This window comes from Desulfotomaculum sp. (assembly GCF_982386235.1).
On the sequence record NZ_CEVWQM010000004.1, the window covers coordinates 115,343 to 173,013 of the forward strand.

The window sequence follows — 57,671 nt, forward strand, 5'->3', positions numbered from 1 at the left end:
AGCATAATCGGTAAGCTTTTTAGGCTCTACCCGAATAATACGTGCATCATTATAATTATTGTCTGTTATGATACCAGCCTGTTCCCCGGTCAACAATACCGCCGGATGTCCCATGTGCTGCAAGGTATTGACCATGGCCACGCCGGAAATAATCTCGCCACAGGACATTAACAAATCCATTTCCCTGGAAGGCATATCACGACAAATCGATAAAACAAAATGCAATAGTGTATCCGTGGCATAGGGTTCACCCTCACGACCCATGGCTGACACCACTACTACTGGAGAAAATCCTTCGTTGGCAGCAGCAATAATTTTATTTGCCACCAACTCCCTAAGGTCCTGGGTAACAAGAGAAGTCCCACCAAATTTTTGGATAAGAAATCGCATACTTACTCCTTCTTTATTAAGCAGTCATATTTAAGCAAAAGCTCTGCGATTTGTACCGCATTGGTAGCGGCACCTTTACGAATTTGATCCCCTACCACCCAGAGATTGATGCCATTTTCTAAGGTATTGTCCTCGCGAACGCGACCAACAAAAACCTCGTCATGGCTTGAAGTGAATAGGGGCATTGGATATACCTTGTTGGCAACATCATCTTCTACAATAATACCCGGTGCACTGGCCAAAACTTCCTTCGCCTGGGCACTGGTTAATTTACGTTCGGTTTCAATATTAATGGATTCTGAGTGACTACGATAGACTGGTACCCGAACAGTGGTGGCCGTAATTTTAATCTTATCATCGTGTAAAATCTTTTGTGTCTCTTTCACCATTTTCCATTCTTCTTTGGTGTAATCCAATTCCTGAAAAACATCAATATGTGGAATTAGATTAAAGGCAATCTGATGGGCAAATTTATTAGGTGGGTATTCCTTGCCAGCAAGTACGGCCTTAACCTGTTCGGTGAGTTCCTCAATTCCTTCTTTTCCAGCACCTGAAACGGCCTGATAGGTAGAAACAACCACACGCTTAATACCGGCAGCATCATGAATTGGTTTTAAGGCAACCACCATGATAATGGTGGAGCAGTTGGGATTTGCAATAATCCCTTGGTGCCACTTTACATCCTCTGGGTTTACCTCAGGAACTATTAAGGGTACCGCAGGATCCATACGATAATTGCTGCTATTATCAACTACTACACAACCCCGCTCAACCGCTGCTTTACCATATTCTAAGCTTGCTTTTCCACCAGCAAACAAAGCAATATCCATCCCAATAAAGGAGTCGGGGGTAGTTTCCTCAACGATATATTTTTCACCGCGAAACTCTATCTCAGTCCCTGCAGAACGGGAAGTTGCACAAAGTTTTAATTGATCGATTGGAAAATTGCGTTCGTTTAATATATTTAAAATTTCCTGACCCACTGCTCCGGTAGCACCGACTATAGCTAGATTAACCTTTTTCAACGACTTTCCCTCCTTGAATAGTTAAACCCCCGACCTTAAATTATACCTGAACTAGCACTGGTTGTATTTGTTTCCCTTGTAGTGCAGATTCAATTGTATCTATTATAAGATCCATGTTGCATTTTAATGAGTTTGGTTTTCCGGTAGGACTATCCTGACCAAAGGGTACCATATATATATTTTTGGTGTTAATCAGTAATCCTAGGTTTTTAGCGTTGAGACCTAAACCATCATTGGTAGAGATACCGATGACTACAGGCCTTAAATTACGCAAATGTGCTTTTGCTGCCATTAGCACAGGAGTATCGGTAATGCCATGGGCCAACTTAGCCATGGTATTTCCTGTGCAGGGGGCAATCACAACAACATCCACGAGTTTTTGGGGACCAACTGGTTCCGCAGTAACAATGGAATTGATCGGTTCTTTACCTGTAATCTTTTCTAGCATTTCACGCCATTTTGTTGTAGTACCAAAACGGGTGTCGATGGTATCAACAGCAAAACTGATAATCGGATATACTTCAGCACCTTCATTTACTAACTCTTGAATTTTGGGCATTATTTCATCTAAACAGCAATGTGACCCTGTTAGAGCAAAACCAATCCGTACATCTTTTAAACGCATTTGCCGCACCTCCATTATGCCGTTCCTACTGTACCGTCATTACGCTGCAATTCCTGGGCTAACAAATTAGGTATTACCTTTGCTAGTATTTGCCCAGCGGTTTTGGGTGCCACCTTGCCAGGAAGTCCTGGTGCTAAAAGAGCTTTAATGCTCAATCTAGCAGCGGCGTCAAAATCCGTTCCCCCAGGTGGAGAGGCAACATCGATGATCACTGCATCTTCTTTCATTTTGTTCAAGATGCAGTTTGTTAAGACCATCTTAGGCACAGTATTGAAAATAATCTCCGCCTTGGCGATTGCATCTGGTAACTCCTCAAAGGATACTGCTTCCATACCCATCTCATAAACCCTTGCCCGATGAGCTGCCGACCTGGCAACCACTGTGACCCTTGCCCCCATACCATGAAGCAATCTTGCAATACTAGCTCCCGTTCTGCCAAATCCTAATACAAAGGATTTGCTATTATGGATGGTTATTGCAGTGTTCTCCATTGCCATCTGAACAGCTCCTTCTGCCGAAGGAATGGAGTTAAGGATGGCTACTTCATCCAGGGAAAGTACCTGAATAAGTTTTAAGTTGCTTCTTTGGACAATTTCTTTTAACTTCGGTCGGGCAAAACCTGCAAAAACTGGGGTTTGTGGAGGCAGCTTAACGAGCAAAGCTTCCGTTAGTACCAGCGGCTCATCTTCGTATACACAGTAGATATTGCCTTTCTCAAGTAGACCTGGTACTGGTAAAATTACAGCTTGCACATCTGCCAATGCCTCTTCCAGGTTCCCACAAATGGTGATATGTGGAGGATCACTATTAATAGGTAATCCCAAAACCTTCACATAAGCGCCCAGACGAGATAAAGTAGAAACCAGTACAATCTCCCTGGCATCACCACCCAGGACAGCCACTTTGATTCCTTTTAAATCAGGCTGCAATGTTGTACCCTCCTCTCAGCATCTGTATCACAATACATGATATGAGCCATCGGAGGGGGTGGTGCTTGTACCGAAAGCCTAACAGGCGGTGCGGAAAATGGTATATTTAGTTTTCAAAAATTAAATTTTCTAGTCCATAAGCCATTTGTTTTATATTCATGACCTTTTGCACAGCCATAATCAGGCCTGGCATAAAGGATTCCCTAGAGATCGAATCATGCCGAATGGATAGTGTTTGCCCTGTACCGCCAAAAATAACCTCCTGGTGGGCTACAAAACCCGGCAGGCGCACACTATGTATTCTCATTCCTTCAAAGTTCCCCCCACGGGAGCCTTCTATTTTTTCAAATTCACTGGGCATGCCCTGACACATACTCCCCCTTACTTCAGCAATTGCCTCGGCGGTTTTAAGGGCAGTACCGGAAGGTGCATCCATCTTCTGATCATGGTGAAGTTCAATTATTTCTACATGGGGAAAATACTTTGCCGCCTCTGCGGCAAATTTCATCATTAAGATAGCTCCAATGGCAAAATTAGGGGCAATTAGTCCCCCTATGTTTTTTTCGGCTGCTAAAGCAATAAATTTTTCTATTTCCGTTGTAGACATACCAGTTGTTCCCACAACGGGTCTTACACCATACTTAAGAGCCAATTCAATATTTCCTTGTACAACACCAGGGCGTGTAAAATCAATGAGAACATCCGGTTTAACTTCTGTTAACAGCTTTTCTAAATTGGTAGATATTACAATATTTAATTCGGGCTTGCCAATGATCGCTCCTAAAGTACCATCGATTTCATGATTATCCAAAGCCCCAACTAATTGCATTCCATCGGTATTGGCAACTGACTTGCAAGCTTCCTGGCCCATTTTACCCAAGGCACCTGAAACTACTACTTTTATCATAAGTACCACCGCCTTTATATTTGGTGCAACCTTAAGTATTCGTACTTAATTATCTATTACCACATTTAAGGTTGTCAAGGTAGATACATCCAGTGTATTGTATACCTCTGTTGTTTTTAGAATTTTATGATTATTCGAGTTATTATATCACAGGAAAAATGATAATGCGACATTGGAGTATTCTCCGCTGTCGCAGTTTTGCTTCTTCGTATTCCTTTTAGGCAACCCTGGGCCATTGACATTTAACGGACTGTCCATAAAAAGTTAAACGGACAGCTAATACGAATATTTGTGTAAAGAGGGGTTGCATTGATCCATCTCTACTATTATAACCTCTTCGCCAATCTTACGAATACTATCCCAAGGAATGATCATTTGTTGTTTATCCATCCACATGGTGACAAAATTTGTCCGTCTCGGCAAGATGATTGAAACCACTGTCCCAGACTCAATATCGATTGTAACGTCCGATTCGCCTACTACACCCAACCTAGCACCATTATTTATATTAACAATTTCTTTGCCAATTAATTCACTCAATCTCACGGCAAGCCCCCTCCCTATTTAAATCTAAATCTTTTTAATCCTTTAAAAATGCGATTAATAAAAGGGCTTAGAATTGCCAGGATAAAGGATATTGCTGCAACTGGTTCAAGGGATACCCCAGTAAGATTCACCCTTGACGGTAAATCAACTTCTAAAAAGGTGGTTAGCATAATCAAAGATAAATAGATCCCCCCCGCAGTACCTACAAGACCTGCCAGGGATTCAGAAAGAACAGAGGCTTTACTTTCACCAACAACATCCCATTCCTTGCGCATTCTTTTCATTCTTATTCGTTCCTTAATTGAGAAAAAAACTAAAAAAGCTGCCAATATTCCAGCAATCATGCTAATTACCAAACTCCCCCACCTCCTGGTAAATTTTATGGGGCAAATTGGTTAAATATTACTCCAAAGCAAAAAATCCCCCTTAAGGGGGGATTCCTTCGTTTCGCTAACAACCAAAACTACAACTTTACAGTACAAACTGCCGCTATGCTGGCCATGGCTCATGGCGGTAATAATTTAATCCTTCAGTGTTTCCAAAACCCTTTTCAAATCGCCACAGTCCTGCCAGGGCCCAATGGCGGCCATGGAGAATTTTTCCGGATGAAAAAGATTCCCGGCAACACGGACAATGTCATCAATCGATACACGGTTGAGTTTTTCAACTATTTCTTCAGGACTAAACACTTTACCCAGATATAGCTCGGATTTACCTAGCCGGCTCATGTGTGTATTGACACTTTCCATTGACAGCAGAAGATTTCCTTTGAGTTGGTCCTTGGCCCTTTGTAGTTCCTCTTTTGATATACCATTCCTTTTAATGTCCTTTATTTCCTTAAATATCAGTTCCATGGCTTGATTTACATTTTCCTTGCTTAAACCAGCATATACACCAAAGATACCCGTATCATAGTAGGAGCTATGATAGGAGTATACGGTGTAAACTAAACCTCTTTGTTCCCTGATTTCTTGGAATAGTCTCGAAGATAACCCGCCACCCAATACCGTATTGATGACCTGAGCAATATACAAATCATCATCCTTCAAACGCAAACCAGGTGCACCAATTACCATGTGCACTTGTTCTGTTTCTTTGCTCCGACAGTTCACCTCAATACTATGTGTTGGTACGGTTAGCTCTCTTGTTACCTCATTGCCGGTCAAGCCGGAAAATAACGGTGCAAGCTTTTCAACTACCTGGTTGTGCGTAATATTACCTGCCACAGAAACAACAATTCGATTGGGTGTATAATTTTCTTTCAAATATGCACGTAAGTCCTGATAGGTAAAACTGCTTACCGTTTCTGACGTTCCAATGATGGGCCTACCCAACGGATGACCAGACCAAATGGTCTTGGCAAACATATCATGTACCAACTCATCCGGTGCATCCTCATACATTTTTATTTCTTCTAAAATAACATTCTTTTCTCGTTCTACATCCTTTTCGGAAATATTCGAGTTGAAAAGCATATCGGATAATACATCGACTGCCAAATTAAAATGCTCATCTAATACCTTGGCGTAGTAACAGGTATACTCTTTGGTGGTAAAAGCATTCAGTTGCCCTCCCACTGCATCCAGTTCTTCCGCAATTTGCTTTGCTGTCCTATGTTTGGTTCCTTTGAACATCATGTGTTCAATATAGTGGGAGATACCTGCGGTTTCATTGCTTTCATCCCTAGACCCAACATCAACCCAGATCCCCAGTGCAACAGAACGAACATGGGAAACTTGCTGTGTTAATATTCTTATTCCATTTGGTAGTACTTCTTTTTGGTAAAACATTACAACACCCCCTGGAAGCGCGATTATGGAAATTTCTCTATTAATGACTGAAAATCCTTTTAAAATTTTGATATATTTTGTCTTTATTGCCACATCAGTGTAAGTATTCCCGCTTTTACTCAGTCTATGAATATTTTACTCTTTATTATTTATTTTTTCGGAAGGTCCTTAATTAATTCTCCCACTTTAACAAACTCATATCCTTCACTTTTAAGTTGTTTGATGATTGAGGGCAATGCTTTAGCTGTTGGATCCGTGGGATGCATTAATACAATCGCCCCGTTATGAGCTTTGCTTACCACCCTTTTGACAATGACATCCGGGGCTGGCCTCTGCCAGTCGATTGTATCGATACTCCAAAGAATGAAGCGATAGTCCTGCTCTTCGGCAGCCCTTAAGACCGCTGGGCCCCTTTCCCCGTAAGGCGGTGCATATAACTTCGGTCTTTTTTGTATCGTATCATAGATTATTTTTTCGGCCTTCTGCATATCCCTTAGGTTGCCGCTTTTGCTTAATTGGTCCGGATGAGGATGGGAATAGCCATGGGTGCCAATTTCATGACCTGCTACATCCATTTTTTTAAGCAACTCCGGAAAATCTTCCACCCAGGTCCCCCCTGCAAAAAAAGTAATCTGGATATTTTCATCTTTAAAAATGTCTAACATTTTAGGTATGTACTCTTCCCCCCAAAATACATTACAGGCCAGTGCAATCTTTTTCTCATTTTCTTTTCCCTGGTAAATAGGAGCAATAACTCTTTGGCGCTTTTCCTGGTTGACCATGATACCTAGGCCAATAAAAAACAGGGCAATTACAAACCAAAGGACTGACTTGTATAGCCATCCCCTCCGTATAAATAATATTCTCATTTTTTCACCCCTTTTTTCCTTCTTTACCAAACTTTATGCCGTTAAAGGAATGATTATATCTATAATTAAGAAAGTAAAAGGGAGTGTCGCAAACTACTAGGCAGTTTTGCGGCACTCCCTTTTATGATAATTTATGAAGCAAAAACGTGATTACCAATTTTTAAGGAAATCGGACGGCTCCAGATCCACTTACTGGTTGCGGTTTTTGGATTCCAATAGTATAGTGCACCACGTGAGGGATCCCAGCCCTTAATAGCTTCCTCTACTGCCCGCATGGCCGATGCATTGGGCTGTAAGTAAAACTGCCCATCGTTTACGGCTGTAAAGGCCCAGGGTTGAAAGATGACCTCCTGGATCGTTCTGCCGAATTGTCCTGAAAGAACCCTATTTAAGACAACCGCAGCAACAGCAACTTGTCCCTCAAAGGATTCTCCCCTAGCTTCGCCATGTACCACCCTGGCTAGATCATATAAGTCTGCCCGTGATAAGGGTAATGATCCCCGGGAGGTAGTTGCAATAGCCGCAGGGGCGTCGGTAGTTTTAGGTCGGGAACTGTTATTTCCACTGACCTGGCTAATCAATCGATTGGCTGTAGCCTTGCCAACAATACCATCTACCTTCAGACCATTTTTCCCTTGAAATTGCTTTATGGCATTTAATGTACGCCACCCATAGATTCCATCGGCATTTCCTGCTTGATATCCTAAATAGTTTAGATTCTTTTGCAATTGTTGTACATCATAACCCTGCATACCATACTTTATCGTTCTATCACCCAGATATGCTTCGGCCTTTCCCATTGGAAAGATAATTAGCAAAAATAGTATAGGAACCGTAAACAATACTAGTAGCAATCTTTCTTTAACGATATTACCACCTCTTTTTTAGACTCTCACCTAGTATGGGGCATAATTATTTTATATTTTTTTACTGTCATTTGGCAAAGCGCAAATATTATTCCTATTTAACTAACTACTTTATATAGCATGGAATAAAAAATATAGCCGATAAATAGAAGTTTTATCAATCGATAACTCCCATTTACCGGCTAATGTGATTTTATTCCTTGGTAGTCTTTGGACGACTAAAGGGTCTGCGTTCTCTTTTTTCAGGTTGCTCTGCATTCCCTTCCTGCGGTGCTGGTGCCAAACCCATATCCCGCATGGCTTCCTTCTTAGAGAGTTTCAGTCTGCCCTGAGGGTCATAACCAATGGCTTTTACTGTTATGATTTCCCCTTCTTTAACAATATCCTCGGTCTTTTCAACCCTTTGGAAATCCAATTGGGAAATGTGCACCAGACCCTCCTTACCGGATAATCCCAATACCCCTGGAATTACCTCGACAAAGCAACCAAAGTCGGTCACCCGGGTAACCTTCCCATCGTATAGCTTGCCAACCTCTACCTCTGAGGTAATGGACTTAATAATTTCCAGAGCCTTTTTACCCTTTTCGCGATCAACAGCAGCAATAAATACTCTGCCATCATCTTCGATATCGATGTCTGCCCCGGTTTCCTCTACTAATTTCTTGATAATCTTACCACCAGGTCCAATGATATCCCTAATTTTATCTGGGTTAATGTTGGTACGAATAATAGAAGGAGCATGCTCAGAGATTTCGGTTCTGGCTGCAGGTAGTATATCTAACATTTTATTCAATATATACATCCGACCACGATGCGCCTGTTCCAAAGCCTGCTCAAATACTTCCCTGGTGATCCCAGGGATTTTAATATCCATTTGCAAGGCTGTTACACCATTGGCTGAGCCAGCAACCTTAAAGTCCATATCCCCCAGGTGATCTTCTAAGCCTTGAATGTCAGTCAAAACAGTAAATTTATCCTCTTCCATAATCAGTCCCATGGCCACACCGGCAACAGGTGCCTTTAAGGGAACACCGGCATCCATGAGGGACAGTGTGCTGCCACAAACGCTGCCCATGGAAGTAGAACCATTGGATTCGATGGCCTCTGAAACCACCCGGATCGTATAAGGGAATACTTCTTCAGGCGGAATCATGGGCTCCAATGCCCTTTCTGCCAAAGCGCCATGACCAATTTCCCGACGTCCGGGAGATCGCATAGGCTTTGTCTCCCCGGTACTAAAGGGTGGGAAATTATAATGGTGCATATACCTCTTCGTTTCCTCGGTACCCAGACCATCTAAAATTTGTTCTTCACTGATGGAGCCTAGGGTGGCGACAGAAAGAATTTGGGTTTGACCCCTCGTGAAAAGACCAGTACCATGGGTACGGGGCAACACGCCAACTTCTACCGTGATGGGACGAATTTCGTCGATAGCCCGACCATCAATACGAAGTTTATCATGGGTAATAATTCTACGAACTACCTTTTTCTCTGCCTTTTCAATTAAAGCCATGACCTCTCTAGGATTATCAGGGAATTGCTCCAGGAAGTTTTCCTGTAACCCTGACATTACTTCATCCATATAGGCTTCTCTTTGTTTTTTGGTCAGCTGCTCTTTGGAACAATTCAATACCGCCTCGCGAATTTTTTCTTCGGCCTTGGGCAGAATCTCATTTTCCAGGGCAGTATCAAATGCTTGGTCCGGTATCTCCATTTTATCCCATGCTAATCCCATGGCTAAGGCATCATTTCTAAAATCTTCGATAAACTTGACAATTTCCTTTACCTGATCATGGCCATAAATAATAGCCTCTAACATTTGATCTTCAGGTACTTCTTTGGCACCTGCCTCTACCATCATCACAGCATCATCGGTACCAGCCACCACAAGGTGCATATCACTGTTTTGAGCTTGACGTACCACCGGATTGATGACAAATTGCCCATCTACTCTACCGATAATCACTCCACCAATAGGCTTTTTCAAGGGAATCTTGGAGATATGTAGAGCAGCCGATGCACCAATCATTGCTGCAATTTCCGGTGCATTATCCTGATCCACTGATAATACGGTGGCAACCACCTGAACTTCATTTCTCATGTGTTTTGGGAAAAGCGGACGTATGGGGCGATCAATTAATCTTCCAGATAAAATTGCTTTCTCACTAGGGCGACCTTCCCTCTTTATAAACCCGCCAGGGATCTTTCCCACAGCATAGAGTCTTTCTTCATAATCTACAGTAAGTGGAAAGAAGTCAATATCCCTAGTATTTTTTGCCACAGTGGCTGTTACTAAAACTACCGTTTCGCCATAAGTGGCCAACACAGCACCACCGGCCTGCTTAGCCAGGCGACCTGTCTCCAGGGTGAGGGTTCTACCTCCTAATGATAGTTTCCTGATTAATACTTGATTTTCAGACACTATTCTTACCTCCAAAGTTTCTGTACTTGACAAATCTTAACAATTCGACATTTTTATTAGTATATCCTTCTTAATAGGAGAAAAATACTAAAGACTTTGAATTAGCTATCAGCCGTCAGCTTTAAATAGCCATAGGACATGCGCCGTGAACCTCCTCAAAGGGTAGGTAGGAGGTAATGCATAGCGGGGGATAACGATAGCACCTGCAAATTCGACAGATTTATCTTTCCCAATTATAAACAATAAAAAAAAGCGAGCTAAAATGCTCGCTTTTATTATTTCCGTAGTCCTAGTCTTTCTAAGATTGCACGGTAACGGTCAAAGTTACGGTCGCGCAGGTAGTTAAGCAACGCACGGCGTTGACCTACCATCTTTAAAAGTCCACGACGAGAGTGGTGATCCTTTTTAAAGGACTTAAGGTGCAGAGTTAATTGATTAATCCGCTCGGTTAAAAGAGCGATCTGAACCTCCGGAGAACCAGTATCTCCTTCGTGGGTCTTAAAAGCATCAATGATTTGATTTTTCTTTTCTGCAGATAATGCCAAGATGTTCACCTCCTTATTTTTAGATCCCTGTTATCCAAGACAACCGCCGGAGTAAGCAAATTCCCTAGATAACAGTTCTTTGGGAAAAGAAAAATCATTTCCCAATTATAGTTATTACCAAACGGCCATTTTCAATATCCTTCGCAACGATATCAAAAAAGCGACCGGATTTGGCAAAAAAACCCCTAAATCTTGTGGCCGTAGGTATACGACCGGGAATCCCTTTCGCTGCGATGATAATGTCTGACGTAGTTATTCTATCCTGACGCAGGTCCCTTAACCTCTTGCGGGCATGTTCCGTAATAATAATACGCATACATAGCTCCGCTCAACAACTAAGGTATTGATATATCCTATAATCCTCGTCTTCCTGAGCCAAAAAAGCATATAACGCATCCTGAAAGGCAACTATTCTTACATTATCCATATTGGATCGTACATAAAGAGATTCCAATTCACGCTTTAAGGATTGAAACTCCTCACTTACACATATTAAAGCAATATGGTTAAGCCAGCGTTTAACCTCCTCTTCAGGAGTATCAAGTTTTGGATACCCCACGGACAACGTCTCCTTTCTTTTTAGCTGGGACGTTTGCCGAATTTATTGTAGCACAATCATTACTAGATGTAAATGTTAGGTATTAATAATTATATTGTGGGTATCCCCTATTTATTCAACTTTAGTTTGAAAGGTCAAATCTGGCGCTTTGCACATCCGCCTGAATTTGACTAACCAGATCATTTATTGAATTAAACTTTTTTTCATCCCGTAACCTGCTAACATATTGAACCCTAATATTTTTGCCGTAAATATCCCCACAAAAATCCAATAAATGAACTTCAATATTGGTTCTTAGGCTATTGCCCTGAAAAGTGGGTTTGGTTCCTATATTCGCTACTCCAAGGTAGATCTCATCATCCATTTCTACTTTAACACTGTAGACCCCCTTGGCTGGTACCACCATGCCTTCCGGGCAATTAATATTTGCTGTGGGGAAGCCAAGGGTATTCCCTCTGCGGTCACCCTTTACTACCGTACCCTCCGTAAAGGGGTAATAGCCAAGATATTTCTTAGCAGAAATAACGTCTCCCTCCGCTAATTTACTACGGATGAGAGTACTGCTAACCACTTGGTCCCCCACCATAACAGGAGGAATTACACTTAATGTATAACCATACTCTGCGGCATAATAATTAAGGTCATCGGTCTTTCCACTACCTTTATAGCCAAAGGTATAGTTATAGCCCACCACAATTCCCTTGGTGCCTATTTGTTCGATAAGAATATCTTTAATAAACTCCTCGGGACTTAACCGGGCAAATTCTGGGGTAAAGTGTAAGGGTATTAAGATATCCACACCTAAGCCAGCCATAATCCGTTCCTTTGATTCTTGATCCAACAACATTGCTGGTGCCATTTGGGGTCTTAGAACCATCAGAGGGTGTGGATCAAAGGTTAGTATAGCCGCTGTTCCCTTTGAGCGGCTTGCCATGGACACAGCCTCCCCAATAAGCCTTTGGTGCCCTAGATGTATCCCGTCAAAGTTTCCTAAGGCTACGGTAATGTTAGAATAAATATCCTTAAGTCCCTTAAGGCTTCTATATACACGCAATTCTTTTACCCCCTGCCAAACACAATTCCACTTTGTAATGATACACAATTTATTGCATGCAACCAATGGTGCGTGAAAATTTAATTATTTTAAACAGAAAAAACCACTTCGGGCCGTAGAATGATACGTTCCGCATCATCCTTTCGATCTATCGCCGCTTTATAAATTCCCAGCAAACGATTGTCCAGTTGAACCCGGACAAGATCATTGGGGTTTAGGGCCTGTAAACCCCACCGGATGCCTGAGGGATATAAAGTTGCACCTGAACACACGGCCTTATTTGCTGTAGGATGAATTTCGACCATCGGTAAATGCTCAACCGCCTTGGTCATCGGTATAACGGCATCGATTAACTTGTTTTCCCGGGACATGATTTCAATTTGTTCCAGTGTAAAGGAATTATGTAAGCCAAAGGCTGCAACCCGGGAGCGCAACAAAAAGGACATATAGGCGCCACAACCCAATGCCTTACCCATATCTGAACACAGGGTACGCACATATGTCCCCTTTGAACAAGTTACATCAAATAATACCCTGGGGTTCGGTGTGCCCCAATCCCAGCTATCAATTATCTGGATTTCATATATTGTAACTGTTCTACTGGGTACTTCAATCATCTTGCCTTCCCGTTCCAGTTCATAGAGTTTTTTGCCATTGACCTTAATAGCCGAAGCCATGGGAGGAGTCTGGGTTATTTCTCCCCCGAAACTTTTTAGTACCTCGTTGAATCTTTCGGAGTTAATGGCGGATGCATCTCTATTGTCCAGTATCTTACCAAAGGCATCCTGGGTAGATGTTTCCATTCCCAGAGTAGCTTCCGCACGATAGGTTTTATCTCCATCGGTTATAAACCTAGCCAATCGAGTGGCTCGGCCTAAACAAATTGGTAAGACTCCCGCCGCTCCGGGATCAAGGGTTCCTGTGTGGCCGCATTTTTTAATGCCAGTTGCTCGTCTGACAAAATATACAACATCATGGGAAGTCATACCCGGGGGTTTCAATATATTAATAATCCCGTCCAACTTAACACCCCCGGAATAATTCTTTGGCTTCCTTTAGAACAGCTTCCTTCACTTCTAAAAGGTTACCCTTGATCGTGCAGCCTGAAGCACGTACATGCCCTCCACCGCCAAACTTTTTGGCCAATAAATTAACGTCCACGGTATACTTTGAACGAAAACTTACTTTAACCCTATTTTGGTCCAGTTCACGGAAAGAAATGGCCAACTCAACACCTTTTATTTTTCTGGGATAGTTAATTAGACCTTCTATATGCTGATCTTCCGCTCCCACTGACTCAATTTTTTCCTGACCAATACTTATCCAGGCAATTCTACCACATTCACTTACATCCAAGTTTCTTAAAGCTACTTCCAGCAAACGAATTGACTGAAGGGGCTGTTCGCCGAAAATAAGGTTTGAGAGAAGTGAAACCGGAACCCCACACTGTAATAACTTCGCAATCTTAACGTGGGTTTCCGGTGTCGTATTTTCATAACGGAAAGAACCAGTATCGGTAACGATGGCGGTATATAGATTGATAGCCAGATCCAGATTGAGTGAAATCCCCAGTTGCTCCAACAAATCCATAATGATTTCCCCGGTGGCTGCTGCAGTTGATTTTACATAATTGTAATTCCCGAAGGGTTGATCATTGACATGGTGATCAATTACAACTACAGGCAGCCCGTAATCTACCAGGGGTGTGATGGTAGAGCCAAGTCGCTCTCGTACTGAGCAGTCTACCACCACCAGTAAATCGTAATTTTTTTCTGGAACACTGCCCACCACTATTTCTTTTATACCAGGAAGAAATTCGTATAAGTCAGGCAATGGATCTGAACTAACCATTGTAACCTCTTTACCCTTTGCCTGCAAAGCCATTCCTAATGCTAAGACAGAGCCAAGACTATCACCATCTGGCATAACATGCCCGCATAATATCGGTCTTTTGGCATTTAATAATACCTCTGTCACAGCCTTAAGGTTATTCATTGGTCTGCTTTGCCTCCTGAGCATTTATCTCATGGAGTATCTCCATAATTCTCGTGCCATGGTCTAGGGATGTATCTAATTTAAAAATCAATTCCGGGGCCTGACGTACTTTAATTCTCCTGCCAATTTCTGAGCGCATGAAACCAGCGGCCTTTTGTAATATATTGACTGTCTCCTGTCTCTGGTCAGCAGAACCTAGAACACTTACAAAGATTTTAGCAAAGGACAGATCTTTGGTTACTTCTACACCCGTAATGGTTACAAAACCTAGTCTGGGATCTTTAATGTCGTTACGAATTAAATCAGCAATTTCTTTTTTTATGGCTTCAGCCACACGTTCCGGTCGGTGCGACATGCAACACACCTCCTATGTTTTTGCGGTCAATACCATAGTATTAGAGCTCACGTTTAATGGTTTCCATAATATAAGCTTCAACGATATCGCCTTCCTGAATATCATTAAACCGTTCAATGGTCAAACCACATTCATAACCCTGAGCAACTTCCTTTGCATCATCTTTAAATCGTTTTAGGGAATCGAGCTTCCCTTCGAAAACTACGATGCCGTCCCTGATTATCCGAACATTTGCATCTCTAACAATTTTTCCTTCGGTTACATAACCACCGGCAATGGTACCAATCTTAGATGCTTTAAAGGTCTTCCTTACTTCCACATGACCTAAGACAACTTCCTTAAATTCTGGATCAAGCAAGCCGCTCATAGCCTTCTTAACATCATCAATAACTTCATAGATTACCCGGTAGAGGTTAATATCAATTTTCTCTGCGTCTGCTAGTTTTCGTGCATTATTATCCGGCCTTACGTTGAAGCCAATAACAATTGCATTGGACGCTGTAGCCAGCATAATATCATTTTCATTCACTGCACCTACACCGGTATGGATTAGGTTAACGTTAACTTCATCCGTTGTTAGCTTTTCTAAGGCTTGAGCCAGCGCCTCGATGGAGCCTTGCACGTCCGCTTTAATAATGATGGGAAGTTCCTTAATTTGCCCCTCTTGGATATGCTTAAACAAATCATCCAGAGATATTTTTGTAGTGGATCTAAGTACTTCTTCCCGCTTTCTAATCTTCCGCTTCTCTGCTACATCTCTGGCCAATTTTTCGTCTTCCACTGCCACTAAAATATCTCCGGCTTCCGGTACATCTGAAAGGCCTAAGATTTCAACAGGAGTGCTGGGGGGGGCTTTTTTAACACGTCTGCCCTTGTCATCAATCATCGCTCTAATACGTCCGGATACATGGCCAACAACAATAGTATCCCCGACATTTAAGGTGCCATTCTGAACAAGTACAGTTGCCACTGGTCCTCTGCCCTTATCCAATTCTGCTTCTACAACGGTACCCCTGGCCATACGATCAGGATTTGCTTTTAATTCATGCACCTCAGCCACTAGCAAAATCATTTCAAGAAGGTTATCCAAGCCAGTGTGCTGTTTAGCTGAAACTGGTACCGCTATGACATCGCCGCCCCAATCCTCAACAACCAACTCATACTGGGTCAGTTCCTGCTTAACTTTATCGGGATTAGCCGTTGGTTTATCAATCTTATTGATAGCCACAATGATTGGCACATTTGCTGCCTTCGCATGGTTAATGGCTTCAACTGTTTGTGGCATTACACCGTCATCCGCAGCAACCACTAAAATTGCTATATCCGTAATTTGAGCACCACGGGCCCTCATAGCAGTAAAGGCAGCGTGACCGGGAGTATCCACAAAGGTAATCTTTTTACCATTTCGTTCTACTTGGTAGGCACCTATATGCTGAGTAATGCCACCTGCTTCCGCAGCAGTCACATTCGTTTCCCTAATTGCATCCAACAAGGAAGTCTTGCCGTGATCTACGTGACCCATGATCGTTACAACTGGCGGACGTTGTACTAAATTGCCTTCGTTCTCTTCGGGTTCAGCCATAACTAATGCTTCTTTATCAACTGCTACTTTCAGTTCAGTCTCAATACCATACTCACCAGCAATTAAAGCAGCCGTGTCAAAATCCACTTCTTGGTTGATGGTAGCTAAAATGCCAAGGCCCATTAGTTTTTTAATTACTTCTGCCGCAGTTTTCTTTAACTTCTCTGCTAACTCCTGAACAGTAATTATTTCCCCGATTTGAACTGGCTTTTTATCTAAAATCGGTGGTGGAGCAGGTTGATAGTGTTTCTTTTTGCCCTTGTTGTTACGTCCTTTATATAGCTTGTTGCTTTCTATATTGCCGTCGGCCCACTTGCCGTCTTTTTCATAATTTTTGCGACGATCGCCCTTTGTTTTATCCGGTGCCTTGGTTGGTTTAGGTTGGGCAATTTGTTCCGGCGGCTTGGGAATAGATGGACCGCCGGCTCGGTTTTGGGCTGCCCTAGGCCCTCCTTGGGGTCTGCCTTGACCGCCGCCCTGGGGACGATCACCGTAAGGTCTGCCTGGGCCACCGCCTTGGGGACGATCACCATAAGGTCTGCCTGGGCCGCCGCCCTGGGGACGATCACCATAAGGTCTGGCTTGACCGCCGCCTTGGGGACGATCACCGTAAGGTCTGCCTGGGCCGCCGCCCTGGGGACGATCACCATAAGGTCTGCCTTGGCCGCCGCCCTGGGGACGATCACCGTAAGGTCTGCCTTGGTTGCCGCCTTGGGGACGATCACCGTAAGGTCTGCCTTGGTTGCCGCCTTGGGGACGATCACCGTAAGGTCTGCCTTGGCCGCCGCCTTGGGGACGATCACCGTAAGGTCTGCCTTGGTTGCCGCCTTGGGGACGATCACCGTAAGGTCTGCTTTGGCCGCCGCCTTGGGGACGATCACCGTAAGGTCTGCCTTGGTTGCCGCCCTGGTTGTTATGAGCCCTGCCGCCCTGATTATTTACATTGGTTGAAGTCTGTACAGATTCGTTACCAACTGGGGATTTGGGGCCCTTTGTTTCCTGTACCGGTCTTTGGTTAGTCTTTGGCTTGTCTTCATATCTTCTGTCCGGGGGTCTGTTAGGTACTCTATCCACTAACCCTGGCCCCTTTGTGTTATCCGGTTTAAATAACTGATCTTGTTCCTTCTTCTCTTCCATTCCTTGCCCCCTAACACGTTCTGGCTGAATTTGCGTATTTGTAGATCCTGATTCCTTTTTTTGGCCTTGATTTGCTTTTTTACCAAATTGTTGGTATACCTTTTGTAAATCGTATTCCTCTAAAGCACTCATGTGTGACTTCACAGTTATACCTAGTTCAGTTAATCTATTTATAAGTTCTTTATTTTCTATATTAAGCTCCCTTGCAATTTCATGGACCCTTTTTTTTGTCATTGAACCACCTCCTAAAATTAAAACCCTATATAATTCTAGGCTTCTCCCCCTTCCAGCAGGCCTTCTATGCCTCGGGCAAAGTTGGGATCCAATATCGCTACCGTGGCACGGGGTGATTTACCCAGTGCCAAACCCAGTTGATCTTTAGTAAAAGCTACTCTGGTAGTAACCTTTTTTGACTGACCAATACGGATATATTCCCCTTTAATTCTTTCCGAGGTATTCGTAGCAATAATTAAAAGTTTAACTTTGCCTTTAGCAAGATGCCCCCGAACAGCAAAATCTCCTGACACAACCTTCCCAGCTCGCTGACCTAAACCTAAGAGATGAAAAACTGGACCGCTCACCTATTTCACCATTCCTTGCTTAAGCGTTTCTATGATCTCTGGTGATATAAAGCATTCTAAGGAACGTTCTAACCTTTTTCCTTTTATAGCCCTTTGCAAACATTCAATATTGGAACAAAGATAAGCCCCTCTACCAGATTTCTTACCAGTGGCATCAATCTCCACGGTATTCTGAGGGGTTCGCACCACTCTTGTCAGTTCACGCTTGGGCTTCATTTCCTGACAACCAATACACATCCTTAGCGGAACCTTTTTGACCTTGGGCACTGGATAACCTCCTTATCTTTCTTCACTTTCATTGAATGTTTCTTCAAGTTTATATTTATCATCCCATGTTTCTGACTGGTTATATTCCTCACCTTCCCCCAGGTTATCCTCACCATTATAATCCGGGTAAATATCGGTCATTTGGGATTCGCTTTTTATGTCAATTTTCCAGCCAGTAAGTTTCGCTGCCAAACGTGCATTTTGTCCTTCTTTGCCGATGGCTAGGGAAAGTTGATAATCCGGAACAATTACCCTGGCCACCTTCTCATCTTCCCATACTTCCACGGCTACCACCTTAGCAGGACTTAGGGAAGAAGCAACGTATTTGGATGCGTCTGGATTCCACTTGATAATGTCGATCTTTTCACCGTTCAATTCAGTTACAATATTTTGTACACGCATACCCTTGGGTCCAACACAGGCACCCACAGGATCAATATTTTCATCCTTTGAATACACGGCTATTTTAGACCGGTAACCAGCTTCCCGGGCGATGGATTTAAGTTCAACAACACCTTCTTGCAGTTCAGGTACTTCTAACTCAAAGAGCCGTTTTAATAAGCCAGGGTGAGTCCTGGAAACAAGAATTTGTGGGCCCTTTGTGGTCTTGCGCACCTCCACAATATATGTTTTTAAGCGGCTGCCCGGTCTATAATCCTCACTGGGCATTTGTTCAGATGGTGTTAGGATAGCTTCTGTTTTCCCCAACTCAATAAAAACATTTTTATTCTCAATACGTTGTACAATACCTGTTAGAATATCACCTTCCCGATTGGCAAATTCCTCAAAGATAATATTCCTTTCAGCCTCACGTATACGCTGAACAACTACTTGTTTCGCTGTTTGGGCAGCAATCCGTCCAAAATTTCTCGGGGTTACTTCATCCTCCACCACATCCCCTAAATTAAACCGGGGATCTATTTTTCTTGCATCCTCCAGGGATATCTCAATCCGATCATCTTCAATTTCTTCTACCACAGAACGTTGGGAGTATACTTTGTAATCCCCTGTTTCCCTGTCGATATGAACTCTAGCATTTTGTAGTGACCCAAAGTTACGTTTATAGGCTGACAACAAAGCTGCCTCAATCGCTTCTAATAGAACATCCACGGCAATGCCTTTTTCTTTTTCTAAGTCCCTTAACGCCTCTAAGAACTCGCTATTCACTTGTGCTCCCCCCAATAATCTCAAATTTCAATTGCCAATCGTGCGGCGGCAACCTGTTGATGGGGTAATACAACCTGTTTCCCTTTTATATCCAGGTGAATCCCCTCTTCGTTATATTCCATTAATTTACCAGTAAAACTTTTGGCGCCGTTTACTGGAGCAAAGGTAGTTACATTTACCAATTGACCTTTAAATCTTACAAAATCCTGGGGTTTTTTGAGCGGTCTCTCAATTCCTGGTGAGGATACCTCGAGAAAGTAAGCCTGGGGTATTGGGTCCAGCTCATCAAGAAGAGTATCAATTTTTTCCGAAGCAATTTGACAGTCATCTAATTCGACACCTTCTGGTTTATCTATGAATATTCTTAAATACCAATTGCCACCCTCTTTGACATATTCCACATCTACCAATTCCAGGTTCAATCCCTCAATGATTGGCTGCACAGCTTCTGTTACTCTCTCAACAACGGTACTCTTAGCCAAAGATAATCCTCCCTTATTGCCGCAATTACCCAAACTAATACGAAAGAGTGGGAAATTCCCACTCCTCTCCTAAACACAAAAAATTAATAGTAGGTAAAACAAACAAAAAAGCATAATAAGTATACCATGGAAACAATTTCTTTACAAGGCTAACCCTAATCAGGAAAATTTGTAGAAATATCGTACCCTTATAACAATAATTTTATCCATAGCTTATTCCTTATCCTTCAGTTTGAGTACCCAGAATCGGGGTCAGGCCTAATATAAATATGGTTAGAAAATATCCAGGGGCGTCGCCAAATACACCCTTTATAAACTTCTACCCTATATACTCCCGGTTCAGGATCAGGTAAATGGATAGCCTTTGTATAACTTTGTAAAAATACTTTGCCATCCTTTATTAATTTCAGATGGGCCTTCTCTGGCAGAATAACGTTTAATGTCATGCCAGGTCGATGCATAACTTCTTCCCCCATGTGCCATTTGTCATTTAGGTGTTGTAGGTAAAAGAAAAATTCTTTAACATGACCAGCAAAGTGATTAACTAAATAACTTCGCCCACTTTTGATGGCAGATAAAATTATTTTACGGTCATTTTGTACGATGCCTTGCAAAGGTTCCTTGGATAAAATATGCGTTCTTAGAGTTTTAAATTGGTATTTGTAACTGCTTAGTATATTCGGTACCCAGCCAAATTGTCGACCCCCATGGGCATCAACCCCTGCTATTGCTGGTACTGGTCGTAATTCTCCCAATAGGTCCCATTTTTGCAAAGTTTCCGGTTGAGGCGGACTTAGAATAGCCTTAGGAAATAGGAAACTTATCAGTAAACCCCTTAGGCTCTCAAAGCTTGTCATCCATTGAGAAAAATAATTCCAAATTTCCAAGCCAACGGGCATATCCAAATCCCAATTATCCCAGTGCATGCTACCCCGGAAAATTGTATTTTCCTTTTGATCAGGGTGAGCTAAAAAACCAAAGCCGCCCTGTTCATAAACCTGCTCAACATATTTAGCTGGCTGTTGTTTTTTACAGGGAACTGAACTTATATCATAACATAAAAAATGGTTCTGTCGAGGGGAAACTTCCGCCCCTACCAGAACTAAAACTTCATGCAGATATTGTTCCCCCTGTTGGTGCAGTCCGTCCAAAGTGTCATGATCATTTATAAGTATAAATTTAGCCCCTGACTTATAAGCTGCCTTAGCGATACCCTTAAAGTCTGCGGACCCATCGGAATAACTTGTATGAACATGAACCACGCCTGAATATTGATAAATCATACTGCACCTCGGTTAGGTAATTACCTTCCTATTTTAATTTAAATATATGTACATGTATAAAGGTAATATTTGGGGAGAGCTGGGGTCAGGCTTGAATAATTCAAGCCTGACCCCAATGTTTCTTAGACAAAAAATTCTTCCTTTGTTTCATGACGATCTACGTATTCGTTGCACTCTTCTTCACCGCGCAAAATGCGGAGTGCTCCAAGGGCCAGGGATTCTAGCTCGTTTTCTCCTGGTACAACGATAACCGGTGCGATAAATTCGACCCGCTTTGCAATCATGTCTGTCAACATTTTCGAATAGGCAATACCGCCGGTCAAAATAATATGGTCAATTTTACCGTCTATGGTAGGTGATAATTCGCCAATTCCCTTGGCCGCCTGGTAGGCTTGGGCCTCATAGAGCAGCTTGGCCTGTTCATTGCCTTGTTCAATCATCGCTTCAATTTGTCTGCAGTCGTGGGTGCCTAGGTGGGCTTTTAGGCCTCCCAGGCCGCGTAGTTTTTTCAATAAATCCTTTTTGCTGTATTCGCCGCTGTAACACATATCGACGATATACAGAATCGGTACACTGCCCGAGCGTTCCGGTGAAAAAGGTCCTGCATCATCCGTGATGACATCAACAATTTTTCCTTTTTCGTGTGCACTGATGGAGATGCCGCCTCCTAAATGGGCCACGATAAAGTTCATCGCCTCATACCCTTTGCCCTGGCTTTGGGCTACCTTTCTGGCCGTGGCTTTACTGTTTAAAACGTGACAAAAACTGTGTCTGACGATTTCCGGAATGCCAGTGACCTTTGCCACTGGTTTAAGTTCATCCGAGGATACAGCATCGTAGATATAGGCCGGAATTCCCTTTGGCTGTGCCAGTGCCGCTGCCAGAAGTGCACCCAGGTTGGAAGCGTGGTTCACAATGGGACCCTGAATAATTCGTTTCTTCATGGCCTCATTTACATAGTAGCCCCCCGCTTTTACCGGTGGCAGTTGTCCTCCCCTGCCAACCACTGCCGAAAGTTTTTCTAGGTTGAACTTGTGCTTTGCCAGTGCCTGAAGAACCAATTGTTTTCTCATTGCAAACTGATCCTTTAAGCTCTTACACCTTTCCAAATCCTCATTGCTATGGTTGATGGCTTCCACAAACAGTACTTCTTCATTTTTATACAAAGCGGCTTTGGTAGAGGTTGACCCAGGATTGATTGCTAAAATATAGTAATCCATAATCCCGTCCTTTCCTTTTTTATACAGCTTCAGCTAGGTTGGGCTTTTTCCTAAGACTTAAGATAATGCCCAGGGCAATTGACAGTGCTGCTGCCATCATGGTCTGGTATTCGGCAGGTAACATAAAGGTAATGGTATGGGCTGGTATCCAGAAAATTGGTATGGTTCTCAGGATTACGAAGGAGATAAAGCTTTCCCAGTCCGTTGCTCTGGTAACCGACTTGATGTCCAGTTGCCCTGCGCCGCTGGCTTTTAATTCAAGGTATTTGTCTGTCATTTTATGAAAGCCCATCATCACAGGTCCAAATGTAATGTTCATGACTGCGCTAGTCAGCAAGGCCTTGAGAAATAGGGAATCAGCTCCTGGCAAAACGCCTGCTGCCAAGGCGGCTGTGACACCCCCACTGTAAATCTTCAGCATAAAAGCTAGCACGGCACCGATGAAGCCCCAAATTAAAGCCCTGGCCACAATTTTGGGGGGCAACAGCCAAAGGCTGTTGCTGATTCTGGCAGCGATTAATTCACCCACTGTGGCCAGAAAAACAAACTTTACAAAGCCCATGGTGAAAGGATGCTCCGCCGATAGTTCTCTAAAACCCTCCCTTGCTGCCGGAAAAATCAAAATCAAAGTAAAGCTAAGAAGTACAACAGCACAAAGGGCAGGAACTCCGATGCTTTTTCTATCTGGCTGTGTCAAGTTCTTACACCAACGCCCTTCCAATTTCCAGAGCCTTCAGATTTAATTCCAGAAAGGTTGACTTTACGTTTTCTTCCATGATTTTTTTCCAATTGATGTCTTCTAGATTCATCAGCTTAATGATCGTTCCCAGTAAAATTACATTCATTACCTTTGGATTGCCAAGTTTTTGTGCTTCTGCCATGGCATTAAAGGCACTGGTAGGTGCCTTTTGTTGCAGTTCCTCCAAAATTCCCTCCGGATAGCTGCATTTACCCATGACCACCGGCATCGGATTCATCTGATAATTATTTACAACAATCCTACCCCCGACTTTCAGGTAGCCCAGCCATCTCAGTGCTTCCATTAATTCAAAGGAAACCAGGATGTCTGCCCCACCCTTTTCGATGACTGGGGATGCGACTTTATCGCCAAATCTTATATGTGAAGACACCGCACCGCCCCGCTGGGACATGCCGTGTATCTCGTTCATTTTGACATCGTAGCCAGCTTCCATTAGTCCCTGGGTCAATAATTTGCTGGCTAAAATGGTTCCCTGGCCCCCTACACCTACCAACAGGATGCTCTTGGTCATCTTAGTTCTCCTCCTTGACAATGGCCTTCTTGGCACAGACTTGTGCGCAGACCTGACAACCCACACACTGGGTCCTGTCAATTTCTGCCTTCTTGATGTCTGGGTTTACTGACAATGCAGGGCACCCTGCCTTTGTGCATAACTTACAGCCAATACAAAGCTCACTGTCAACCCTATATTTTGTTTTAAAGGCCCCGGCAAACTGCTCCTGATCGAGGCTGCTCATTTTTTTCAATACACAAGGCCATTTTGTAATGATAACCGAAGGCTCGTCCAGGGAAAAAGCCCAATCTAGTGTTTCCTTTACTTTGGCTAAATCATTGGGATTAATGACTGCCACATGCTTGGCACCTAAGGCTCGGACCACTGTTTCGATATCGATGATCGGTGCCTCCGTGCCATTGGCATGTTTGCCGCTGCCTGGATTTTCTTGGTGCCCTGTCATGCCTGTAATGCGGTTATCTAAGATAACGTTTACGGTTCTGCTGTTATTATAGAGAACTTCAATTAGGGAGTTTATACCAGTATGGAAAAAGGTGGAGTCCCCTAATACAGATACTACCCTTTTATCCTCACCCTTGAGATCAAAGGCTAACTTAGCACCATGTCCGGCACTGAAGCTAGCTCCCATACAAATATTGAAATCCATAGCATTATATGGTTCGGCAAAGGCCAGGGTATAGCAGCCAATGTCACCGGCCACCATGACGTTTTTCCGCCTGCCTAGTTCATAGAAGAAACCTCGATGCGGACAGCCTGCACAAAGGGTAGGTGGCCTTTGGATAATCTTTGTTTGGTCATATTCTATTACCGGCAGTTCTGTGCCATAGACCGACTTGCGAATTACATCGGGTGTTAGTTCACCATAGGCTGGGAAGGTATCCTTGCCATGGCAGGAGAAACCCAGCATTTTTACTCTTTCTTCGATAATTGGGTCATTTTCCTCAATGATATAAACTTTTTCTTTGCCCTGGCAGAAGGTTTCAATTAATTGATCCGGCAGTGGATAGGTGAAGCCGAGCTTCAGATAACTTACTTCTTCCCCAAATACTTCTTTGGCAAAACAATAGGCAGTCCCGGAAGCTATTACACCAATTGCCCTGCCCTCGTTTTCAATCTTGTTGTAGGGTGACTCATTCGCATATGCCGCCAGCACCTTTTCCCGTACCTCAACCTTTTTCCTCATTTCTCTGGCATTGGCCGGCACGGTAACATACTTCTTAACGTCCTTTACATATGCCTTATAAGGTGTCGCAACTGGCTCTGAAATTTCTACAATGCTCTTGGAGTGACAACCCCTTGTTGTCATGCGAACCAGCACCGGGGTGTCATATGCTTCACTAATGGCAAAGGCCTCCTTGATCATGTCCTTTGCCTCCTGACTGTCAGAGGGTTCAAGCATCGGAATCTTTGCAGCCTTGGCATAGTTTCTGTTGTCCTGTTCATTTTGGGACGAATGCTGCCCCGGCTCATCCGCTGTTATTACCACCATGCCCGCATTGACACCAGTATAGGCAAAGGTAAACAATGGATCCGCCGCAACATTCAGACCGACGTGTTTCATCGAGGCCATACTTCGAACACCCGCAATGGACGCTCCAATTACAGCTTCCAAAGCCACTTTTTCGTTGGGTGCCCACTCAGAGCGAATCTCTTTATACTGAGTCATATTCTCTAATATTTCAGTACTTGGGGTCCCCGGATATGCCGAAGCAAACCGCACACCCGCTTCGTAGGCTCCTCTGGCCAAGGCTTCATTGCCTGACAGCAATTTTTTCATGATTTTTTGCTCCCCCTCCTAAGATGTTACGATACTAAGGATGCTAAAAGGATTGAATTTAATTTACCCTCGGCATTTTCTGCCCTGGAGGTCATGACAACCGGCTTTGCTCCCCCCAGTATTACCCCGGCCATCTTGGCCCCAGCGGCATAGAGAAGTGTCTTTCCTACCATGTTGCCAGCTTCAATGTTGGGCATTACGAACAGATCCACTTCACCGCTTATTTTACTGGCAATGCCTTTATGCCCGGCTGCTTCTTTGCTTAAGGCCACGTCCATGGCCATTGGTCCCTCGATGCGGCAGTTTGGCAGTTCGCCCCTTTGCACTGCCACAACCAAAGCGGCTGCGTCCACTGTAGAAGGCATCTTTTCACTAACTAATTCGTTAGCCGCCAGCACTGCCACCTTTGGGTCAGCAATGCCCAATTTATTCAGGGCAGCCAGAGCATTGGCAATAATTTGTTTTTTACTTTCCAGGTTGGGAAAGGTATTCATGCCACCGTCGGTATGAAAAGCCAGTTTGGCACAGGCAGGAATTTCAAAGGCTGCCAGATGACTTAGCAGTTTCCCGGTCTTCAAGCCCCTGTTTTCATCCAGTACTGCTTTTAGAAACACGCTGCTATTCAAAAACCCCTTCATTAAGACATCTGCCTTGCCTGTCCTAACAAGCTCAGCCGCCTTTAATGCTGCCTCTTTTTCGTCCCTTTCATCAATTACCGTAAAATCAAATTTTACTTCATTTTTTTGCGCCAGCTCTGCTATCCGTTTTTCATCCCCTACTAGGATAAAGTCCGCAATGCCTTTTTTATAGGCCTCTGCCACAGTTACGATAACTTCTTCATCGTGGGCAGCAGCAACTGCGATTACTTTTTGGGGCATCTGAGCTGCCTTTTTCCGCAATGCGTCAAACCCGTTGTAGTCCACAGTTTGTCCTCCCTTATCTCCACACTTCCTGAATAGAAAAGCGAACCTGGCATGATTCGCTTTTCTATGTCATTATACCTTACTTAAAATTACCAAAGAATATAATGATGATGGCAATGGGACAGATATAGTTTACTGAAACTTTTAACCACACCTGGAGAAACTTGTTCTTTACATTTACTGCCTCTATGAAATTATCAATGCCCTATATCCATCCTACAAAGATTGCGACCAAAAATCCACTAATTAAGAGCAGGTAATTGCTGGTAATTAGTGGATTTTTAAATTAAATTAAAGGAGAAATCATTTGTATCTGGAGTAAACATAAAATCAAGGCCCTTGGCCGCACTCTCCACTTGTAAGCCAATTACGATACCGACAATTTAAGATAAAACTCAAAATAGAGCTAAAGCCTTCACTTTGATTCTTTCCAGACATCCCTTTAACTAACTTAGCTTATTCCCATAGATGCTTTCCTGCGATGCATTATTGATGCTGGCAAAAAAATGGCGTTCAAACTGATAACAGTTTTAAACGCCATTCTTTTATTAAGATCCTATCACTGATGCCTTTAGTTTATCTCATTTAAACTACGGAATTGATAGCCTTCGGCCTGACATTCCTTAATTAAACTTTCTAACATATCAGCATTTGCCTTATTTACAGCGTGCAGCAGGATCACTGCCCCGCTGTGCAGGCGCTCCTTGACGATGTTTTTATGAGATTCCGGTGTACCGGCATCCGGCTGCCAGTCTGCAAAAGCAACCGTCCAAAAAACATTTCGGTATCCCATTTCGTGGGTAATTTTCAACGTTCTTTCACTATACTCCCCCATGGGCGGGCGTAAATATTGCATATTGGTTCCGGTTTGTTGGGTGAATGCATCACTCAGGGAGGTTATTTCCTTCTTTAGTCTCGTATCGTCCACCGTCGGTAAGCTGGGGTGATGATCCGTATGATTCCCCACGATATGTCCCTCGGCAACCATCCGTTTGACCAACTCCGGATTTCTCTTCAGATAATCCCCGGTAATAAAGAAAGCAGCCTTAACATCTACCTCTTTTAAGGTATCCAAAATTTTAGGTGTATAACCATTTTCATACCCTTCATCAAAGGTTAGGTAGAGATTTTTACCATTTATGTCACCATGATAAATACCTCTATACTTGTCCAAGAATGCCTTACCCTGTCCACTCACTTCCGGTAACTTATGCTCCTTATTCGGTTTATAATACCAACCCAATTTTTCATTGGAAAGGGTTGGCAGCACGGCTTTATTTTCCCCTTCGGTTGCCGGTACATTTTTAGGTTCTGTTTCTGCAACGGTTGCAGCTTGCTCCACCTTTGTCGTAGTCTCAACCGGTTTTTCAATTTCTTTTTTCTCAGTTGAAGGTACCGTTTGGGGCGCAGTATCACGGATTACCTCCGCCTCCTGGACAATTTGTTTTTCAACGGGATTTGTAGCTATAACTTTATAGGCCATGCCAAAACCCAAGGCCACAAATGCAGCCAATATAAATACAACGGTTTTGTTCATCTTTGCCATTTGTTTAACCCCCTGTAAAATATGTATTCCCATTATTGCCTTTCTTCTATTATATAGTCATAACCAACCCTTTTTGGAAATATATAACTTATTATAAAGTTTTTACTTTAATGCGTAAGGTCCTAATGCTCGTTAGTCCATGTTTCATAGCCTATTTAGCTGATGCTAACAGGGAATGGCTATTACGGAGGTTCTTAAAATGATTATTCAAATAAGTAGAACCCGAATTGTACAGGTATCTGTTCTCTTTTTTTTGACCATAGCTTTATGGTTAACGATCAGCCTTTGGGAAAGCCACCAGGTTCATGAAAGCCCCGAAGGCAAGGTAGTGGTTACTTTTAATTTTCTCGCTCCGATGAAGCCTGCCGCTACCAAAGACTTAATTATTACCCAGGCAGCTACGGGGAAAAAGGTCCCCTTCGAGCACCAATGGTTAACCGCCAGTAAGTTACAAATAATTATTAGTGAAAAATCATTCCCCCTCGGCAGGGAATACCACTATCGCTTTAAAGCGGCACCAGCCATGATCTGGCCCTTTTATGTATGGTCCGCGGGTAAATTTCAAGGCAAGGTTACAGTAAAGTTTATCGGTATTGAAGGCAATCATACGGTTCCCTCTAAGGGCCCCATTATATTACAGTTTAACACTAATCTAGACCCGCGTAAAATATCGAATTTTGTTTCGGGACCTGTGCCCGGAAAATTAATACCTGCTGGCACTGACTATAGCCGCTGGGAATTCTGGCCCAATCAAAAATTAAATAACCTATATCGTTACTCAATGAGCATTGCTGCCGGACTCCCTGATCAACAGGGGGGAAAATTGGAGCAATCAATAAAGGCTGAATTTGTAACAACTCCCGAATTTCTAATCGAGGGAGTATTTCCCGTTCCAGGATCAAATAGTATTTGGTTAACCAGGGAAATACTTTTACAAACAAATCAGCAATTAAAATCAGCCAAGGTTGATATACAAGGCCTACCGGGCAGATGTATCATCGAGGACAAAACCATTCGTTATCTTCCCGAAAGGATCATGATGCCTGGTACCACCTATAACGTTAAGGCCAGGCTCATTTCAACCAGCAATGAATCCTTGGATTTTGCTTATTCCTTCTCCACCACAAATTTGGGCCAAAATCGCTGGTTAGAGTTAAAGCTGGAACCAACACCTGTCTTATGGCTAATGGAAGGCCCTAAAACCCTCAAAAGCTTTGCTGTCAGGGTTCGGGCAGACCGCCCCATCCCCCAGGGAACCCTCTATGAAGCCAATCGTCAATTAGATTCCGGCAAACAATCCCCCTGGCTGAGACTCAATGCAGATATCCTACTGCATCCATTACCCGAAAATATGCAGGATCATCATGAACAATTCGGCCTCCCTAAATCTTACGGTTGTATTTACCTGCAAGATCAGGATGCTAAGGAACTGTTTAGCACTCTACCCCAGGGCTTTATGCTAATATCACATTAAGATGAAAAAAGGAGTGCCGTTTGGGACACTCCCTTTTGCTTTATTTTTAGAAAAGAGCCATCTGGTCTGATTCCTGAAGGTTATTGAGACAACCATGATTTTGCAGGGTTTCAATGACGGTCTTGGAAATTTTCGCCCGGTTTCTTAGGTCATCGATGGAAGTAAAGGGCGCTTGCTCCCTGGCCGCCACAATATTTTGGGCAGCAGAGACTCCCACACCCTGGAGTCCGCCAAAGGGAGACAGCAGACCCTCCGAGGTAATCAGGAACTTAGCCGCAGCGGATTGATCTAAATTGACGGGCAATATTTTAAAGCCGCGACAGTTTGCTTCCAGGGCAACCTCAAGGATGGTTAACATGTTCTTTTCCTTTTGGGAAGCAGCATTCCCCTTTTCTTCTATTTCTTCTATGGCTTTTTTAATTTTGTCCGTTCCCTGGACCATTAACTCTGCATCAAAGTCATCTGCCCGCACGGTAAAATAGGCTGCGTAAAAGGCTTCCGGTCGGTACACCTTAAACCAAGCTATGCGAAAGGCCATCATGACATAGGCTGTGGCGTGTGCCTTGGGAAACATATACTTAATTTTACGGCAGGACTCAATATACCATTCCGGCACACCCTGGGCCCGCATGGCCTCGGCATCCTCTTCCTTAACCCCTTTCCCCTTCCGCACACCCTCCATGATCTTAAAGGCTTGTTTCGGGGGCAATCCCTGGTAAATCAGGTAAACCATAATGTCATCCCGGGCCGAGATGGCTTCGGAGAGCTTACAACTGCCTGCCCGGATCAGATCCTGGGCGTTATTTAACCACACATCCGTCCCATGGGAAAAACCCGAAATACGTACTAATTCCGAAAAGGTAGTGGGCATGGTATCCACCAGCATCTGACGCACAAACTTGGTGCCAAACTCCGGGATGGCATAGGTCCCTACCTGGGAACCGATGGCTTCCTGGGTAACGCCCAGGGCCTCCGGGGAGGAAAACAGACTCATGGTTTTGGCGTCATCCAGGGGAATTTCCCTGGCATTTACACCGGTCAGATCTTCCAGCATACGAATCACGGTGGGATCATCATGTCCCAGGATATCTAATTTTACTAAACTATCATGGATGGAGTGATAATCAAAATGTGTTGTTCGGGTATCCGATTTCACATCATCCGCCGGCCTTTGAACCGGTGTAAACATATGCACATCTAAGCTGTTGGGTACAACCATTAGGCCACCGGGATGCTGACCAGTGGTTCTTTTGACCCCGGCACAACCCAGTACCAAACGTTTCATTTCGGCATTTCGTTTCTTTATATTGCGTTCCTCAAAATAGTTTTTAACAAAGCCAAAGGCCGTTTTTTCCGCAATGGTACCAATGGTGCCGGCTCGGTAAACATACTCTTTGCCAAATAGTTCCTCGGTGTACTTATGGGCCCTGGGTTGATATTCCCCGGAGAAGTTTAAGTCAATATCAGGCACCTTATCACCATCAAAACCTAAAAACACTTCAAAGGGAATGTCATGGCCATCCTTGATATAGTGGGTGCCGCATTGGGAACAGCTTTTATCCGCCATATCCGCACCGCAACCGGCGGAACCGTCCATAATAAATTCGCTATGGCAACAGTTGGGACACCGGTAATGGGGCGGTAAGGGATTGACCTCGGTTATATTGGTAAAGGTCGCCACCAAGGAGGAACCAACCGAACCCCTTGATCCCACCAGGTATCCATCATCCAGAGATTTCTTAACTAACTTATGAGCGATTAAATATAATACTGCAAAACCATTGCCGATAATGGATTTTAATTCCTTATCAACCCTTTGCTGCACCACTTCCGGCAGTGGGTCACCATATAATTCCTTGGCACGCTGTAAGGTCATATCTGTAATCTGTTGTTCCGCACCCTCAATGTAAGGAGGATGCAACGTATCGGGGATGGGTTTAAAGGACCCAATCAAAGCCGCAATCTTTTTAGGATGCTGCACCACCACCTGAAGGGCAGTCTCTTGGCCTAAGTAGGCAAACTCCTCCAGCATTTCTTCGGTGGTCTTAAAATATAAGGGTGCCTGATTATCAGCATCATCAAAGCCCTTGCCAGCCATGAGGATGCGCCGATAAACTTCATCCTCCGGATTAAGGAAGTGGACATCCCCTGTGGCAACCACCGGGATACCTAATTTGTTCCCCAGCGAAGTTATTTTTTGGTTGAGTGCTTTTAAATCTTCTTCGCCACCCACTTGACCGTTACGAATCAGAAATTCATTGTTGCCCAGGGGCTGAATTTCTAAGTAATCGTAAAAAGAAGCAATCTCCTGCAGTTCTTCATCGGATGCACCTGAAAGGAGGGCTTGATAGAATTCCCCCGCTTCACAGGCAGATCCAATCAGCAATCCTTCCCGGTGTTTGATTAATTCCCGCCTGGGTATACGGGGTTGACGATGAAAATATTGGAGATGAGCTAACGTAATGAGTTGATAAAGATTCCTTAGACCAATTTCATCCTTAACGAGAATCGTAACGTGCCTTGATCTTAATTTATCCTGACTGACTCCCTTACCAATTTCACTCAGGGCTTTTAAGTCCCTAACCTCCTGCTCAAGCAGCTTTTTCAAGAACAATTGCCACAGTTTACCAGTGGCAGCGGCATCATCCACAGCCCGATGGTGATTGGAAAGCTCTACCTTAAACTCCTTCACCAGGGTAGCCAGCTTATGGTTTTTCAGGTTTGTGTACAGCACCCGGGCAACTCCCAAGGTGTCAATAACAGGGTTCGTCAGTTCCTGTTGCAGATACTTCCGTAAACCAACCCTTAAAAAGCCAAGGTCAAAGGATGCATTATGGGCGACCAAAACTGCATCACCAACAAATTCTACCAGCCTGGCTAAGGCCGTTTTACTATCCGGGGCAGCCTTGATCATCTCATTGGAGATACCAGTAAGTTTGGTTACCTCAAAGGGGATTTCCTTACTGGCCTTTACCAGGGTGCCATAACGGTCTACCTCTTCACCGTTTAAGTATTTCACCGCACCTATTTCAATAATTTCATCTGTTTGGGGTGAAAAACCAGTGGTTTCAAAGTCTATAATAACGTATTCCGTATCTTCTAAAACAAGGTTGTGATTCATACTGATGACCGTTGCTATGCCATCGTCAATTAAGTAACCTTCCACACCATAGATCAGTTTAATACCTGCTTTTTTCGCTGCGGCATAGGCCTCCGGATAGGCCTGGACAACACCATGGTCCGTTATGGCCAGGGCTTCATGTCCCCAGGCCGCTGCCTGTTTCACTGCATCGGCAGCATTCATGACACTATCCATGGAGCTCATTTTGGTGTGCAGATGAAGCTCTATTCGTTTTTCCGGGGCGTTGTCCTGACGGGTAGAAACCTTCGCTTTACCCAGGTTGATATCGTAGGCCATGACCGTCAATTCCTGGGAAAATTTATCGTACTGCACCGGTCCCCGAATAATAACCCAGCTGCCATTCTTAAGCCTTTCGCCGGTTTCGCTATCGTCTTCTTCTAAAAACTTTTTAACTTCAATGGAATCAGTTTGATCCGTTATATTAAAGGTTAGTATTTGGCGGCCAGACCTTAGTTGTTTAATTTCAACATCAAAGACCTTGCCTTCCACCACAACATTTCTTTCTTCCTCAGTAATATCTTGCAGGGGTTTGGCAGCCCCTTTAATGGGTTTTCCCACGATAATGTTTTCATTTAGGTTACTCTTGGTACCAGTATTTTTCTTTTCCTTTGGTGCAGTGACTCTTTCCTCCGCCATTTTATTCCAGAGCATTTTTTCGATTTCATCTTGGCACTGGTTCCAGTCCGGGTTGTTATCTTGATTCTGACTTAGCTGAAAACGCACATTATATTGCAGGCCAAAGGTATTTTTTATGCAGGACTCAATAAATAAATCACAATCCCTACCCCGTAAAAGTTCTAAACTCATTTCATCTGGTAAAGTAATCTCCAGGCAATGTTCTTTGCACTGCCAATTGGTGTTGTGCAACCAGCCGCGTACCACGGGAAATTTTTTTACCAATTCTTCTCTAAGATATTCAATATCAAATTCCTGGGCAGTTGCTTTAGTTAAGGGGCAATGATAATCAACCTCTAATAAAACTGGCCCTGGTGTAAGGGAAGCCAGGGCCGATTTTAGCGTCATTTTGTCATTGTTTGATAACTTTTGGTGTAGCTTTAATTTTAACTTCCACTGCTTTTTAGAAACATTAACAGCTACACTGACAACTTGAGTATGTTTGATTACTTCTAAGATACTATCATCTACCCTACGGATATCCAGTACATCCATCAGTGAAACTGCCACTGAAACCCCTCCAATTCCTTGTGTTTCCACGTAGACGCCTAAGATCATTGGTTACAAATCACTAACAAAGCCCAGCGGCCATGAGCCATGGGCCATGAGCTAAAGACCTTCAAGAAAAACATGCATAAAAAACCCAAGGCCCATGGCTCATGGCCCTTTCCAAGCTATTAAAGCTGACGGCTGATGGCTATTTCCTTACCAACTCTTCCAATACATCAACCGCAGCCTCCGCAGACCGAGGACGGCCAACTGCTCTGGCTGCCTCTGACATGAATTTTTGCAGCGAATGGTTGCTTAAAAATTCATTTACCTGATAAATCAAATCCCTGTGTCCCCTAACCAAGCGGGCTGCCCCTACCTGTTCCAGAAATTCTGCATTGCGTTCTTCCTGACCTGGTATGGGATCGGTAATAAACATGGGGAGACCACTGGCCATTGCTTCCGCTGAGGTTAGTCCCCCTGCTTTGCCGATCATTAAATCACAGGCCACCATTAACTCTTCGATGTTGTTAATATAGCCATGCACCTCTAGCCTCTTGGTTAAGGTAGGCTGTATTTTTCGTAATTTATTGCGTAAGGATTCATTGCGGCCACAAACCACAATCATTTGACAAGGTAATCCCGAACTAGCCAATTCCTTAACAATTTCAGCCAGAGGACCCATGCCTAAACCCCCACCCATGATTAAAACAGCCGGCAAGTCCGGCTCCAAATTCCATTGTTGGCGCAACAAACCCTTATTTCTAGCCACAGCGAATTTGGGATCAATGGGAATTCCCGTGGCCTTCACTTTATTGTTTTTTATTCCTTGTGCCGCAAAGTCATTGATCAACGGTTCGGCTGCCACTAAATAGCAGTCCACCGCATCGAATAGCCAGAAAGAATGAACCGTAAAATCAGTAATGGCGGCAACAATCGGTACATTACATTTTCCTTGTCCTTTTAAATGCGTTAAGATTCCTAATGGAAAGGGATGGGTACAGAGAATCGTCTGTGGCTGCATCTTCTCGATAAAGTCTACTAGCTTTGGAGCAGCCAGACGATTCATAATCCGATTAAACTCATTTTTTGCAAATCCAGAAAAGGGTTTTTCCCTCTCTGCCTGTTTGTATAAATAGCCATAAATTACCGGAGACATCTTTATAATTTCCATGTAGGTTCCCAGTACTACTTTTTCCAGCAGAGGGCTGGCATATCGAAAGGTATCAAGAATAACCACTTCGGCCTGGGAATTTCTACTCAAGATTTCTTCTTTAATCGCGGCAGCGGCCCTCATGTGACCTTCGCCGGCCGAAACAGACAATAGGAGAACTTTTTCTAACATACCTCGACACCTATAAAGTTGGTAACAGACCTAAAATCTTCGTTACCACATCCTTAACAGGGATTATTTCCGTTACACCTGAACGGCGTTGGCGTATTTCTACCAGTCCTTCCACAGCTTGTTTACCAACGACAATTCTTAAGGGATAACCGATGAGATCAGCATCTTTAAATTTCACACCGGGACGCTCAGCACGATCATCCAGTACGGTTTCCACACCGGCTTGATTTAAAGTATGATACAGTTCTTCCGCCACTTTCATTTGACTTTCATCTTTGGTTGCTACTGGAACAACAATGGCCTGGAAAGGCGCAATATTAGCCGGCCAAATAATACCGTTCTGATCATAATTTTGTTCGATGGCGGCAGCCATGGTTCTACTCACCCCAATGCCATAGCAGCCCATAACAATGGGACGTTCCTTACCATTTTCATCCAAGAAGGTTGCCCCCAGGATTTCACTGTACTTCGTACCCAATTTAAAGATTTGCCCTACTTCAATACCACGGGCTTCCAGTAGGTGAGCACCGCATTTGGGACAGGGTTCCCCGACCTTAACCAGACGGATATCTTCAACAATTTCCGGCTTAAAATCCCTTTGAGGATTTACATTGATAAAGTGTGCATCCTGCTTATTGGCCCCTGCAATGGCATTGGTCATGGCCATGACATCCAAATCAGCCACAATGCGAATATTCTTAAGCTGCACAGGACCCACATAACCCACAGGCGCACCTGTCACTTGCTCAACCGTTTTTTCATCGGCCAGTTCCAGCGTAAGGGCACCCAGAATATTTAATAGCTTCACTTCATTAACGTCTCGATCGCCCCGCACCAGTGCCGCCACCACTTCTTGATTCGTTTTATAAAACATGGTTTTGATGACTTGCGTTGGTTCAATACCCAGAAAGGCTGCAACTTCTTCAGCGGATCTTTGACCAGGTGTGCTCATTTCCTGCAAGGGCAGCTTCGGAATAGAGGGGTCTGGTCCAGTAGTTGGCTGTGTGGTGGCCTTTTCTACATTGGCCGCATAATCACAGGCCGAACAATACAAAATAGCTGCTTCCCCTGACTCTGCTAACACCATAAACTCATGGGTGCTGCTGCCGCCAATGGCACCGGAATCGGCCTCCACAGGGCGAAACTGTACGCCACAACGGGAAAAGATATGGATGTAAGCCTCGTGCATTTTCTGATAGCTAACCTCAAGTCCGGCTTCATCCCGATCAAAGGAATAAAGGTCCTTCATGATAAACTCTCTGCCTCGCATCAAACCAAACCTGGGTCTGCGCTCATCTCTAAATTTGCTTTGAATTTGATAAAGCAATAAAGGCATTTGTTTATAGGAACGAACGTCCCCCCGGACCAGCGTGGTGATTACCTCTTCATGGGTGGGTCCCAGGCAAAAGTCACGCTGATGTCGATCTTTAAGGCGGAATAATTCCGGCCCATACACATGCCAGCGTCCGGAATCTAACCATAGCTCGGCTGGTTGAATGATGGGCATTAATAATTCCTGGCCACCCTGTTTATCCATTTCCTCCCTAACTATCTGCATAATTTTCTTCAGCACCCTTTGGGCTAAGGGTAAATATGTATAAACACCGGAGGCTGTTTTTCTAATAAACCCAGCCCTCAGTAAGAGCTGATGGCTCACTACCTCAGCCTCTGCAGGAACTTCTCTTAAAGTTGGTACTAACATTTGACTAACTCGCATGTTTTGATCCTCCTGATACATCTAAATTAGAAAAATGGCCCTAGGTCGTGGACATTTAAGCAATCCGTATATCATTCTTTGCCGGTGCTGTTACGATCATCCTTAAATTCTTATACTCTCTGATCGTATAAAATCGTGCCGTAGGTTTTTAGATTTTTTCTATTTCTTTGAGAAGTTCTTCTAATAGCTTGTCTTCGGGAACCTGTCGGATAATTTCTCCCTTACGAAAAATCAAGCCCACTCCTTTGCCACCGGCTATGCCCACATCTGCTTCCCTGGCCTCACCGGGACCATTGACTGCACAACCCATGACAGCAACCTTGATGGGCTTGTCCACCGCAGCCAGTCTGGCTTCCACTTGTTCAGCTAAGTGAATTAAATTTATTTCTGTTCTGCCGCAGGTGGGGCAGGAAATCAATGCAACGCCCCTTTGGCGCAGTTCGAGAGCCTTCAAAATCTCCCACGCTACACTTACTTCATGTTTCGGATGACCCGTCAGGGACACCCTTATGGTATCACCGATTCCTTCTGCCAGCAGGGCACCAATACCAACGGCTGATTTGATGGTACCGCTTTTGACCGTGCCGGACTCTGTTACACCGATGTGCATTGGATAATCCACTACAGCAGAAAGCTTACGATAGGCTGCCAACATCAGGGGAATATTGGAGGCCTTTAAGGATATTTTGATCTCTTGATAGTTCAATTCCTCCAACAACCGAATGTGGTTTAAAGCACTTTCCACCATGGCCTCGGCGGTTACCCCACCATACTTTTTTAGCAGTTCCTTTTCTAAGGAACCAGCGTTAACGCCAATACGAATGGGGACCTGCCTCTCCCTGGCGGCAGCCACAACTTGTTTTACCTTTTCTTTGCCGCCAATATTGCCGGGGTTAATTCTCAAACCGGCAATGCCGGCCTCTAATGCTGCCAAGGCCAGGCGGTAATCAAAATGAATATCCGCGATCAAGGGCGGCTCGCTGCCAGCTATAATCTTTGGCAAAGCCTCTGCCGCTGCTTTATCCGGTACAGCTAGCCGAACCACTTCACAGCCCGCTTGAGCCAGTTCTTCGATCTGGCCAAGGGTGGCTGCCGCATCTCTGGTATCTGTATTGGTCATGGACTGTACCACCACAGGGGCTCCCCCACCGATTTGTACATTGCCGACCATGACAGGGCGTGTTTTTTTAAACTGCATCATAAACCTCCACTAACGATTGCCAAATAGCAGGGAAACAATATCGTTATAGGTAATTACCACCATCAGCAGCAATAAAAGACCAAAGCCTATAAGATGGATAAAACTCTCCTTGTTAGGTTCCACTGGTCTGCCAGTAACTTTTTCCCAAAGCAGGAATAATACCCGGCTGCCATCTAAGGCAGGTATCGGTAGCAGATTAAAAAGACCCAGGTTAATACTTAAGAAGGCTGCCAATTGCATGAGTTGGTAAATACCAAAGGCCGCGGCCTTGCTAATCTCGTTGACAACTCGTACCGGTCCGCCCAGATCCACAGGGGCCTGTTGGGTAAACATCTGGCCAATAAAGGAAAGTATTAAGCCGGATATTTGCACAGTAAAAGTTGTGCCCGCTGCCAGGGCAGCCAGGGGGTTGAGTTTTTTTATCTGTGGTTCCGTTGGTTTAATCCCAATCTTGTATTGTCCCGCTTCATCCTTGATTGTTGTGACGTTCAGTTTTACCTGCCCCGTACCTCGCTGAATTGTTAAATCAAGCGGTTGGCCGGGATATTTATTGGTTTCCGCAACCAGTTCGTTCCAATCTTCTACAGATGTATTGTTTACGGCAACAATGCGGTCACCGGCTCTAAGGCCTGCTTTTTCAGCAGGAAAACCTTTAATAACTTCTCCCACTTCGGTTGTGGCATAGGGCATACCCTGAAACATAAAGATAAAAGCAAATAAAACGATGGCCAAAACAAAATTCATGAGGGGTCCCGCGACAATAACAGAAGCCCTTTGCATTGCTGTTTTATAGTTAAAGGTACGATTAATGGGTATCCCATTATCTTCTTCTTCGTTGGGATCCATGCCAGCCATGCGAACAAAACCGCCCAAGGGCAAAAGCCTAAGATTATAAATGGTTTCGCCTCGTTTATAGCCAAATACCTTGGGTCCAAAACCCAGGCTGAATTCATGGACCATAATCCCTACTTTTTTAGCAACAAGGAAATGGCCTAATTCGTGGATAAAAATTAACAAACCAAAAACTACAACCGAAGCGATAAATGTTTGCATATTTTCACCTCAAAAAAATCTAAATAAATTTTCTTGCCTCTTGACGGGCCCACCGATCAATCTCTAAAATCTCTTCCAATTCAGGCGAGCCTAGGAATTGATGGTTGTTTAAGGTATTTTCAACAATAGCAGGTATTTGCACAAACTTAATCCGTCCGGCCAAGAATGCCTGCACAGCAACTTCGTTGGCAGCATTTAACACCACCGGGGCAGTCCCCCCCTGTTTTCCAGCAGCGTAAGCCAGAGCCAAAGCAGGGAATTTAGAGGTGTCTGGTGCTTCAAAGGTTAAGCCACTAAGCTCGGTTAAGTTTAGTTTAGGAAAATGATTAAACCAACGATCTGGATAACTGAGGGCATATTGGATAGGAATTCTCATATCGGGCATACCCAAATGAGCAATAATGGAACCATCGCCAAACTCCACCATGGAATGAATGATGCTCTGGGGATGAACAACTACATTAATGTCGTCGTAGTCAACGTTAAAAAGCCACTTAGCCTCGATGACTTCCAATCCTTTATTCATTAAAGTAGCGGAATCAATGGTAATCTTTTGTCCCATGGACCAATTAGGATGTCGCAAAGCCATCTCAGGTGTGACCTGTTCAAGTTCCTGCCTGTTTAAAAGTCGAAATGGCCCCCCGGAAGCGGTTAACTGAATTTTTCTGAGGGCTGCTTTCTTTTCCCCATTTAAACATTGCCAAATTGCTGAGTGTTCACTATCCACTGGCAATATCTGAACTTCATTTACCGCTGCCAATTTGCTGACATATTGCCCAGCCGCAACCAATGTCTCTTTATTGGCCAAAGCTATTTGCTTTTTTGCCTTGATGGCAGAGCAGGTAGGTATTAGCCCCATGGCGCCACTGAGGGCAGTAACAACTACGGCTGCCTCTGGGCATGTAGCAGCCGCTATCAACCCATCTAAGCCATAGAATATTTCCGGGGTTACTTTATCTTTGTTCAATTTCTCTTTTAGCCACATAGCGTCCTCTTCTAACTGCAGTGAAACCAAAAGAGGTTTGTGTTTTAAACATTGTTCTAAGAGTTTTTCACGGTTTCTACCAGCAGCTAAAGCTACAACCTGTAAAACATCCGGAAATTGATCCACAACCTCCAGTGTCTGTCTGCCAATAGAGCCTGTACTCCCTAGAATAGATATATATTTCATTCATAACCTCCCATGACCTAACAGCCACAAACTACGGATAAAAAAATGTCAAGCTCGTCTTTACTGTTATTTGTAAGGCACGGTCTTGATCGTTCCCTATAAAGCAACGCTAGCAAACAACGGAACGGTCAAGACCGTTCCCTACACCGAAACACACCGTTCTAAAAAGTATTATCTCCTATCCCGAAAAAATCTTTGTCATCCTGAGCAATAGCAAAGGATCTTTTTTATCATTAAATGGCTACAGTTAATTTTATTTCACTTTTGGGGTTTGAATTCCTGCTTTTACCACTGCTTGAATCGCAATTAACAGAATCGGTCCAACGATCATTCCCACAAACCCCAACAGCTTAAAGCCAACAAACAAAGCTATCAGAGTGGCTAGGGGATGTAAACCAAGGTTATTGGCAACCACCTTGGCCTCTAATAATTGTCTTGCCACCAGGATGAGACCATACAATATTAATAATTTTATACCAAAGACCATCTTACCCGAAACCATTGACCAGATTACCCAAGGAAGGATAACCGTGCCAGGTCCTAGTACGGGAATTATATCAAAAAAACCAATTACAAGACCCATTGTCAAAGCGTATTCTGCTCCAATGATATATAAGCCCACTATGCTAATAAAGGTACTGATGCTAACCAATATCCCCTGGGCCTTTATATAGGAGATAAAAGCATTAAAAACTTCACTGACTATATATAAACTTCTTTGGCCATAGGGTGCAGGAATTAATTTGACCCATTGCACGGCCAAGGTTCTTTTGTCTTTACTAATAAAATAAGTTGCCAATAAACTAACAATAATAAAGGTAATAAAAAGTGGGACAGCAGAAAATGTGCTATATAAGGAGTCAAGGGTGACTCCTAAAAGATTCTGCAAGTTCTCAGCAATTGTCCCAAAGGATGATTGTATATATTGGGTAATCGTAGGAGGTAACTCCCCATATAACTGCTGCAATCTAGGTAAAGAATTTTCTACCCAATATTGAATCTCCTGGATAAAAAATGGAATATTTTTTGATAAGTTTATTAGTTCCGTGATTAATCTTATGATCAATAGCGAAAGGATTGTACCAAAAAGTGCAAACAGCATTAGCATCGAAAATGCAACTGCTGGCCCTCTGGACAGACGCACTCTATGCTGCAAAATTTCTATCATCGGTTCCAGTAAAAAACTAATAAATATGGCTAAAATAAAGGGGATAATCAAAGGAACAATAAACGAGAGTCCTTTGATAAAATACACCGATAAGTTGTCAATAACAAAGAAAGCTACTAAAAGAAGTAGACCGGCCAAAACGATATTCAGGGCGGTCTTTAGCCAATCAGGAAACATGTGTCACCTCAATCATAATATAATCAAATTATAAACAATTTAACTCCGTAGTATACCAAAGGGGCTGTTAACAATAGGCTATCAAAACGGTCTAAAAAACCTCCATGACCCGGAATGATCTGCCCCGAATCCTTAATTCCTGCCTGCCTTTTTAGTGCAGACTCCACTAGATCACCCAATAAAGCAGTTATACCAATGAATACCCCAAGGGTAATCAGTGAAATAACCGATACGGACGGAATATAATTGACAAATATGCAGGCAATGATTACGGAGCCAATTATACCCCCCAAGGCCCCTTCCACCGTCTTTTTGGGACTCAAAAGGGGTGCTAATTTATGTCTGCCCAGGGCCCTGCCCACGAAATAAGCAAAGGTATCACTGGCCCAGGTGGTCATTAATAACAAAAGAACCCAGAGAAAACCATTTTCTAATTCCCGGGTCAAATAAAAGAAAATAAAATTTCCTAAATACAAAACCGCAGTTAAGTTACCAAAAACATCCAAGGGGCTTGTTCGAGGATATAATAAGGCCATCATTAGTAAATTGAATATTACCAAAAAGACATAGGTCAGGCCAATATATTCATCTTTATATAAGTATGCACTGGTAAAAATAATTAAACCAGCAATTTGGATCAGCCATTTTTCTGGATTAAGTTTTAGCCCTTTTAAAATAACCGACATTTCCAAACCGGCAAAGACATAAACACCGAGGGAAAGTAACCACAATGCCCAATGACCATACCAGGCTGCTAAGATAATAATCGGTATTCCTATGACTGCGCTCATCACTCGCAGGTGCAACAATTCGTCCACCAACCTACTTTTTGATTAGTCCACCGAATCTTCGTTCCCTTTGTTGAAAACCAACGATTGCCTCTAATAAATGCTGGCGCTGAAAATCAGGCCACATCACGTCTGATAACCAAAACTCGGTATAAGCCAGTTGCCAAAGAAGAAAATTACTAATTCTGCAGTCACCAGAGGGACGTATGAGCAGTTCTGGATCAGGCATGCCGGCAGTATAAAGACTTTGGCCTATTAATACGTCGTTTATTTCTTCACATTTAATTTCGCCCTTGTTTACCCTATTGACGATTTTTACAACTGCATCGGTAATTTCTCTACGTCCACCATAGTTTAGGGCCAGGTTTAAAGTCAATCCCGTATTATTGCCGGTTTTATGAAAGGCTCTAGCTAAAGCTTGCTGGGCCTGCGGAGGCAATTCGTCCAGGCAACCAATGGCGTTGATCCTTACATTATTGTTATGTAGTTCTTCAATTTCTTTTTCCAGGTATTCTACCAGTAAGTCCATGAGAAAGGAGACCTCATCCTGGGGCCGTTTCCAATTCTCAGTGGAAAAGGCATAGCAGGTTAAGTACTGAACGCCTAATTCTGAACAAAGCTTAACAACATTACGTAAAGTTTCAGCACCTGCTCGATGCCCTAAGGATCTAGGCATACCTCTTCGCCTGGCCCAACGACCGTTACCATCCATTATTATGGCAATATGTTTAGGAATACGATTTCTGTCTACGGATTGAAGGAGCATATTTTCATCGGCCACTTCTTTTCTGTTAAACAAGTTGGTAATCCTTCGCAACATACTTACAGCCTCCAATAAACAACCCCCTCCGGCTATGAAGGGGGTTTATGAAAATTACTCTTCAATAATGGCTCCGGTAGGGCAAATGTCCAAGCATGTACCACAATCCTCACAGGCCATGGTAATTCTAAAAATTTCCCCTTCCTCAATGGCATTGTGCGGACAGGAATCCAAGCAGGTTCCACAAGCCATACACTCATCGGTGATTTTATAGGCCATCGTGTATACCTCCCTTCTCCTCACATACCACTGTTAACACCACGTGTTTGGTGTCTTTAACTTCTGTTTTAACCACACGTTTACACCCATCAGGAAAATTTCTAGTCGGTTTGGTGATAACAACCGTTGCCATATACCCAGCTTCTCTAAGAAGGGGTAGTGCTTTGCTTAACTTATAACCCAGTATATCCGGCAGCATACTAAACTTGCATAATCTCCTGCTCTTTGGCTTTTACTGTTTCATCTATTTCTTTAACATATTTGTCTGTTAGTTTTTGCAAATCATCCTGCCCTCTTTTTACTTCATCTTCAGGAGCACCATTTTTTTGTTTTGCCTTGAGGGATTCATTGGCATCCCGACGAATATTACGAACAGCTACGCGCCCCTCTTCCGCTTTTTTCTTGATAATCTTAACCAACTCTTTACGACGTTCCTGGGTTAGCTGAGGTACTGCCAAGCGAATTACTGTTCCATCGCTGGAAGGTGTGATGCCAATATCTGATTTCATAAGGGCTTTTTCAATTTCAGGAATAGCGCTTTTATCCCAAGGCTGAATAACAAGCATGCGTGCTTCTGGAACTGAAATATTTGCAAGCTGGTTTATCGGGGTAGGAGTTCCATAATATGACACAGAAATCTTATCCAACAGAGAAGGGGTTGCCCGACCTGCACGCAATGAACCGAATTCCTTACGTACAACATCTACACTCTTCTTCATATTACCTTCCGCAGAAGAGATAATTTCCTTAACCATTTATTTACCCCCCAACAAAAGTACCTATCCGTTCTCCTAGAACTGCCTTCTTAATGTTTTCCTTGGCATTTAAGTCAAAAACCAACAGCGGGATTTTATTATCCATGCAAAGTGATACGGCTGTTGAATCCATTACCTGTAAGCCACGGTTGAGAACCTCAATATAGGTTAGCTCGTCAAACTTCTTAGCATCAGGATGTTTTAAAGGATCCGCCTCATAAACCCCATCCACTTGTTTAGCCATCAAAATAATTTCTGCTTCAATTTCTGCGGCACGTAAGGCAGCGGTGGTATCCGTTGAAAAATAGGGGTTACCCGTTCCCGCAGCAAAGATGACCACTCTACCCTTTTCCATATGCCGGATGGCCCGACGGCGAATGTAAGTTTCCGCCACTGTTCTCATTTCAAAGGAGGTTTGCACACGAGTGTCAACCCCTATCTTTTCCAAAGCATCTTGCAAGGCCAGTGAATTGATGACTGTGGCTAACATACCCATATAATCAGCCGTTGCCCGATCCATACCCTTCGTGCTGCCAGAAATTCCTCGCCAAATATTGCCGCCGCCAACTACAATAGCCAGTTGCACTCTATATTCACTTACATCCTTTATCTGGCTGGCTATTGAGTGAACAACCTCGGGGTCAATACCGTATCCCTTTTGTCCGGCTAACGCTTCACCACTTAGCTTAAGGATGACCCGCCTAAACTTGGGAGTTACCATTAAGGGTGTCCTCCAGTCTGGTAGTTCTGTTATTCTACAATACTTATAAAAATCCTTTAATCAATTTAGAAAATGAGAAATTATGCCTTAATTTGTGCAGCAACCTCAGCCGCAAAATCATCTTGGCGTTTTTCTAAACCTTCTCCCACTTCATAACGACTAAAGCGACGAACGTCAATTTTTTCACCGATCTTGGATACAACCTCATTAATTACATGCTGCACGGTTTTATCAGAATCTTTAATAAAGGGCTGTTCAAGCAAACATACTTCTTTAAAGTATTTTTCGATACGCCCTTCAACCATTTTCTCAACAATTTTTTCTGGTTTACCTTCATTTAATGCCTGGGCTTTTAAAATTTCTTTTTCTTTTTCAATCTTTTCGGAAGAAACTTCTTCACGACGAACATACTCTGGCTTAGCAGCAGCGATTTGCATAGCAATATCTCTGGCTAAGTTGCGAAAATCTTCGTTTTTGGCAACAAAGTCTGTTTCACAGTTGATTTCCACTAAAACACCAATACGTCCGCCACCATGTATGTAAGCTTCAATCATACCTTCTGCTGCGATTCTGCCAGCCTTCTTAGCAGCAGCGGCAAGTCCCTTTTCCCGCAAAAATTCAATGGCCTTTTCCATATCTCCAGCCACTTCAGTTAAGGCTTTTTTACAGTCCATCATACCAGCGCCGGTACGCTCTCTTAACTCTTTAACCATGCTTGCAGAAATCTCTGCCATGATCAAAATCCCCCTTTTTTAACCCACTAGGTAATCTTGTGGTATTATAACCATATCTTTTCTCTGACAAACATTGGCATGATTTTGCCTTGGTTGTTCTTATATTTTCATCAAATTAATGATTTATACATTTTAATAAAGTATAAAAAAAGGTAGAGGACTCCCGTACTAGCAAGACGCCCTCTACCTAACATACTATTCTGCGACTTGTTCGCCCTGCTTGCCTTCCAAAACTGCATCGGCAATCTTACCGGTAAGCAGTTTTACTGCCCGAATAGCGTCATCGTTACCGGGAATTACGTAATCTACTTCGTCAGGATCGCAGTTTGTATCAACAATGGCTACAATGGGAATGCCAAGTTTACGAGCCTCAGCCACTGCAATGCGCTCCTTCCGGGGATCAATTACGAAAAGTGCCCCAGGCAGGCGACGCATGTTTTTGATTCCACCAAGGAATTTATCCAGTTTCTCTTTTTCATGCAGAAGTTGAGAAACTTCTTTTTTGGGCAGAACCTCAAAGGTTCCATCCTCTTCCATGCGCTCAAGTTCATGTAATCGATCAATACGATTACGTATGGTTTGGAAGTTTGTTAACATACCACCCAACCAACGCTGATTTACAAAGAACATTTCGCAACGTTCGGCTTCTTCTTTAACAGCTTCCTGGGCTTGCTTTTTAGTACCTACAAACAGTAAAGTACCAGCATCCGCAGCCAGTTGTTTAACAAAATCGTAGCATTCTTCCACTTTCTTAACGGTTTTCTGCAGATCAATAATGTAAATACCGTTACGATCAGTGAAGATATAAGGTGCCATCTTGGGGTTCCAGCGACGGGTCTGGTGTCCAAAATGAACGCCTGCTTCCAGTAGTTGTTTCATGGAGATAACTGCCATAGCTAGTTACACCTCCTCCCTCAATTGTTTTTAATCCTCCGTTATCCTCATCTCCGGCAAGACCTTCATCAAGGCAACCTTGCACAAATCAGATAACGTGTGTACTCAACACCAAGGGATATTTTAGCATAATGCGACAACCAACGCAAGAGAAAAGCCACAGTTTTTTATACTGTGGCTTGTTTGTTTAATGACGAATCCCTAGTTATGCTTTAATCTTTGCAATTCCTCTATTAAACGATCATTCAACACCCGAATATAGGTTCCCTTCATACCCAGGGATTTTGACTCTATTACACCGGCACTTTCAAATTTACGTAGGGCGTTGACGATAACGGATCGAGTGATACCCACTCTGTCAGCAATTTTACTGGCCACCAAAACCCCTTCGTCACCTTCTAATTGCTCAAAGATATGCTGTACTGCATCCAGTTCGGAGTAAGAAAGTGTGCCCAGGGCAATTTGTACCGCTGCTTTTTTCCTTGCTTCTTCTTCCATTCTGCCGGCTCTGGCCCGCAGAACCTCCATGGCAACAACCGTGGCACCATATTCAGCAAGAATTAAATCTTCATCAGTGAAATTTTTGTCAAACTTAGCCAGCACAAGAGTTCCTAGACGGGAACCAGCCCCGACAATGGGAACTACCGTGGTTACTTTGTTTTGGCCTTTGCATTTTTCTTCTTGGAAGAATACACAAGCATCATAGGTTTGGCAGAAGTTAGCATGGGTTTCATTGATAGCAAGTAATCCCTCATTGTATTCCTCAGGAAAACGTTTAGAGCCTTCAACAATATCCTTCATGATATCACAGGCAAATTGGGGCATAAATTTATGACCCAGTGCTCTGCCACGACGGTCAATGATATAACAGTTTGCCTCAATGTTTTCAGAAAGCACCTCTGCTATTTCACCAAAATCCACGGGGTAACCAGCAGATTTTTGTAATAATTTATTGATTGTTCTTGTTCTTTCTAATAAAGTTCTCATTCTGTCACTCTCCCTAAATTTTAAAGAATATAACGACTAAGATCACGATTTGTTACAATGTCTTTTAGCTTCTCACGAACATATTCACTGTCTATAGTGAGTGACTGCCCTTTTAGTTCCGGAGCCTCAAAGGAAATATCCTCCAGAAGTTTTTCTAAAATGGTGTGCAGCCGCCTTGCGCCTATGTTTTCGTTTTGTTCATTTACAGTATAAGCAATATCCGCAATTTCTTCAAGTGAATTTTTTGAAAATTCAATTTTAAGCTCTTCAGTTGCTAAGAGTTCTGTATATTGCTTTATTAAAGAGTTTTGCGGTTCAGTTAAAATCTGCACAAAATTATTGCGGCTTAAACTCTCCAACTCTACTCTGATTGGAAAACGTCCCTGTAATTCTGGGATCAAGTCAGATGGTTTTGTGACATGAAAGGCACCGGCAGCTATAAATAGGATATGATCTGTTTTTACCGGGCCATATTTGGTCATAACGGTGGAGCCTTCAACAATTGGCAGAATATCCCTTTGTACGCCACCCCTTGATACATCTGCCCCACCGGAAATTCCTTCCTTTGTGGCAATTTTATCAATCTCATCCAAAAATATAATCCCATTATCCTCAGCCCGCTTGACAGCTTGTGTGGTTAGCTCCTCCATGTCAATTAATTTCTGGGCTTCCTGTTGGGTTAATATTTTACGGGCTTCCCGTACAGTAACTTTACGCTTGCGTTTTTTTCTGGGAAAGATACTGCCCAGAACATCCTGCATGTTGACGCCCATCTCTTCCACACCGCTATTTGTAAAAACCTCAAGCATGGGCGTGCTTTGATCTTCTACTTCAATTTCCAAATACTCATTTTCCAGCTCGCCCCGGGACATTTTCTCCTTTAGCGTTTCCCTTTCAAACCGAATTCTGCTATGCTGCTGTTCCCAGGACTTATCCTCTGGTTTATCTTCCTGCACACCGCCAAAAAGCATTTCAAAAGGGTTTTTGGTTTGTGCCGGCCGATTAGGGTAAGGAGCCAAAAGTTCAATTATTTTTTCTTCAGCCAATCCTTTGGCCCGTTCTTCTACTTTTTCCATTCTTTCCTGCTTAATCATGCGAATGGACGTTTCGACCAAATCCCTGATCATGGATTCTACGTCCCGTCCCACATAGCCAACTTCTGTAAATTTGGTTGCCTCAATCTTAACAAAGGGTGCTTTGACTAACTTTGCTAATCGACGGGCTATTTCGGTTTTACCTACCCCTGTTGGGCCAATCATCAAAATGTTCTTCGGTACAACCTCATCAATCAATTCTTCTGATAATTTACTGCGGCGATACCTGTTTCGTAAAGCCACTGCCACTGCTTTTTTGGCGTTCTCTTGACCTACAATATATTTATCAAGCTCTGCCACTATCTCCCTAGGTGTCAGGGCTGCCATTGGCTTCACTCCTTTAATACCCTTATTTTAAATTTCCTCCACAGTGATATTTTTATTAGTATAAACACAAATATCTGCGGCTAAGCTTAATGCCTCATAAGCAATTTCCCTGGGTGAAAGATTTGTATGTTTTGTCAAGGCCCTGGCGGCAGCCAAAGCATAGGGACCCCCAGAGCCGATGGCTGTGACGCCTTCATCCGGTTCTATGACCTCGCCATTGCCTGACAAAACCAATAGATTTTCCTGGTTGGCTACAATCAGCATCGCCTCCAGGGATCGCAAGTATTTGTCTGTACGCCAGGCCTTGGCCAATTCAACCGCCGCTCTCATTAAATTACCATGATATTCTTCCAGCTTACCTTCAAATTTTTCAAACAGCGTAAAGGCATCTGCCACTGATCCAGCAAAGCCGGCTAAAACTTGACCATTATGAAGCCGTCTTACCTTTTTGGCAGTATGTTTCATGATGGTATTTTGCCCAAAAGTAACTTGACCATCGCCGGCTATGGCAACCTTTGCACCCTTTTTTACCGCTACAATGGTAGTTGCATGGAACATAAGCATCACTTCCTCGTTATCAGTCTAAGCCCTAGGGTGACTCATTTTATAAACCTTTTTCAATTTCTGTCTGGTTACATGGGTATAAATCTGGGTTGATGACAAAGAAACATGACCTAGTAATTCCTGAACAGTACGTAAATCTGCCCCATTATCCAGCAAATGAGTAGCAAAGGAATGACGAATTTTGTGGGGGCTCACTTTTAATTTTATTTTCTCCTGCTGGCAATATTTATCAATGATTTTACGTATGCTCCTATCACTTAAGCGGGAACCTTGGTAGTTAAGAAAAACCGCTTGACAGTTCTTCTTGACCAGCGACCCCCGTACAGTTTTCAAATATTCTTCTATAGCTGCCATGGATCGATCATGAATTGGTACGATCCGTTCCTTGGCTCCTTTTCCCAGGACCCTGATATATCCCCTGATCAGGTCAAGCTGGTCAAGATCTAAGGCCACCAGTTCTGATACACGTATGCCACTGGCATAGAGTAATTCTAAGATTGCCCTATCCCTAATTCCCAGTGGCGAATGATCCGGTGCCTCAACCAATTTTTCAGTTTCTTCCTGATACAAAAATATGGGTAGTTTTTTTTCTTTCTTAGGATTGGCAACCCTAAGCATCGGATTGCTTACAAGCAACCTGTCATTTGCTAAAAACCGAAAAAATGCCCGCCATGAGGCAAGTTTTCTTGCCACGGTTGCCCTACTTAATTCTTTTTGTTTCAGATATGCTAAAAATCCTCTTATTAAGGAACCATTAATTAACGAAGGATCCATCCTTTCGATGGGTTTTTTTAGTACCAGCGAAAAATAGTCTAAACCATCAAATATATCCTTTTGGTAGGCATCGATGGTATGAATGGAAAAATTCTTCTGGAACTTCAGATAATCAATGAAATTATCAAGCAAGTTATACATTTTTTCTTACCCATATTATTTCGGTGTCGAATTTTGCAATATAATAAAATATATCACAAGACTTTTTAAAATTGCAACTACCTTTTGACAATTTGAATTCAAATTGTCATCCCTTTTGGAAATTTTAAACTCTTTCTTCTTCTAACCATTCCGCAAGCGTTTTTAGGGCCCTTTGGGCCTGAGCTTGACCTCTTTCCCTTTTTCCTTTAATGCGAACCGGGAGTTCCGGGAAAAGTCCAAAGGTAATATTCATGGGTTGAAAATTTGTCTCAGCGGCAGTGGTTATGTAGTTAATTAAGGCACCATGGGCGGTTTCCTTGGGGAATATTACCAAATTCTTTTGTTCTATCCGGCGAGCAGCATTTATTCCTGCGATTAGCCCAGCGGATGCCGATTCAACATAACCTTCCACACCTGTTATTTGCCCCGCAAAAAATATTCCCGGGTGGTCTTTCATTTGTAAAGTTGGTTCCAAAAGCGCAGGGGAATTTATATAGGTATTCCTATGCATCACCCCATAGCGAACAAACTCAGCATTTTCCAGACCGGGTATGAGACTAAATACCCTTTTTTGTTCCCCCCATTTTAAATTGGTTTGAAAACCTACCAGGTTAAAGAGCGTTCCATTCGCATTATCCTGCCTTAATTGAATCACTCCGTGGGGTCTTTTGCCGGTTCTTGGGTCCGTTAGCCCCACTGGCTTTAATGGCCCATAGAGAAGTGTATCTTTGCCCCTGGCAGCTAGCACTTCCACCGGCATACAGCCTTCAAAATGAACCTGTTTATCAAACTCCTTCAGGGGTGCCCTTTCTGCATGCATTAGTGCATCATAAAACACATCGTATTCTTCACGACTCATGGGACAATTAAGATAAGCTTCTTCCCCCTTGCCATAGCGTGAAGCCCGAAAAATCTTTGTCATATCAAGGGATTCCAGGGTTACGATGGGTGCTGCGGCATCATAAAAATAAAGATACTGCTGACCCGTAAGCTTTGCAATTTCCTGGAATAAGGCCTCGGAAGTAAGTGGGCCAGAGGCCACGATGGTGATTCCACCCTGAGGTAGTCTGGTAACTTCCTCACGTTGAACCGTTATTAGGCGATGTTCTTCCAAAGCCTTGGTAATATGTTGGGAAAATCCCTCCCGGTCAACTGCCAAAGCACCCCCGGCAGGAACTTTATGGGTATCTGCAGCAGAAATAATTAGGGAGTTAAACTTCCTCATCTCTTCTTTTAATAAGCCCACTGCATTTTCCACAGCCGCCGCCCGGAGAGAGTTACTACATACCAATTCAGAAAAATAGGCTGTGTGATGGGCCGGGGTATACTTCACTGGTCTCATTTCATAAAGATCCACAGGAATGTCCCTCTGGGCCAATTGCCAGGCTGCTTCGGAACCTGCTAAACCAGCTCCAATGATTGTTACCCTATTTGCTGTCATTTTTAGTAAGCCCCCTATTGTATTACTTCGAATGCTCTATTTCTTAGTTTTCTTGGCTGGTTTCTTTTTTTCCCCTGTTGCATCGGCAAGGGCAGTATCTCCTTTGCTGGGACAATGTTCATTGATACAATACAATTTATTTTCCTTGGTCTTAGATTTCTTTTCCACCATCATGCCACTGCAGTGGGGGCATTTCTCTTGGGTAGGCAGATCCCAGGTGACAAATTCACACTCCGGATAACTGCTGCAGCCATAAAATTTTCTTCCTTTTTTACTGCGCCTTAGTACAATTTCACCCTTGCAATTAGGACAACCTACACCGGTTGGTTCCAGTAAAGGTTTGGTATTCCTACACTCAGGAAAACCCGGGCAAGCAAGAAATTTTCCAAAGCGGCCAAGTTTAATAACCATGTTCTTGCCACACTGCTCACATATTTCATCGGAAACTTCATCGGCCACTTGTACTTTACCGATGGCCTCCTCTGCCATCTCCAGTGTTTTGGCAAAGGGATCATAAAAATCCTTTAATACACCATTCCACAGTTGCTCTCCCTCAGCTATTTGGTCAAGCTTTTCCTCCAACTCAGCGGTAAACTCGATGTTGATAATGTCTGGAAAATGTTTTTTCAATAGTTCTACAACAATAACCCCTAATTCTGTGGGATAAAATTGCTTGCTTTCCCTTACCACATAACCACGTCTTTGAATCGTTTCAACAATTGGTGCATAGGTACTGGGGCGTCCGATCCCTTTTTCTTCCAATACCTTGACCAGGGTAGCATCGGTGTACCTTGGTGGCGGTTGTGTAAAGTGTTGTTTTGGGGACAAGGACTTAGCCACTACCTTATCTCCCTTGCTCAGGTCTGGCAGAATTTTTTCTTCTTCCTTACTGCCATCGTCGTTACCCTCTATATAGACCTGCATAAAGCCGGGAAATTTAACAATGGAGCCGTTAGCCCTAAACAAATAATCCCCGGCGGCAATATCCATGGCAGTGGTATCCATAATAGCCGGTGCCATTTGACTGGCTAAGAAGCGTGCCCAGATTAATTTATATAATTTAAACTGATCATTTGTCAGAAATTGTTTCATACTTTCAGGGTTACGATTGACAGATGTGGGCCTGATGGCCTCATGGGCATCCTGGACCTTACCCTTGGCCGAAGTTTGCCTTGGTTGCTTGGGGACATAGGCCGGTCCAAAACGCTCGGTAATAAATTCTTTGGTTTCCTGTACGGCTGTTTCAGATATACGGGTTGAATCGGTACGGATATAGGTAACCAATCCCACTGGGCCTTCCTTCCCCAATTCAATACCTTCATAAAGCTGTTGAGCCACTACCATGGTTTTGCGTGAAGTAAAATTTAGTTTTCTTGAGGCCTCCTGCTGCAGTGAACTGGTTGTAAAAGGTGCTGCGGAGTTACGCTGTTTCTCCTTTTTGACAATGTTGGTAACAAGGTAATCTTGCCCCTTTAGGTCATTTAAGATTTTATCCATTGCTTCTTGGTTCGAAATATCAATCTTTTTATCCTTATATTTATGAAGCTTGGCCTCAAAGGGGGATTTGCCGGATTTTACAAACTTACCTGTCAGGGTCCAATATTCTTCCGGTATAAAAGCTTGAATTTCTTCCTCTCGATCACAGATCAAACGCACTGCCACAGACTGGACTCTGCCTGCGGATAACCCCTTTTTAACCTTACGCCAAAGAAGGGGGCTTAGATTATAACCCACTAACCTGTCCAGTATTCTCCTAGCTTGTTGTGCGTTAACCCTATCTACATCGATGGGACGTGGTTGCTTAACAGCAGCCTGAATTGCATTTTTAGTTATTTCATTAAACTCAATACGACAAGGGCTGTCTTCATCTAACCCCAGAAGTTTCGTTAAATGCCAAGCAATTGCCTCACCCTCGCGATCCGGGTCAGAAGCTAGCAATACTCGATCAACTTTTTTTACAGCCGACCGAAGTTCTTTGATGATATCCCCTTTGCCGCGAATGGTTATATATTTAGGAGAAAAAGCATTTTCCACGTCTACACCAGTCTGACTTTTTGGCAAATCCCTTACATGACCCATGGATGCCTTAACGGTATAGTTTTTTCCTAAATATTTACCAATGCTTTTTGCCTTAGCAGGTGATTCAACAATTACTAATGTTTTACTCAAATTGGTACACCCCATTTACTACTGCTCTCAGATGTAGGGGTTTTACCACCCCTTACTACTTTTACTGTATAAATATTCATATTGCTTTAGAACTCTTTTTGCTATAATCTTGCATCAATATACATTTTTCCTGATAGACATTTAATCAACCCTTTTATTTCCAATAACGTTAATGCCACTGCGACTTCTTTCGGGGATAACATGCTTAAACTTATAATTTTTTCCAGTGTTATCGGCATTTCCGATAACACTGCTAAAATTTTACTTTCATTATCGGTTAAATCAACACTTTTTAATCGATCCTCTGCCTGGTAAGAGGACTTTTGCTTCATGCCCAGCTCATTCAGAATGTCCAATGTATTTATGATTAGGGCTGCTCCCTGCTGGATTAATGTATTCGTACCAATGCTCTTGGCGTTGTTGATATTACCAGGTACCGCCATCACCTCTCTGCCCTGCTCCAAGGCAAAGTCGGCCGTTATTAAGGCCCCGCTTTTTGCCGCAGCTTCTACCACTAAAACAGCATTACTTAAGCCACTGATAATTCGGTTCCGACTGGGAAAGTGCCAGGGCCGAGGTAATGTACCAGGTGGGAATTCTGTAATAATGGCACCCTTTTCTATAATTTGTTGCATGAGTCTGGCATTTTCCCTGGGGTAGACAACATCTGGCCCACAGCCCAGAACAGCAAGGGTAACGCCTTTACCGTTTAGGGCCCCACGATGGGCAGCACTATCGATCCCCCTGGCCAAGCCGCTGACAATCGTAATACCCTCCATTGCCAGTTCACTGGATAATTTTTCAGTTATTACTAAACCATTGGGGGAGGGTTTGCGGGAACCAACCATCGCTAAACAAACATCGTGAATACTTGGTAAATTACCCCTAACGAAAATAGCTAGCGGAGGGTCATGGATACTCTTCAATAAATAAGGGTAGTTATCGTCCTCTATGGTTATTACTTTACCATTCATTTCACCCAGCAATTTTCCCAGTTTATCAAACTTTATCGTATTTCTTCGCTGTACTAGCTTCCTGGCACCTTGGCTGCCCAAAATTTCTTGTAAATCTTTTTCAGAAGCTTGCCAAGCTGTGGCTGGGGAACCAAAATGATTGATAATATCCCAGACTCGGCGACCGCTGCCCGGCAAAAGAATTTGCCAGCCAACCCAGTATAAACGTTTTTCCAAAATCCCCACCCCAGTTATCGGATTTCTACCCCTTTCGGGATAGCAACTGGGTTTTCCTTCCATTAACAAGGTTTTTTATTAACAATTTTATCTTAACCTTCATGCCATCATCATAAACCATTTATGAAAAAACTAGTCCTGTGCCGTGGTCAATAATTAAAAGACTTCGCTGAGAGCGGATGGCTGACAGCTATTTTATACCAACTTTAAAACGTGGGAGATATCCTGGGGGTTTTGACCGAGATCATGATGTAAGTCCCCAAAATATTTCAGGCGCTTTAAAATCGTATGCAAGTTAAAATCACCTGGCAGAAAGCTGAACTTTTCAATTTCCTCCCACATGACGGGTGTGGATACGGGAGCTCCTGGCAGGGGTCGTAAACTGTAAGTCCAGGCCATACTTTTGCCCCTCGTATTTTGTAAGTAATCCACGTAGACCTTTTGGGGATCTCTTTTGGCTACGGTTCTCTCAATGGTAGCCCTTTCCGAAAATGTATCAGCAACAGCCTTGGCTATTAGACCCATGGCCTTGGTCACTTGGCTAAAGGAGAATACAGGCCTTAGTGGAATAAAAATGTGAATTCCCGTAGCTCCGGAGGTTTTAGGGTAGCCTCGAAGTTCTAAATGATCCAAAACCTTTTTTATGACCACTGCCACTTCCAGCACATGCTGAAAGCTTGCTTGTTCCCCGGGGTCTAAATCTAGAATAGCCATATCCGGATATTCAATTTGATTTAATTTTGATAACCAAGCATGTATTTCGATGCAACCCTGGTTTGCCAACCATACCAAGGTGGCAATATCCTCACAGGTAATGTAATTAACCACTTTATCTGAATGTCGAATGGGTATTGTTTTTAGCCATTCAGGGGCATAATCGGGACACTCTTTTTGATAAAAAAAATCTCCCTCAATACCATTCGGATACCTCTTCATAACCAGGGGACGGTCTTTTATGTAAGGGAGTAGGTAGGGCGCAATGTCCGTATAATACTTTATCAAATGAGCTTTGGTCAAGCCCTCCGGCCAGATTAGCTTATCTAAATTTGAAAGTTTTATATTTTTTCCCTCAATTTTCACATCTTGCGCAGCGGCAGTAACCACTTCTTCTCCTCCCTTCCATTTATTTATATTTGCCCTGATTTTATTAGAAGATCTTGGCTCGCGCTAATCCACGCGAGCCTTAATTTTTCTAATAAAATCATCCTTAAAATCTTATTCTATCCGATCGTGAAAAAAATAATAGCCCGGTAGAATTTACCGGGCTACTAAGACTAAGTAAGATAGAAGAAATACAAGTAAATAGTAGAAATGACAATGGATACAAGCATTAACGGAAAGGCTACCTTCATAAAGCCTAGGAAGGTGAATTTTATTCCTTGTTTCTCAGCCATGCCAATAACAACCACGTTGGCAGAAGCTCCAATAATGGTACCATTCCCACCCAGACAGGCACCAAGGGACAGGCACCACCAGAGTGGTTCAAGGTTAGTCATGCCGCCTAAACGTCCCATATCCTGAATTAATGGAATCATGGTTGCCACAAAGGGAATGTTATCCACAAAGGCTGAAGCAATGGCAGACAGCCAAAGGATTAACATACCTGTGGTAAGCAGTTCCCCACCCGTTATTTCTAATGCCTTGGCTGCAATCCATTCAATAATGCCAACTTCCACCAGACCACCAACTAGAATGAACAGTCCGGCAAAGAAGAAAATAACAGGCCATTCCACCGCCTCAAGGGCGTGTTCTGGTTCTTGCCTGGTTATCAATAGCAATAGAGCCGCCCCAGCCAAAGCAATGGTGGCAGATTCTAAGTGTAAAGCCTGGTGCAATAAAAAGCCGCCGATGGTTAAAGCAAGCACAAAAAGCGATTGCTTGAGCAGTTTATGATCTTTAATTTCATCCTTTTCGTTCATGTTCATGATGTTTTGTTTGAGTTCATCACGCACACTAAAGGAATTTCGATAGATTATTTTTAATAAATAAATTGTTACGATCATGATTACGATGACAACTGGAAGCAAATTAACTACAAAATCCATAAAGCCTAAGCCCACAGCAGAACCAATCATGATATTGGGTGGGTCACCAATCAGAGTAGATGTACCGCCAATATTTGAAGACAAAATTTCTGCTAACAGGATTGGCATGGGATTAATCTCCAATGATCTAGCTATGGAGAAGGTAACTGGTACAATCAAAAGCACAGTAGTTACATTGTCCAATAGGGCAGATAAAACGGCAGTAATTAAGGATAAAGCTACCAAAATAGCCAGTGGTTCCCCTTTACTATACTTGGCAGATTTAACTGCTAAATACTCA

55 protein-coding genes (2 of these 55 running past the window's edge) are annotated in these 57,671 nt (G+C 43.3%); 1 reads left to right on the forward strand and 54 read right to left on the reverse strand.

The features are described 5' to 3' along the window. The 30 genes from dapG to pdaA form a co-directional block, all read right to left on the reverse strand. Positions 1–390: the 5' portion of an aspartate kinase gene (dapG, locus tag AC1U9Z_RS03675; protein WP_479955754.1), read on the reverse strand. Its footprint begins 843 nt before the window's first position; the window shows 390 of its 1,233 coding nt (coding positions 1–390); its start codon is at positions 388–390; its stop codon lies beyond the left edge, outside the window. 2 nt (positions 391–392) lie between these two features. Beyond that, on the reverse strand, positions 393–1,415 hold the full coding sequence (locus tag AC1U9Z_RS03680; protein ID WP_479955755.1) for an aspartate-semialdehyde dehydrogenase: 1,023 nt from the start codon (positions 1,413–1,415) through the stop codon (positions 393–395). Positions 1,416–1,455: 40 nt separating this feature from the next. Further along, positions 1,456–2,040 (reverse strand): dipicolinate synthase subunit B, encoded by a 585-nt coding sequence (locus AC1U9Z_RS03685; RefSeq protein ID WP_479955756.1) that lies wholly within the window; start codon positions 2,038–2,040, stop codon positions 1,456–1,458. Between the two features lie 14 nt (positions 2,041–2,054). Further along, positions 2,055–2,969 carry a dipicolinate synthase subunit DpsA gene (gene dpsA / locus AC1U9Z_RS03690; RefSeq protein WP_479955757.1) on the reverse strand — a complete coding sequence of 305 codons (915 nt, stop codon included), beginning with the start codon at positions 2,967–2,969 and terminating at the stop codon, positions 2,055–2,057. Positions 2,970–3,075: 106 nt separating this feature from the next. After that, positions 3,076–3,876 (reverse strand): 4-hydroxy-tetrahydrodipicolinate reductase, encoded by an 801-nt coding sequence (gene dapB, locus AC1U9Z_RS03695; RefSeq protein ID WP_479955758.1) that lies wholly within the window; start codon positions 3,874–3,876, stop codon positions 3,076–3,078. Positions 3,877–4,152: 276 nt separating this feature from the next. Then, on the reverse strand, positions 4,153–4,422 hold the full coding sequence (locus tag AC1U9Z_RS03700) for a YlmC/YmxH family sporulation protein (RefSeq protein ID WP_333530440.1): 270 nt from the start codon (positions 4,420–4,422) through the stop codon (positions 4,153–4,155). A gap of 14 nt (positions 4,423–4,436) precedes the next feature. Next, positions 4,437–4,778, reverse strand: coding sequence for a hypothetical protein (locus AC1U9Z_RS03705; RefSeq protein WP_479955759.1), 342 nt, complete (start codon positions 4,776–4,778; stop codon positions 4,437–4,439). Between the two features lie 165 nt (positions 4,779–4,943). Beyond that, complete coding sequence (locus AC1U9Z_RS03710; protein ID WP_333530438.1) at positions 4,944–6,212, reverse strand: M16 family metallopeptidase; 1,269 nt, start codon at positions 6,210–6,212, stop codon at positions 4,944–4,946. Positions 6,213–6,361: 149 nt separating this feature from the next. Beyond that, positions 6,362–7,081, reverse strand: coding sequence for a polysaccharide deacetylase family protein (locus AC1U9Z_RS03715; RefSeq protein WP_479955760.1), 720 nt, complete (start codon positions 7,079–7,081; stop codon positions 6,362–6,364). 131 nt (positions 7,082–7,212) lie between these two features. Beyond that, positions 7,213–7,899 carry a spore cortex-lytic enzyme gene (gene sleB / locus AC1U9Z_RS03720; RefSeq protein WP_479955761.1) on the reverse strand — a complete coding sequence of 229 codons (687 nt, stop codon included), beginning with the start codon at positions 7,897–7,899 and terminating at the stop codon, positions 7,213–7,215. Positions 7,900–8,140: 241 nt separating this feature from the next. After that, on the reverse strand, positions 8,141–10,369 hold the full coding sequence (locus AC1U9Z_RS03725) for a polyribonucleotide nucleotidyltransferase (RefSeq protein ID WP_479955762.1): 2,229 nt from the start codon (positions 10,367–10,369) through the stop codon (positions 8,141–8,143). 275 nt (positions 10,370–10,644) lie between these two features. Further along, positions 10,645–10,914: a 30S ribosomal protein S15 gene (gene rpsO, locus AC1U9Z_RS03730; RefSeq protein ID WP_479955763.1), complete on the reverse strand. Its 270-nt coding sequence runs from the start codon at positions 10,912–10,914 to the stop codon at positions 10,645–10,647. A gap of 94 nt (positions 10,915–11,008) precedes the next feature. Then, the gene (locus AC1U9Z_RS03735; protein ID WP_479955764.1) at positions 11,009–11,230 is read right to left on the reverse strand and encodes a hypothetical protein; all 222 of its coding nucleotides are present in this window, start codon (positions 11,228–11,230) and stop codon (positions 11,009–11,011) included. A 12-nt stretch (positions 11,231–11,242) separates the two neighbouring features. Further along, positions 11,243–11,473 carry a hypothetical protein gene (locus AC1U9Z_RS03740; RefSeq protein ID WP_333530432.1) on the reverse strand — a complete coding sequence of 77 codons (231 nt, stop codon included), beginning with the start codon at positions 11,471–11,473 and terminating at the stop codon, positions 11,243–11,245. Positions 11,474–11,594: 121 nt separating this feature from the next. Then, complete coding sequence (locus AC1U9Z_RS03745; protein ID WP_479955765.1) at positions 11,595–12,527, reverse strand: bifunctional riboflavin kinase/FAD synthetase; 933 nt, start codon at positions 12,525–12,527, stop codon at positions 11,595–11,597. An 89-nt stretch (positions 12,528–12,616) separates the two neighbouring features. Then, positions 12,617–13,549: a tRNA pseudouridine(55) synthase TruB gene (gene truB / locus AC1U9Z_RS03750; RefSeq protein ID WP_479955766.1), complete on the reverse strand. Its 933-nt coding sequence runs from the start codon at positions 13,547–13,549 to the stop codon at positions 12,617–12,619. Between the two features lies 1 nt (position 13,550). Continuing rightward, positions 13,551–14,522, reverse strand: a complete 972-nt coding sequence (locus AC1U9Z_RS03755) for a DHH family phosphoesterase (RefSeq protein ID WP_479955767.1) — start codon at positions 14,520–14,522, stop codon at positions 13,551–13,553. Further along, positions 14,515–14,877: a 30S ribosome-binding factor RbfA gene (gene rbfA / locus AC1U9Z_RS03760; protein ID WP_333530428.1), complete on the reverse strand. Its 363-nt coding sequence runs from the start codon at positions 14,875–14,877 to the stop codon at positions 14,515–14,517. Before rbfA ends, AC1U9Z_RS03755 begins: the two co-directional genes overlap by 8 nt. 40 nt (positions 14,878–14,917) lie before the next feature. Further along, positions 14,918–17,830 (reverse strand): translation initiation factor IF-2, encoded by a 2,913-nt coding sequence (gene infB / locus AC1U9Z_RS03765; protein WP_479955768.1) that lies wholly within the window; start codon positions 17,828–17,830, stop codon positions 14,918–14,920. Positions 17,831–17,865: 35 nt separating this feature from the next. Further along, complete coding sequence (locus AC1U9Z_RS03770) at positions 17,866–18,177, reverse strand: L7Ae/L30e/S12e/Gadd45 family ribosomal protein (RefSeq protein ID WP_333530426.1); 312 nt, start codon at positions 18,175–18,177, stop codon at positions 17,866–17,868. Further along, positions 18,178–18,444, reverse strand: a complete 267-nt coding sequence (gene rnpM / locus AC1U9Z_RS03775) for an RNase P modulator RnpM (protein WP_333530425.1) — start codon at positions 18,442–18,444, stop codon at positions 18,178–18,180. A gap of 12 nt (positions 18,445–18,456) precedes the next feature. Further along, positions 18,457–19,611: a transcription termination factor NusA gene (gene nusA / locus AC1U9Z_RS03780; RefSeq protein WP_333530424.1), complete on the reverse strand. Its 1,155-nt coding sequence runs from the start codon at positions 19,609–19,611 to the stop codon at positions 18,457–18,459. 20 nt (positions 19,612–19,631) lie between these two features. Next, the gene (gene rimP, locus AC1U9Z_RS03785; protein ID WP_479955769.1) at positions 19,632–20,093 is read right to left on the reverse strand and encodes a ribosome maturation factor RimP; all 462 of its coding nucleotides are present in this window, start codon (positions 20,091–20,093) and stop codon (positions 19,632–19,634) included. Between the two features lie 227 nt (positions 20,094–20,320). Next, a complete protein-coding gene (locus AC1U9Z_RS03790; RefSeq protein WP_479955770.1) occupies positions 20,321–21,376 on the reverse strand; it encodes a CehA/McbA family metallohydrolase domain-containing protein in 1,056 nt (351 codons plus the stop codon). A gap of 122 nt (positions 21,377–21,498) precedes the next feature. Then, complete coding sequence (gene buk / locus AC1U9Z_RS03795; RefSeq protein ID WP_479955771.1) at positions 21,499–22,596, reverse strand: butyrate kinase; 1,098 nt, start codon at positions 22,594–22,596, stop codon at positions 21,499–21,501. Positions 22,597–22,615: 19 nt separating this feature from the next. Then, positions 22,616–23,293, reverse strand: coding sequence for a hypothetical protein (locus AC1U9Z_RS03800; RefSeq protein ID WP_479955772.1), 678 nt, complete (start codon positions 23,291–23,293; stop codon positions 22,616–22,618). A 4-nt stretch (positions 23,294–23,297) separates the two neighbouring features. After that, a complete protein-coding gene (locus AC1U9Z_RS03805; protein WP_479955773.1) occupies positions 23,298–23,867 on the reverse strand; it encodes an indolepyruvate oxidoreductase subunit beta in 570 nt (189 codons plus the stop codon). Position 23,868: 1 nt separating this feature from the next. Beyond that, positions 23,869–25,647: an indolepyruvate ferredoxin oxidoreductase subunit alpha gene (gene iorA / locus AC1U9Z_RS03810; RefSeq protein ID WP_479955774.1), complete on the reverse strand. Its 1,779-nt coding sequence runs from the start codon at positions 25,645–25,647 to the stop codon at positions 23,869–23,871. A 26-nt stretch (positions 25,648–25,673) separates the two neighbouring features. Next, entirely contained in the window at positions 25,674–26,570 is an 897-nt protein-coding gene (locus AC1U9Z_RS03815) for a phosphate acyltransferase (RefSeq protein WP_479955775.1), read from the reverse strand. A 571-nt stretch (positions 26,571–27,141) separates the two neighbouring features. Then, the gene (pdaA, locus tag AC1U9Z_RS03820) at positions 27,142–28,116 is read right to left on the reverse strand and encodes a delta-lactam-biosynthetic de-N-acetylase (protein ID WP_479955776.1); all 975 of its coding nucleotides are present in this window, start codon (positions 28,114–28,116) and stop codon (positions 27,142–27,144) included. A 199-nt stretch (positions 28,117–28,315) separates the two neighbouring features. On the opposite strand from pdaA, the gene AC1U9Z_RS03825 reads away from it, so the two are divergent. Further along, positions 28,316–29,590: a L,D-transpeptidase gene (locus AC1U9Z_RS03825; RefSeq protein WP_479955777.1), complete on the forward strand. Its 1,275-nt coding sequence runs from the start codon at positions 28,316–28,318 to the stop codon at positions 29,588–29,590. Between the two features lie 46 nt (positions 29,591–29,636). Here AC1U9Z_RS03825 and AC1U9Z_RS03830 read toward each other — a convergent pair whose 3' ends face one another. From AC1U9Z_RS03830 to AC1U9Z_RS03945, 24 genes are all read right to left on the reverse strand, one after another. Further along, positions 29,637–33,917: a PolC-type DNA polymerase III gene (locus tag AC1U9Z_RS03830; RefSeq protein ID WP_479955778.1), complete on the reverse strand. Its 4,281-nt coding sequence runs from the start codon at positions 33,915–33,917 to the stop codon at positions 29,637–29,639. A gap of 187 nt (positions 33,918–34,104) precedes the next feature. After that, positions 34,105–35,241: an MGDG synthase family glycosyltransferase gene (locus tag AC1U9Z_RS03835; protein WP_479955779.1), complete on the reverse strand. Its 1,137-nt coding sequence runs from the start codon at positions 35,239–35,241 to the stop codon at positions 34,105–34,107. A gap of 10 nt (positions 35,242–35,251) precedes the next feature. Then, a complete protein-coding gene (locus tag AC1U9Z_RS03840; protein WP_479955780.1) occupies positions 35,252–36,958 on the reverse strand; it encodes a proline--tRNA ligase in 1,707 nt (568 codons plus the stop codon). Positions 36,959–37,106: 148 nt separating this feature from the next. After that, positions 37,107–38,156, reverse strand: coding sequence for a flavodoxin-dependent (E)-4-hydroxy-3-methylbut-2-enyl-diphosphate synthase (gene ispG, locus AC1U9Z_RS03845; RefSeq protein ID WP_479955781.1), 1,050 nt, complete (start codon positions 38,154–38,156; stop codon positions 37,107–37,109). Between the two features lie 12 nt (positions 38,157–38,168). Further along, positions 38,169–39,212, reverse strand: coding sequence for an RIP metalloprotease RseP (gene rseP / locus AC1U9Z_RS03850; protein WP_479955782.1), 1,044 nt, complete (start codon positions 39,210–39,212; stop codon positions 38,169–38,171). A gap of 19 nt (positions 39,213–39,231) precedes the next feature. Next, a complete protein-coding gene (locus AC1U9Z_RS03855; protein ID WP_479955783.1) occupies positions 39,232–40,383 on the reverse strand; it encodes a 1-deoxy-D-xylulose-5-phosphate reductoisomerase in 1,152 nt (383 codons plus the stop codon). Positions 40,384–40,636: 253 nt separating this feature from the next. Next, positions 40,637–41,728 (reverse strand): sporulation integral membrane protein YtvI, encoded by a 1,092-nt coding sequence (ytvI, locus tag AC1U9Z_RS03860; protein WP_479955784.1) that lies wholly within the window; start codon positions 41,726–41,728, stop codon positions 40,637–40,639. 23 nt (positions 41,729–41,751) lie between these two features. Continuing rightward, positions 41,752–42,534 (reverse strand): phosphatidate cytidylyltransferase, encoded by a 783-nt coding sequence (locus AC1U9Z_RS03865; protein ID WP_479955785.1) that lies wholly within the window; start codon positions 42,532–42,534, stop codon positions 41,752–41,754. 16 nt (positions 42,535–42,550) lie between these two features. Continuing rightward, entirely contained in the window at positions 42,551–43,336 is a 786-nt protein-coding gene (locus AC1U9Z_RS03870; RefSeq protein WP_479955786.1) for an isoprenyl transferase, read from the reverse strand. 54 nt (positions 43,337–43,390) lie between these two features. After that, on the reverse strand, positions 43,391–43,555 hold the full coding sequence (locus AC1U9Z_RS03875) for a 4Fe-4S binding protein (RefSeq protein ID WP_333530405.1): 165 nt from the start codon (positions 43,553–43,555) through the stop codon (positions 43,391–43,393). Then, on the reverse strand, positions 43,545–43,754 hold the full coding sequence (locus tag AC1U9Z_RS03880) for a PASTA domain-containing protein (RefSeq protein WP_479955787.1): 210 nt from the start codon (positions 43,752–43,754) through the stop codon (positions 43,545–43,547). Before AC1U9Z_RS03880 ends, AC1U9Z_RS03875 begins: the two co-directional genes overlap by 11 nt. A 1-nt stretch (position 43,755) precedes the next feature. After that, a complete protein-coding gene (frr, locus tag AC1U9Z_RS03885; RefSeq protein ID WP_333530403.1) occupies positions 43,756–44,310 on the reverse strand; it encodes a ribosome recycling factor in 555 nt (184 codons plus the stop codon). A 4-nt stretch (positions 44,311–44,314) separates the two neighbouring features. Next, positions 44,315–45,031 carry a UMP kinase gene (gene pyrH, locus AC1U9Z_RS03890; protein WP_333530402.1) on the reverse strand — a complete coding sequence of 239 codons (717 nt, stop codon included), beginning with the start codon at positions 45,029–45,031 and terminating at the stop codon, positions 44,315–44,317. An 80-nt stretch (positions 45,032–45,111) separates the two neighbouring features. Next, complete coding sequence (tsf, locus tag AC1U9Z_RS03895; RefSeq protein WP_479955788.1) at positions 45,112–45,765, reverse strand: translation elongation factor Ts; 654 nt, start codon at positions 45,763–45,765, stop codon at positions 45,112–45,114. Positions 45,766–45,960: 195 nt separating this feature from the next. Next, complete coding sequence (rpsB, locus tag AC1U9Z_RS03900; RefSeq protein ID WP_333530400.1) at positions 45,961–46,659, reverse strand: 30S ribosomal protein S2; 699 nt, start codon at positions 46,657–46,659, stop codon at positions 45,961–45,963. A 201-nt stretch (positions 46,660–46,860) separates the two neighbouring features. Further along, entirely contained in the window at positions 46,861–47,646 is a 786-nt protein-coding gene (gene codY / locus AC1U9Z_RS03905) for a GTP-sensing pleiotropic transcriptional regulator CodY (RefSeq protein WP_333530399.1), read from the reverse strand. Between the two features lie 20 nt (positions 47,647–47,666). Then, a complete protein-coding gene (gene hslU, locus AC1U9Z_RS03910; protein WP_333530398.1) occupies positions 47,667–49,067 on the reverse strand; it encodes an ATP-dependent protease ATPase subunit HslU in 1,401 nt (466 codons plus the stop codon). Between the two features lie 27 nt (positions 49,068–49,094). Continuing rightward, positions 49,095–49,625 carry an ATP-dependent protease subunit HslV gene (gene hslV, locus AC1U9Z_RS03915; RefSeq protein WP_479955789.1) on the reverse strand — a complete coding sequence of 177 codons (531 nt, stop codon included), beginning with the start codon at positions 49,623–49,625 and terminating at the stop codon, positions 49,095–49,097. Between the two features lie 24 nt (positions 49,626–49,649). Continuing rightward, the gene (gene xerC, locus AC1U9Z_RS03920) at positions 49,650–50,546 is read right to left on the reverse strand and encodes a tyrosine recombinase XerC (RefSeq protein WP_479955790.1); all 897 of its coding nucleotides are present in this window, start codon (positions 50,544–50,546) and stop codon (positions 49,650–49,652) included. A 124-nt stretch (positions 50,547–50,670) separates the two neighbouring features. After that, a complete protein-coding gene (trmFO, locus tag AC1U9Z_RS03925; RefSeq protein ID WP_479955791.1) occupies positions 50,671–51,987 on the reverse strand; it encodes a methylenetetrahydrofolate--tRNA-(uracil(54)-C(5))-methyltransferase (FADH(2)-oxidizing) TrmFO in 1,317 nt (438 codons plus the stop codon). Positions 51,988–52,023: 36 nt separating this feature from the next. Then, positions 52,024–54,156 carry a type I DNA topoisomerase gene (gene topA, locus AC1U9Z_RS03930; protein ID WP_479955792.1) on the reverse strand — a complete coding sequence of 711 codons (2,133 nt, stop codon included), beginning with the start codon at positions 54,154–54,156 and terminating at the stop codon, positions 52,024–52,026. 101 nt (positions 54,157–54,257) lie between these two features. After that, the gene (gene dprA / locus AC1U9Z_RS03935; RefSeq protein ID WP_479955793.1) at positions 54,258–55,355 is read right to left on the reverse strand and encodes a DNA-processing protein DprA; all 1,098 of its coding nucleotides are present in this window, start codon (positions 55,353–55,355) and stop codon (positions 54,258–54,260) included. Between the two features lie 186 nt (positions 55,356–55,541). After that, positions 55,542–56,450, reverse strand: coding sequence for a non-homologous end-joining DNA ligase (gene ligD / locus AC1U9Z_RS03940; protein WP_479955795.1), 909 nt, complete (start codon positions 56,448–56,450; stop codon positions 55,542–55,544). Positions 56,451–56,620: 170 nt separating this feature from the next. Further along, positions 56,621–57,671, reverse strand: the 3' portion of a protein-coding gene (locus tag AC1U9Z_RS03945) for an ArsB/NhaD family transporter (RefSeq protein ID WP_479955797.1). The gene runs 233 nt beyond the window's last position; the window shows 1,051 of its 1,284 coding nt (coding positions 234–1,284); its start codon lies off the right edge, out of view — the gene reads right to left on this strand; the stop codon is at positions 56,621–56,623.

What these genes read in the sequence shown, in the direction of transcription:
- buk (WP_479955771.1), bottom strand. Translation starts at nt 22,596, where the DNA reads ATGGATTACTATATTTTAGCAATCAATCCTGGGTCAACCTCTACCAAA.
- AC1U9Z_RS03710 (WP_333530438.1), bottom strand. Translation starts at nt 6,212, where the DNA reads ATGTTTTACCAAAAAGAAGTACTACCAAATGGAATAAGAATATTAACA.
- rbfA (WP_333530428.1), bottom strand. Translation starts at nt 14,877, where the DNA reads ATGTCGCACCGACCGGAACGTGTGGCTGAAGCCATAAAAAAAGAAATT.
- AC1U9Z_RS03790 (WP_479955770.1), bottom strand. Translation starts at nt 21,376, where the DNA reads ATGATTTATCAATATTCAGGCGTGGTTCATGTTCATACAAGTTATTCC.
- tsf (WP_479955788.1), bottom strand. Translation starts at nt 45,765, where the DNA reads ATGGCAGAGATTTCTGCAAGCATGGTTAAAGAGTTAAGAGAGCGTACC.
- AC1U9Z_RS03805 (WP_479955773.1), bottom strand. Translation starts at nt 23,867, where the DNA reads ATGACCAAGAGCATCCTGTTGGTAGGTGTAGGGGGCCAGGGAACCATT.
- AC1U9Z_RS03875 (WP_333530405.1), bottom strand. Translation starts at nt 43,555, where the DNA reads ATGGCCTATAAAATCACCGATGAGTGTATGGCTTGTGGAACCTGCTTG.
- dapB (WP_479955758.1), bottom strand. Translation starts at nt 3,876, where the DNA reads ATGATAAAAGTAGTAGTTTCAGGTGCCTTGGGTAAAATGGGCCAGGAA.
- AC1U9Z_RS03715 (WP_479955760.1), bottom strand. Translation starts at nt 7,081, where the DNA reads ATGAGAATATTATTTATACGGAGGGGATGGCTATACAAGTCAGTCCTT.
- ytvI (WP_479955784.1), bottom strand. Translation starts at nt 41,728, where the DNA reads ATGTTTCCTGATTGGCTAAAGACCGCCCTGAATATCGTTTTGGCCGGT.
- infB (WP_479955768.1), bottom strand. Translation starts at nt 17,830, where the DNA reads ATGACAAAAAAAAGGGTCCATGAAATTGCAAGGGAGCTTAATATAGAA.
- AC1U9Z_RS03855 (WP_479955783.1), bottom strand. Translation starts at nt 40,383, where the DNA reads ATGAAATATATATCTATTCTAGGGAGTACAGGCTCTATTGGCAGACAG.
- AC1U9Z_RS03880 (WP_479955787.1), bottom strand. Translation starts at nt 43,754, where the DNA reads ATGCTGCCGGATATACTGGGTTATAAGTTAAGCAAAGCACTACCCCTT.
- AC1U9Z_RS03870 (WP_479955786.1), bottom strand. Translation starts at nt 43,336, where the DNA reads ATGTTGCGAAGGATTACCAACTTGTTTAACAGAAAAGAAGTGGCCGAT.
- trmFO (WP_479955791.1), bottom strand. Translation starts at nt 51,987, where the DNA reads ATGACAGCAAATAGGGTAACAATCATTGGAGCTGGTTTAGCAGGTTCC.
- AC1U9Z_RS03735 (WP_479955764.1), bottom strand. Translation starts at nt 11,230, where the DNA reads ATGCGTATTATTATTACGGAACATGCCCGCAAGAGGTTAAGGGACCTG.
- pyrH (WP_333530402.1), bottom strand. Translation starts at nt 45,031, where the DNA reads ATGGTAACTCCCAAGTTTAGGCGGGTCATCCTTAAGCTAAGTGGTGAA.
- codY (WP_333530399.1), bottom strand. Translation starts at nt 47,646, where the DNA reads ATGAGAACTTTATTAGAAAGAACAAGAACAATCAATAAATTATTACAA.
- AC1U9Z_RS03825 (WP_479955777.1), top strand. Translation starts at nt 28,316, where the DNA reads ATGATTATTCAAATAAGTAGAACCCGAATTGTACAGGTATCTGTTCTC.
- iorA (WP_479955774.1), bottom strand. Translation starts at nt 25,647, where the DNA reads ATGAAAAAATTGCTGTCAGGCAATGAAGCCTTGGCCAGAGGAGCCTAC.
- frr (WP_333530403.1), bottom strand. Translation starts at nt 44,310, where the DNA reads ATGGTTAAGGAAATTATCTCTTCTGCGGAAGGTAATATGAAGAAGAGT.
- hslV (WP_479955789.1), bottom strand. Translation starts at nt 49,625, where the DNA reads ATGTTCCATGCAACTACCATTGTAGCGGTAAAAAAGGGTGCAAAGGTT.
- hslU (WP_333530398.1), bottom strand. Translation starts at nt 49,067, where the DNA reads ATGGCAGCCCTGACACCTAGGGAGATAGTGGCAGAGCTTGATAAATAT.
- pdaA (WP_479955776.1), bottom strand. Translation starts at nt 28,116, where the DNA reads ATGGCAAAGATGAACAAAACCGTTGTATTTATATTGGCTGCATTTGTG.
- rpsB (WP_333530400.1), bottom strand. Translation starts at nt 46,659, where the DNA reads ATGGCAGTTATCTCCATGAAACAACTACTGGAAGCAGGCGTTCATTTT.
- xerC (WP_479955790.1), bottom strand. Translation starts at nt 50,546, where the DNA reads ATGTATAACTTGCTTGATAATTTCATTGATTATCTGAAGTTCCAGAAG.
- AC1U9Z_RS03840 (WP_479955780.1), bottom strand. Translation starts at nt 36,958, where the DNA reads ATGCGAGTTAGTCAAATGTTAGTACCAACTTTAAGAGAAGTTCCTGCA.
- ispG (WP_479955781.1), bottom strand. Translation starts at nt 38,156, where the DNA reads ATGCAGTTTAAAAAAACACGCCCTGTCATGGTCGGCAATGTACAAATC.
- AC1U9Z_RS03685 (WP_479955756.1), bottom strand. Translation starts at nt 2,040, where the DNA reads ATGCGTTTAAAAGATGTACGGATTGGTTTTGCTCTAACAGGGTCACAT.
- AC1U9Z_RS03835 (WP_479955779.1), bottom strand. Translation starts at nt 35,241, where the DNA reads ATGTTAGAAAAAGTTCTCCTATTGTCTGTTTCGGCCGGCGAAGGTCAC.
- rseP (WP_479955782.1), bottom strand. Translation starts at nt 39,212, where the DNA reads ATGCAAACATTTATCGCTTCGGTTGTAGTTTTTGGTTTGTTAATTTTT.
- AC1U9Z_RS03755 (WP_479955767.1), bottom strand. Translation starts at nt 14,522, where the DNA reads ATGAATAACCTTAAGGCTGTGACAGAGGTATTATTAAATGCCAAAAGA.